Source organism: Pseudomonas sp. ITEM 17296, from assembly GCF_028895205.1.
GTDB lineage: Bacteria > Pseudomonadota > Gammaproteobacteria > Pseudomonadales > Pseudomonadaceae > Aquipseudomonas > Aquipseudomonas kermanshahensis.
In genome coordinates this window covers 1-57,671 of sequence record NZ_WJRS01000016.1, presented here as the reverse complement: position 1 = coordinate 57,671, position 57,671 = coordinate 1, and the positions used below count along the sequence as shown (strand labels likewise).

The window sequence follows — 57,671 nt, the reverse complement described above, 5'->3', positions numbered from 1 at the left end:
CGCCATGGTCGAGTGGATCGAGCAGCTTTCCGACGGCGTCTTGACCATGATCACCAGCACGTCCGAGCTGGTCGAATAGTTGCTGATGATGAAGTTGTTGTCCTGGTTGTAGCGCGAGTCCGGGCGCAGCTCTGGCGCGCCCTGGTCGAGGTCGCCGATTTTCAGGTTCTGGCTGTACCAGAGGCCACCGGCGAACATCACCAAGGCCACGGCAACAGACACCGGCGCCACCTTGGCACTGGCGAAGTTGGACAGCAGGCGCCAGAACGGGTGCTCACGGGTCGCGTCCTTCTTGCTGCGCTCCACCGCCTTCTTGCTGATGCCGACATAGGAAATCGCCACCGGCAGCAGGATCAGGTTGGTAAAGACGATCACCGCGACGCCGATCGAGGCGCCGATGGCCAGCTCGCGAATGACCCCGATGTCGATGATCAACAGGGTGATGAAGCCCACTGCGTCAGCAAGGATGGCGATCATCCCCGGCAGGAACAGCTGGCGGAACGTGCGCCGGGCAGCGGTCAGTGCGTTGTCGGCGCCGCTCGACTGCAAGGCGATGCCGTTGATCTTCTGCACCCCGTGGGAAATGCCGATGGCGAAGATCAGGAAGGGTACCAGCATCGAATACGGGTCGAGGCCGAAGCCCACCGCATGCATCAAGCCCAGCTGCCAGACCACCGCCACCAGGGTGGTGATGAGCACAGCGATAGTGCTGCGGATGCACCAGGTAAACCAGTACAGCAGCACCCAGGTGATGCCCAGGGCCACGCCGAAGAACATCGCCACCATCACCAGGCCGTCGATCAGGTCGCCGACCTTCTTGGCGAAGCCGACGATATGGATCTTCACGTTGGGGTTCTGCGCCTGGAACTTGTCGCGGATCTTCTCTTCGAGCAGGTGCGAGAACTGCTGGTAGTCGAGCTTGACCTGCTTGCCTTGGTCCTGCGGGTCGGGGTAGCTCTCCAGCAGCGGCACATCGACGATGCTGGACTTGAAGTTGTTGCCCACCAGGCGCCCGACCTGGCCGGACTTGAGCACGTTGTCGCGCAAGGCATCGAGGCTTTCGGCCGAGCCGTTGTAGGTATTGGGGATCACCTCGCCACCGGAGAAGCCCTCTTCGGTCACCTCGGTCCAGCGCACGCTGGGGCTCCACAGCGACTTCAGCCCGGCGCGGTCGACGCCGGGGATGTAGAACACCTCGTCATGGATCTGGCGCAGGGTCTCCATGTAGTCCTTGTCGAAGATGTCACCGTTGACCGCCTCGACCGAAATACGCACGGTGTTGCCGAGGTTGGCCAGGTCGTTGCGGTGCTCCATCATCTGTTCGATGAACGGGTGCTCGAGCGGGATCATCTTCTCGAAACTGGTTGAGGGGCGGATCTGCGTGGCCTGCCAGAACAGGAAGATGCTGACCAGCACGCACAGGGCGATAACCACGGGGCGGTTGTTGAAGATCAGGCGTTCGAGCAGCGTGGCCTTGTCCTGGTGATGCGGGTGCATGGTGATGCTCTCCCTGCTGGTCATGGACGCGCCTCCTTGGCAGCCTGGTCGGCGCCTTCGGCGGTGGCCAGGTGCACGCCCCCCTGCCCCACCAGCAACAAGCCGCCGGTTGTCAGGCCGGTGACGCCGGCCAGGGCGATGCGGTCGGCACGGTTGTAGACGCTGAAGGTTTGCCCGTCGTCATGGCTGCGCAACACGCTGCCGCCGTTACCGACCAGCACCACGCTGCCATCCTCGACAAGCGTAGCGCTTGCCAGGCCGAATTCGAGCGTGCCGCGCGCGGCCTTGAGTTCGATCGGCTGCCAGCTGTCGCCGAAGTCGGTAGAACGGAACAAGTTGCCGCGCAGGCCATAGGCCAACAGCGTCTTAGGCTGGGCGGTGCCCATCACACCGAACAGCGAGCCCTCGTAAGGGCCGTCGACCTTGGCCCAGGTCTGGCCGTTGTCGCCTGAGCGGAACATGCTGCCCTGCTCGCCGACGATGAACAGGCCGGCGTCCTTGATTACGGCGATGCCGTTAAGGTGCAGTTGGTCGGCGTTGTCCAGGCGCTCGGCAACGTCCTGCCAGTGCTGGCCGCCGTCGGTGGTTTCCAGCAGTGCGCCATAGGCACCCACGGCAAAACCGTGCTGGGCGTCGAGGAAGGTGACGTCGAGCAGCGGGGCTTCGCGGGCCAGGTCTTCGAATTGCTTGCTCCAGGTCGCGCCGCCATCAGTGCTGGCGAGGATCTGCGCATCGTGGCCGACAGCCCAGCCGCGCTTGTCGTCGAAGAAGAACACAGCGGTGAGCAGTTGCCGGGTGGGTACCCGGGCCTGGGTCCAGGTCTTGCCCTGGTCGTCGGAGAACAGGATATGACCGCGATCACCGACCACCACCAGACGCTTGCCGGCCTGGGCGGCGTCGATCAGCAGGCTCTGACTGGCCTTGGCCGATTCGGTCGAGTATTCGTCGGCGGCAGCGGCTTCGACACTGCCCGTCCACATGCCCAATGCCAGCGCCAGCATCGCACCGGCGGCCAGCGGCCAGGCTCCACGCCTGGTCTGCGCCATCAGCTGCTCCCTCATGACCGTCCCCTGTTTGTTGTTCTTAGTGGGTCAATGCCTTGCAGGTACTGCGAAATGCCTGTGGTAGAGGCCTGCAATAGCTTGAGGGGATCGTAGCGGGGAAGGTTGCGGGAATACAACGAGCGGGACGTTATGTTTTGTTAACCGCCCAAAAGCTTCGCGGGACAAGCCCGCTCCCACAGGTTTTGCACAATACCTGGACTGCCCCAGAAAGTTGCACAGTACCTGTGGGAGCGGGCTTGTCCCGCGAAAGGGCCCGTTCAGGCTATCGAGAACTCACGCCAAGCTCTTGCTCACCACCTCATACACATCACTGGACAGCGCCCCAGAAGCCAGAATCCGCTCCAGCTCACCCTTCATCAGCGCCTGACGCGCGTCGTCGTACTTGCGCCAGCGGGTCAGCGGGGCCAATTGGCGCGAGGCAATCTGCGGGTTCAGCGCATTCAGCTCGATCACCAGGTCCGCCAGGAAGCGATAACCCGAACCATCGGCCGCATGGAAGTTGACCAGGTTCTGCCCGGCAAACGCCCCCACCAACGCCCGCACCTTGTTCGGGTTTTTCAGGGTGAACGCCGGGTGCTGCATCAGCGCCTTGACCCGCGCCAGCCCGCCTGGCAGCGAACTGGCGGCCTGCACGCTGAACCACTGGTCCATGACCAACGGGTTGTCCTTGAAGTGCTCGGCGAAGGTTTCCAGCGCCTTGGCCCGCTCGGCTTCGAACGGCGAGTTGACCAGCACCGCCAATGCGGTCAGGCGCTCGGTCATGTTGTCGCACTGGTCGAACTGCTCCAGGGTCGCCTCCAGCACCTGCGGCTTGCCGCTCTGCATCAGGTACGACAGGGCGATGTTCTGCAGGCTGCGGCGGGCGAAGTGCTCGGCCGCGGCGACGTAGGCCGTGCTGCGCGAGACCTCGCGGTGCGCCTGGTAGCGGGCCCACAGGCCATCGAACAGCTGCTCGGCGATCTGCTGGCGGGCGAACTCGCGGGCGGCGTGAATGGCATCGACGTCAGCTACCTGGCTGATTTCGGTGAGGTAGGCTTCGCCTGGCAGCGAGAGCATCTCGGCGACCATGGCGGCGTCCAGCGATTCGTTGCCCAGCACGGTACCAAGGGCGGTGATCAGGCGCGGGTCGAGCTTCAACGCTTCGCCACGTTGATGCTGGCCGATCAGTTCTTGCAGCACCTGCACCGACAGCTGTTGGCCCGCTTCCCAGCGGTTGAAACCATCGCTGTCGTGCTGCATGAGGAACATCAGCTGGTCGCGGTCGTACGGGAAGCTCAACTTCACCGGCGCGCTGAAGCCTCGCAGCAGCGAGGGCAGCGGCTTGGCCGTGAGGCCTTCGAAGGTGAAGGTTTGCTCCGCCTCGGTCACCGACAGCACGCGGCTGGTGCCGCCAGCCGCGGCTTCACCCGCCAGGCGCAGCGGCAGGTCGTTGCCTTCGGCATCCAGCAGGCCCAGCTCGACCGGGATCACGAACGGCAGCTTCTCGGCCTTGTCCGGGGTCTGCGGGCAGCTCTGGCGGAAGGTCAGGCTGTAAGTCTGGGCGCCTGCATCATACGCTTCGCTGACCTCCAGGCGCGGCGTGCCCGCTTGGTTGTACCAGCGTTTGAACTGGGTCAGGTCAACACCGTTGGCATCTTCCATGGCCTTGATGAAGTCGTCGGTGGTCACCGCCTGGCCATCGTGGCGTTCGAAGTACAGGTCGCTGCCCTTGCGGAAGCCCTCGGCCCCCAGCAGGGTGCGGACCATGCGTACAACCTCGGCACCCTTTTCGTACACAGTCAGGGTGTAGAAGTTGGAGATTTCGATGAAGCTGTCCGGGCGTACCGGGTGGGCCATGGGGCCGGCATCTTCGGCGAACTGGTGGGTCCGCAGGTAAGCGACGTCTTCGATGCGTTTGACCGTGCGCGAGTTCATGTCGGCGCTGAACTCGGCGTCGCGGAACACCGTGAAGCCTTCCTTGAGCGACAGCTGGAACCAGTCACGGCAGGTGACGCGGTTGCCCGACCAGTTGTGGAAGTACTCGTGGGCCACCACGCCTTCGACACGCTGGTGGGCGGCGTCGGTGGCGGTTTCGGCCCGGGCCAGCACGCAGCTGGAGTTGAAGATGTTCAGGCCCTTGTTTTCCATGGCGCCCATGTTGAAGTCGTTGACCGCGACAATCATGAAGATGTCCAGGTCGTACTCACGGCCATAGACTTCTTCGTCCCAGCGCATGGACTTCTTCAGGCTGACCATGGCGTGGTCACACTTGTCGATGTTCTCGGGTTCGACGTAGATGCGCAGGGTCACATCGCGGCCCGACTGGCGCACGAAATTGTCCTCGACGCACCAGAGGTCACCTGCCACCAAGGCGAACAGGTAGGCCGGTTTCATGAACGGGTCTTCCCACGTTGCCCAATGGCGGCCGTCTTCTGCCGGCCCGCTGCCGATGGGGTTACCGTTGGATAACAGCACCGGGTAGCGATGCTGCTCGGCGATCACCGTGGTGGTGAAGGTGCTCATCACGTCCGGGCGGTCGAGGTAGTAGGTGATCTTGCGGAAGCCCTCGGCCTCGCACTGGGTGCAGAACATCTTGCCGGACTTGTACAGGCCTTCCAGCGCGGTGTTGCTCTCGGGGTGGATCTTCACGCTGGTGTCGAGGGTGAAACGCTCGGCCTTGGGCTGCACGGTCAGGCTGTCGGCTTCGAGCTGGTAATCGCTCGCCTGCAGCTCGGCATCGTCCAGCGAAGCGCGCAGCAGCTCAAGCTGCTGGCCGTCGAGCACCAACGGCGGCAGGCCGGCACCGCGTGCCGGGTTGCGGCGCATGACCAGTTGCGCATGGACCAGGGTGTGGTCCTCGAACAGCTCGAAGGTCAGGTGCGTCTCGTCGATCAGGTACTCGGGCGCCTGGTAGTCCTTGAGGTAGATCACTTGCGGTTGTTCGGTACGCATGTGCAGGTCCTTTTTACTGGAGCACGGCCAACTGGTAGGCCGTGTACTTGCGAATGTTGATCACGCCGGTGTCGAAGATCAGGTACTGGCCCTTGATGCCCAGCAGCGTGCCTTCCACTACCGGGTTCTTGTCCAGGTTGAAGCTGACGATCTTCGTCGGGTAGGCCTCGACCGGGTAACGCATCTGCACCACTTCGGCATCCGGCAGCGGCTGGATCGCCTGTAAGCCGAAGCGCCCTTGCAGCTCGCGCAGGCCGTCGGCACAGGCATCGAAGATCTGTTCACGAATGGCCACCAGGTCCAGCGCTTCGGCGTCACCCTTGAGCAGAGCGCGCCAGTTGGTGCGGTCCGGTACCTGGCTACGCAGCACGTCTTCGACCAGGCCCGATTGCTGGCGGGTGGCCACGCGCATGATCGGTAGCGCCTGGCTGGCACCCTGGTCGAGCCAACGGGTGGGCAACTGGGTGGCGCGGGTAATGCCGACCTTGACCCCTGACGAGTTGGCCAGGTAGACGACGTGGTCGGTCATGCAGAACTGCTCGCCCCAGGACGGTTCGCGGCAGGTGCCGGCGTCATAGTGGCAGCGTTCCGGGGCCATGATGCACACGTCGCACTGGGCCAGCTTGGTCATGCACGGGTAGCAATAACCCTGGCTGAAGCTGGTCTTGGTGCGCTTGCCGCAATGGCTGCAGTGAATGGCGCCGAGGTACTCGAGGCGCAAGCGCTGGCCGATCAACGGGTTGACCGGTACCTGCTCTTCACCCAGGCGAAAGCTGTATTGCACGACCGGTGCTTCAAGGCGCACCGCCATCTTGCTCAAAGAGCCACGAGCGAGTTCGATCAATGTACCGAGTCCGACTTGAACAGAATGTTAGCGATTGGCGCAGACTTCGAGGCGCACTCTTGCGGCCCCATGTAGCCGGTACGCTGGTCTTCGGGGAGGTTTTTCATTTCCCAGGCGATCACCGCCTGCAGCGACAGCTCTTTCTGCTCGGCAGTGAGCTTGCGGCCATCGGACCATTTGCCGATTTCCACGGCCGTTTTCAGGCTCTCGTAGATCTCGGGAGTAATGTTTTCGATCATTTGCGCGAAAGTGGACATAGCGTCTCCTAATTCAAGCCGACAGTTTACGCCGGGCCATGCCGCCACCCAAGAGCCCTGTCAGGCATCCGATGAGCAGACCGCCGACGTGGGCGGCGTTGGCGATTTGGCCGAAGCCGAGCTGGCCGACCACGCCGGTCAGGCACACCACCAGCCAGATGAGCATCATCACCAGCACGCCCTTGGGCAGGTTGAAGTGCGGGTTGGGCGCCAGCCACTGGTACAGCCAGATGTGCCCGAGCAGGCCGTACAGCACCCCAGAAAGGCCGCCGAACAGGCTCGCGCCACTGGTGTAGTGCTGGGCCAGGTTGGAAACCAGGCTGAACAACAGGGTCAGGCCCAGCAACAGCCATGGCCCCTGGCGCAGCTCGATGCGTTTGCCCAGTTCCCAGTACCACAGGCTGTTCATGGCCAGGTGCAGCACGCCGAAATGCAGCAGCATCGGCGACACCAGGCGCCACCATTGGCCTTCGGCGAGGCCTTGGGCCAGTGGGGTGAAGTACAGGTAGTCGCCCTGCACGCGGAAGTCGAGGAAGGTGAACCAGCCAATGGTCGAGAAGTTGTCGCCAAGGCCGGTGATGCCGGCAACGATGAAGCACAGCAGCAGGACAGCGGCGGTGACCTTGCAGGCTTTGACCTGGTCTTTGAGGGAGGGTTGTGTGGGGGCACTCGCGGCTGAATCCCCTTCCACAGGGGCCTGCGCAAGCTCAAGGTCGGCGTTACCGTCGGGATAGCGCTGGTAGAGTTGCAGCACATCCTGGGCCAGCGTGTCGGGGGCCCACAGCACCTGGACTTCACCTTCTTCACTGACCCGGTGTGGCACCTGCAAGCGTTGCAGCAGGTGCACGAAGCCGCTGAGGTCGACCGACAGCGGCAGGCGCATCACTTCGATTATGTTCATTGATTGGCCTGTGGGCGGTCGACGTCGACCCAGACGAACTTGTGCGGGTCGATACGGGTTTCATCATCCAGCCGATAGGCGACCAGCTTGCCGTAAAGCACCGCGCTGTAGTCGAGGCAGGCCAGGTTGTCGCGGATCGGCGCCGGGCGGCCGCTGCGCCAGTAGTGGCCGACGAACAACAAAGGCTCGTCCTCGGCATAGCGCAGCAAGGCGTTCTTCTGGGTATGGCTCAGTGGCGTGCTGGCGACGGCTTCAGGCAGCGCATCGGGCTGGAACACGATGTCGCCATAGGTTTGCGGGTCTTCTTCCCAGAACTTGGTGCGGAAGAAGGCGCGGGTCAGGCCATCGCCACCGGTCAGGGTCAAGCCGTCCGGCAGGCGCATGTCGGTGCCCCGCAGCAGGCGATTGCACACGGTGGCGGCAAAGCTGCCGGGCACAGCCGAGGCCTGGATGAAATGTTCGTCGATGCGCCCATCCGGGTATTGCTGGCGCAGCGGCTCGATCAGCCGTGGGTCCCAGCAGGCATGCACCAGGCGGAAACGCCCGGCGTCGACGAACAGCGGCAGTTCGTAGAACCAGTTGACGAAGTCATGCCAGTCGCCGGGGTGGTGGGCGAACTGCGTGAGGGTCTCGTCAATCAGCCGGGCGTGGCGTGGCGTGTGTTCGCGCACATGGGCCTTGCCGCTGCCGGGCAGCGCCGGGGTGACCCAGCCCAGGGCGTTGTACTCATGGTTGCCCATGATGCAGAACGCCTGGCCGGCCTCGACCATGTCGTGGACGATGTGCAATGCCTCGCGGATGCGCGGCCCACGATCGACGATGTCGCCCAGGAACAATGCCTGGCGCCGCGGGTGACGCCAGACGCCGGCCACACGCTTGTAACCGAGGGCGTCGAGCAAGCGTTCAAGGGTCAGCGCACAGCCATGCACGTCACCGATGATGTCAAAACTTCGCGCCGGATCGAGCATCAGTCGTCCCTGCTTCCAAGGCGGCTGCCCCAGCCGAGTTTGGTACGGCACACTTCGTAGTAGTTATGGTCCAGCGGGTGGATCAGGCGCAGTTTCTGCGGCTTCTTGCTCACCGTGATGGTGTCGCCAGGGGCGCAGGTGAAGTGGTTCTGGCCGTCACAGGACACCTGCGGGTAAATCTGCAGGTCCTTGGCCACGACAATCTTCAGTTCGCTGTTGCCGTCCACCACGATCGGCCGGCCCGACAGGGTATGCGGGTACATCGGCACGATGACGATAGCGTCGAGCTTGGGGTGCATGATCGGGCCGCCGGCCGACAACGCATAGGCGGTCGAGCCGGTCGGGGTGGCGACGATCAGGCCGTCGGCCTTCTGGCTGCAGACGAACTGGCCGTCGATGTAGATTTCGAACTCGATCATCCGCGTCGACTTGCCGGGGTGCAAGACCACGTCGTTGAGCGCGTCGCCCTGGCCGATGGCCTCGTGGTGACGGCGCACTTCGGCCTGCAGCAGGAAGCGGTTTTCCACCAGGTAGTGGCCGTCGAGCACTTCGGCGACCTTTTCTTCCAGCTCGTCAGGGCGGATGTCGGTGAGAAAGCCCAAGTTGCCGCGGTTGATGCCGAGCACCGGGATGTTGTGCCGGGCCAGCGCGCGGGCGGCGCCGAGCAGGCTGCCGTCACCGCCGACGACGATGACCAGGTCGCAGACCTCGCCCAACAGCTTGCGCGTGGACGTCTGCAGGCCGTGGCCGGGCAGGACTTCGGCGATGGTGTCCTCGAGGATCACGTGCAGGTGGCGCTCGAGGAGGAATTTTTTCAGTCGGCGAATGGTGTCGAGCACCTGCGAGCTGCCAAGGCGTCCGATGATACCGATATTGCGAAATTGCTCCATGGGGCTCCTGCGAGGCTCTGCGGCGGGTGACTATGCGCCGATTATGGGCGAAACGACCGGGTAGCGGCAAACCGGCTATGCTCGCTGGATGATGCCTTTCGCCGAACTCCACGACTTGCCTCGCCAGTTGCGCCGCCCTGCCGTGCGCGACCTGGCCTGGACATTGCTGTCGCCCCCGCTGCTGAGCGCCCCGCCCTGCCCCCAGCGCCACCCGTTGGCCGGCAGCGCCTGGGCCGATGATCCGCAACGCCTGAAAGCCTGGCTGCTGGCGCTGGATGCCAATGAGCAACCGCTGCGCGACAGGCTGGCGCGGCTGACCAGTCGGCGGCTGGGCCTGTACTACGAATGCCTCTGGCAGTTCGCCCTGGGCCAGGCGCCGGGCCTTGAGTTGCTGGCGGCAAACCTGGCGATTCGCGCAGGCGGGCAGACGTTGGGTGAGCTGGACATTCTGTTGCGGGATGACGAGGGGGTGCAGCATTTCGAGTTGGCCATCAAGTTTTACCTGGGGCCGACCCACAGCGATGGCCGAGACCCGACGCAATGGCTTGGCCCAGGTTGCCATGACCGGCTGGGGATCAAACTGGCGCACCTGACTGGGCATCAGTTGCCGATGTCCAGTGGCGCACAGAGCCGCGCAGCCCTGGCCGGGCTTGGCGTGCAGCAGGTGCAGGCGCATCTGTGGCTGGCCGGTTACCTGTTCTACCCCTGGCCTGGGCAGGCAGAACCGCCCGCGGGGGCCAACCCACTGCACCTGCGCGGGCGCTGGTTGCGGCGGCGGGATTGGTCGATGGCCACTGGCGAACGCTGGCAGCCTTTGCCTCGCGATGCCTGGCTGGCACCGGCGCGGGTCGAGGCAAATGAGTGCTGGACGGCACTGCAGTTCGGGGCCTGGCTGCAGGGGCTGGATGAGCATGCGCCGGCGCAGATGCTGGTCAGGCTGGAGCAAGAAGCCGAGGGTGCCTGGCATGAAGTGGAGCGGGTGTTTTTGGTGGCTGATAGCTGGCCACTTTTGCCCACGCGATGATTCTGCCCGCGAAGAGGCCGGTACAAGCAACACAATTTTCACCGACCTGGAGCAAAGATTGGTTCCCTCAAGCGGATACAGTGAGTGCTGAGCGCCACCAAGAGCGCCACTACAAGACCTGATGACGAGGATCCTCCATGGTTTCATCTACCCCCACACAACATTACGCGCGCCTGTCCATCGCCCTGCATTGGCTGATGCTGGTGCTACTGGCCGTCGTATACGCCTGCATCGAGTTTCGCGGCCTGTTCCCCAAGGACAGCGCCGAGCGCAATCTGATGAAGGACCTGCACTTCATGCTGGGCCTGACCGTATTCGTGCTGGTCTGGCTGCGCCTGGCCGTGCGCCTGAGCCGCCCCACCCCGCCCATCCTGCCCAAGCCACCGGCCTGGCAGACCGGCCTTGCCCACCTGATGCACCTGGCGCTGTACCTGCTGATGATCGGCCTGCCCCTGGCCGGCTGGCTGATCTTGAGCGCCGCCGACAAGCCAGTCCCCTTCTACGGGCTGGAACTGCCACACCTCATCGGCGCGGACCCAGACCAGGCCAAATTCATCAAAGGCTGGCATGAACGTATCGGCAGCTGGGGTTACTGGCTGATCGGCCTGCATGCATTGGCCGGGCTATATCACCACTACGTGCAGCGCGACAACACGCTGCTGCGCATGCTGCCCTACAAATAACCGCGCCGGCCTTGCAGGCCGCCGGTATGCAGCACGATCAGGCGGGTGCCGGGCGCGAACAGGCCGGCCTCGACCTGCTCGCGTAGCGCCAGCAGGGCCTTGCCGGTGTAGAGCGCTTCCAGCGGCACGCCTGTGTGCCGCTCGCAAGCGTCGATGAACGCCAGCAGTTCGTCGTCAATCCGAGCGAAACCGCCTCGGCAGGCATCATGCAGTTGATAGCCACTGCCGCCGGCCAGATCCATCACAACGTCCGGCACGCCGTGATCGCGGGGCACCGCCAGCGCGCCGTGCACGTCATGCGCGCCCGCCTCTTCCAGCACCAGGCCGGCCAACGTTGTACCGGTACCCACGGCCAGCCACCAGGCGCTGTAATCGTCCCAACCGATCTCGGCCAGTTGCGCGCGCGCCTGCGCGACGATCAACCCGCAACCCTGCGCGCCGGCCAAGCCGCCGCCGCCTTCGGGAATGCAGTGCCAACCAGGGTAACGTGCCTGCCAGGGTTGCCAGAAACCCGCCTCATGACGGGCGCGGTAGCCACCATAGCCGAGCCAGTGCACGTGCATGCCCAACGTCTGCAGATCGCGCACCGTGGGCGTGTCCTGGGGGTGGCCACGCAGCAGGCCGGCCGTGGCGAAGCCAAAGCGTTTGCCGGCAGCGGCCAGGGCATGAAGGTGGTTGGAGTGGCTGCCGCCGAGGCTGATCAGGCCAGGGGCACCTGATTCATGAGCGTGCTGGAGGTGGTGGCGCAGCTTGAACCACTTGTTGCCGCTGATCAGGGGGTCGATCAGGTCCAGGCGCAGGATGGCGACTTCGACCTTGGCGTTTTGTAGCCAGGGCAGGTTCAAGGGGTGTAGAGGAGCCTGGGGCAGGTCGAGAAAATCGATAGACATGGAACGGGGCCTGAAGCGAAGGCTTCAGTTTATCAGCGAACATCGGGGGCCGCTTCGCGGCCCCCGGCTATCTCAAAGCTCGGCAGCCAACCGCGAGCCTTGGTTGATCGCCCGCTTGGCATCCAGCTCGGCCGCCACATCCGCGCCACCAATCAAGTGCACCGACTGGCCTGCCGCCAGCAAGCCTTCTTGCAGCTCTCGCAGCGGCTCCTGCCCGGCACAGATCACCACGTTGTCCACCGCCAGCAATTGCGGCTCACCGCCACCGACCCGAATATGCAAGCCGGCATCATCGATACCCAGGTACTCCACGCCGTTGAGCATCTGCACCTGCTTGTTCTTCAGCCCCGTCCGGTGGATCCAGCCGGTGGTCTTGCCCAACCCGTCGCCAACCTTGGACTGCTTGCGCTGCAGCAGATACACCTGGCGTGCCGGCGCGTGCGGCGCAGCCTTGATGCCGGCCACACCACCGCGGGCCTCGAGCTGGGTGTCGATGCCCCACTCTTTCCAGAACGCCTCGCGGTCCTGGCTGCTGGCCACGCCCTGGTGCACCAGGTATTCGGACACATCGAAACCGATGCCACCCGCGCCAATCACCGCGACAGCCTGGCCGACTGGCTTACGCTGGAGCAGCACGTCCAGGTAGCTGAGCACCTTGGCATGCTCGACCCCCGGGATCGCCGGCGTACGCGGCGCGATGCCGGTGGCCAGGATGACCTCGTCGAAGCCGCCGTCCACCAGCGCCTGTACATCGACGCGGGTGTTCAGGCGCAGGTCTACGCCAGTGCTGCTCAGCTTGTTACGGAAATAGCGCAGGGTCTCGAAGAACTCTTCCTTGCCAGGCACCCGCTTGGCCACGTTGAACTGCCCGCCGATCTCGCCAGCGGCATCGAACAAGGTCACCTGGTGGCCCCGCTCGGCGGCCACGGTGGCGGCAGCCAGGCCGGCCGGGCCAGCACCGACAACGGCAATACGCTTCACGGTGCGCACAGGCAGGTAGTTGAGTTCGGTCTCGTGGCAGGCGCGCGGGTTGACCAGGCAACTGGTCAGCTTGCCGCCGAAGGTGTGGTCCAGGCAGGCTTGGTTGCAACCGATGCAGGTGTTGATCTCGTCAGCGCGCCCGGCAGCGGCCTTGTTGACGAAGTCCGGGTCGGCCAGGAACGGCCGGGCCATCGAAACCATGTCGGCATCGCCTTCGGCGAGCACCGCCTCGGCCACTTCCGGGGTGTTGATGCGGTTGGTGGTGATCAGCGGAATGCTCACGGTGCCACGCAGCTTGGCGGTGACCTTGCTGAACGCCGCCCGCGGCACTTTGGTGGCGATGGTCGGGATACGCGCTTCGTGCCACCCGATACCGGTGTTGATCAGGGTCGCCCCCGCCTGCTCGATGGCCTTGGCCAGCACCTCGATTTCGTCCCAGGTGCTGCCCCCTTCGACCAGGTCGAGCATCGACAGGCGGAAGATGATGATGAAGTTCGGGCCCACCGCGCCGCGCACACGGCTGACGATCTCGACGGCCAGGCGCATGCGGTTTTCATAGCTACCCCCCCAGCGGTCGGTGCGGTGGTTGGTGTGGGCGGCCAGGAACTGGTTGATGAAGTAGCCTTCCGAACCCATGATCTCGACGCCGTCATAGCCGGCCCTCTGAGCCAGCGCGGCGCAATTGACGAAGTCGGCGATCTGTTTCTCGATGCCTGCTTCGTCCAGTTCTTTGGGCTTGAACGGGTTGATCGGCGCCTGGATCGCGCTGGGCGCGACCTGGCGCGGGCTGTAGGCATAGCGCCCGGCATGGAGGATCTGCAGGCAGATCTTGCCGCCAGCGGCATGCACCGCCTCGGTCACGATGCGGTGCTTGTCGGCCTCTTCCTCGGTGCTGAGCTTTGCAGCGCCGGAATAGACGCCGCCCTCGTCATTCGGAGCGATACCGCCGGTGACTATCAGGCCGACGCCGCCACGGGCGCGCTCGGCAAAATAGGCCGCCATGCGCTCGAAGCCGCCGGGGCGTTCTTCAAGGCCCGTGTGCATCGAGCCCATCAGGGTGCGGTTGCGCAAGGTGGTGAAGCCCAGGTCAAGCGGTGCGAGCAGGTGCGGATAACGGTCGGCAGCCATGGAATGTCCCCATGTGGCGTGATCACGGAATGCGGGTGCCTCGCCAGCTGGCGGGCCCCGTCGTTTATCTGCCACTGACATTAAACAGCTGTTTGAACGGCCTCAATGATCGAAACTGACAACTTATTGATCCTCCCGTACAGCAGGGCTACCCTACACAACTCCAACTTCCAAGGCGCTGTACCGCTTCATGCGAAAACTTCTGGCAAGCGCCCTGGCGCTGGTGATGATTGCCGCCCTGTGCGGCTACGGCTTCTGGACCCAGCAGCGCCCGGAAGGCCACTACCTTTCCGACCTGCGCATCGAGCTGGCGCTCAACCATGGCGTGCCCGGTGAGCGAGGCAATTTGCTTGGCGTCGAACCGCTGCTCTACCCCAGTGACTACCAGAACCTGCAACGCCTGCACCGCAAGCTTTCGGCCTATTTGCAGCAGGCTCGCGTACAGGGGCTGGTCGGCCCACGTACGGTGGTGGTGCTGCCTGAGCACATCGGTACCTGGCTGTGGGCACGGGGTGAAAAGAACGAGCTGTACCAAGTCACGCAGAGCCGCGAGGCCTTGCAATGGCTGGAACTGAGCAACCCGCTGCGCTATGGCCTGGCCATGCTGCGCGCCAACGCCGACGACTGGCGCAGCGACGCCCACCTGCGCATGAAGGCCGAGCAGATGGCCGCCGATTATCAGCAGTTGTTCGGTGGCCTGGCCAAGGAGTTTGGCGTCACCCTGGTGGCCGGCTCCATCGTGCTGCCGGCCCCCTATGTCAAACAAGGCGTGCTGCACGCCGGCAATGGCCCGCTGTACAACAGCAGCGTGGTGTTTGCCGGCGACGGCTCGCTGCTGGGCCAGCCACAGCGTCAGCAGTACCCGGACAGCGAAACGCGCCGCTTCATCCATGATGGCCGCCAGCAACCGCTGCAGGTGCTGCAAACCCCGGCCGGGCGCCTGGGCGTGCTGGTCGGCAGTGACAGCTGGTACCCGGAAAACCACCAGCAACTGACACAACAATCCGTGCAATTGATCGCCAACCCGGTATTCCTCAGTGGCAAAGGCAGCTGGGAGGCGCCATGGCGTGGCAATCGCCATCAGGACGCGGCGGCCGAACTCGCCCTCAAGCGTGGCGAAGTCAGCGAACAAAACGCCTGGCAACGCCTGACCCAGGCCGCTGGCGAAGACGTCAGCAGCATGAGCGTGTTCATGCGTGGGCAGTTCTGGGAACAGGCCAGCGATGGCCAGGGCTTCGCCCATCAGTCGGGTCAACTGCTGGCGGGCAACCCCAGCCATGGCGCCCGCCTGCTGAACCTGTGGTTGTAACCCCGTGGCCCGCCCCCGCGTGCGCCTGGGTGATCTGTCGGTAGGGTTTGTCCAGCCACTGGCCGAGGCCCTGCGCATGCTGGGCCACGACCCTGCGCCCCTGCTGCAACGCTATGGCCTGGATGCGGCACGCCTGGCCGAAGCCGGAGCCCGCCTGTCGATCCCGCGTTACATGCACCTTGGGCATGCCGCCATCGCGCTGTGCGCCGAGCCGGCGCTGGGCCTGCACATGGGCCGGCTCAGCCGCCTGGCGCATGCAGGCCTTGCGGGCATCACCGCGGCCCAGGCGCCCACCGTGGGCGAAGCGGCGCGCACCTTGTTGCGCTTTGAGCCGCTGTACGCTGCCAACTACCGGGGCCACTCGCGCTTTCAGGAAGATGCCCAAGGCGCCTGGCTGCGGTTTTACTCCATCAGCCCCTACAACACCTACAACCGCTTCGTGGTCGACTCCCTGCTCGCCGGCTGGCTCGCGCAACTGGGCGACCTGGCGGGGACTGTGCTGCAGGCCGAACGGCTTGAAATTGAATTTGCCGCGCCGCCCTATGCCGCCCAATACCAGGCGCTGTGCAGCACCCCAGTGCAGTTCGGCGCCGACGGTAATCAACTGCGCCTGAGCCGCGCCACCCTGCAGATGGCCAACCCGCAGCACTGCCCGAGCACTTGGCAGCACCTGCTTCAGCTTTGCGAAGCGGAGTTGCAGCAGCGCACGCGGGTGCGCAGCCTGGGTGAACGCATCACGCACCTGCTCGGCCCACTGCTCAATGGCGGCCGCGAACCGGACCTGGACGAAGTGGCGCTGAGCCTGCAGTTGCCGACCTGGACATTGCGGCGCAAGCTGGCCGAAGAAGGGACGCGTTTTCGCGACGTGTTGAACGAGACACGGCGCGACCTGGCCGAAACCTACATCCGTGACACGGAGCTGGCTTTCGGCGAAATCGCTTATCTGTTGGGGTTTGCTTCGGCAGAGGCTTTCCAGCGCGCATTCAAGCGCTGGACCGGCCTCACGCCGGGGGAGTTTCGCCGCAGTCAGCGGCAGGCCGGCTAAAGCTCGGTGGCGTCGTCGGCGGGTTCCGGGGGGTCCAGTTCGTATGCCTGGAACTCGAGCAGCTCTTCCTGATATTCATCCATTGCCCTGCGTCCTCTTTTCTCATTTGTCTTCGTAGATGTCGCCTTCAACCTAAGCAGGTTGGGTGAAGGAATGATGACAAGCTCATGAGAAGTAAACGTAGCAGGTATCGACGGCGTTATCGCCGCCTGTCTGTAACAGGGAATGTGTCAGAGCGCCGCGGGTGCGGGCTCTGCAGGCTGTGCCTCCTGCTGCACCTGGATAGGCGCAGGTTCGGCGGGCGGCGCTACTGGCTGGGACCCCTGGCTGTCATTGGCCGCTGGCGCCGCTGGCACTTCGCTGGCGGGGGCAACGGCGGCAGCTGCAGGCGTGTTTTCAGCCGCTGGTGTGGTTTCAGCCGCGGGCGTTACAGGAGCGGCCACAGGCGCTGCAGCCGCCTGCTCCGGCAACCCCAGGTCTACCGCTGGTTTTTCAACCTTGGGGGCGGTCGCCTCAGGCTCGACTTTGGCCTTAGCCTTGCTGGCCTTCTTCGGCTTCGGCAGATAGCTCTCTACCAGTGCGAAGTAACGGTCGTAGAACTGCGCCGCCGTCACCGTCTCACTGGCGACCTTGACCATCGAGTCATCACTGGAGCCTATCGGCATGGACACCGAACCCAGCACGCCCACGCCAAGGCTGGCGGAAGTGTTGGATTTCTTCAGGCTGTAGCGGTCCTGCAGGGCGTTGGCGAACATGGTCGAGCGCTGCTCGTCGCTCACGTCGGGTGCGCAGGTAACGTTGAAGCTGATCTGCAGGTGGTTTTCGCTGTTCTGCTGAAAGCTCTTGTTGCCGGTCACCTGGTTGGCGCCGCTGCTGGTAATGATGTAACCCTGGCTGAGCAAGGCGCGGCGTGCGGCCTCGCAGGAGCCGGCATCGGTCACCGGGAAGCTGCGCGAGAAGGTGCCCGAGTCATCGAAGTTCTCGTGCTCGTAGATGGCGGCTTTTTTCGAGGAACAACCGGTCACGCCCGCCAGCACCAGGGCCAGCCCGAGCGCACCAAAGACGGATGATCTGGTCATTGCGTATTCCGGGTAAGTCGAGAAGGTGCCTATTGTGCATCACTGCGCACGGGCACTGAAACCGTTCATCCGTGAAGAGTCTGTCAGCTTCGTGTAAATGTGCACTGGCGGGGCGTGAAAACGAAAAAAGCGACCCTAAGGTCGCTTTTCACGTTGCTTCGAGGCGTTCAAGGGGCCTCGAGGCGAAGATGGCGCAGCGGACGGGACTCGAACCCGCGACCCCCGGCGTGACAGGCCGGTATTCTAACCGACTGAACTACCGCTGCGTATCGCTTGGGCTTGCGCCCAGTTGAAACCTGTTGCCCGCTTACTGGCCAAGGGCACAGTGAAGTCAGGCACAAAAAAAGCGACACGTTGATCGCTCTTTTTGTTGCTTCGAAGCGTTCAAGGGGCTTCGAAGCGAAGATGGCGCAGCGGACGGGACTCGAACCCGCGACCCCCGGCGTGACAGGCCGGTATTCTAACCGACTGAACTACCGCTGCGTATCGTTCAGGCTTGCGCCCGATTGAAACTGGGATCGACCTCAGGCATATTTGCCTTTCGGTCTCAGACCGGTGCAAGGCACCCATCTGTTACTAAAAAGTGGCGCAGCGGACGGGACTCGAACCCGCGACCCCCGGCGTGACAGGCCGGTATTCTAACCGACTGAACTACCGCTGCGCATAGTGACTTACGTCGTGGCTTATCAGGCCTTGTTCCTCTCTGGCTATCTGCTTCTTTCGAAGCTTCCTGCACCAGGAACGCTCAGGAAGTGGTGGGTGATGACGGGATCGAACCGCCGACCCTCTGCTTGTAAGGCAGATGCTCTCCCGGCTGAGCTAATCACCCCCGCGATGTTGCTTGTTGCGTTTGCTTCGCTGAGGCCGCGAAATTTACGCAGGTACCGATGCTAAGTCAATACCCCCATTGAATTTTTTTTCAAAAAGGGCAAAAAAGAGGTTTGCCAGTGCGAGGGCAATGGATCGATCCCGCCTTCACCGTAGGAGCAGCCTTGTGCTGCGAAGAGGCCGGTGAATGCACCCATGATTCAGCATGAGCTCACTGCCCTCTTCGCAGCACAAGGCTGCCCCTACACCAAGCAGTCGCGCGATGATTAATCGCTGGAAACAAGAAGGGGACCTTTCGGTCCCCTTCTTAACATCTGACAGCTCAGGTGTAGATCATCTTGCGGGTCATGCCGCCATCGACCACGAACTCCTGGCCGGTGACGAAAGCCGCTTGGCGCGACAACAGCCAGGCCACCATGGCCGCCACGTCTTCCACCGTCCCTACCCTGCCCGTCGGGTGCTGGGCATGGTCGGCATCGGTCAACGGTTCGGCACGGCGCTGGGAAGGGTCTCGTGCATCGATCCAGCCCGGGCTCACCGCATTGACGCGGATCTCCGGGCCCAGGCTCATGGCCAAGGCATGGGTCAACGCAACCAGGCCGCCCTTGCTTGCCGCATAGGCTTCGGTGTCCGGTTCGGACTGCCGTGCCCGGGTCGAGGTCAGGTTGACGATCGCCCCGTTATGCGCACGCAGGTAAGGTGCGCAATGCTTGGCCAGCAGCATCGGGCCATTGAGGTTGACCGCCAGTACGCGGTTCCATTGCGCCAGGCTAAGGCTTTCCAGCGTCTGGTTGTGCGGGTTGGCGATCGCCGCATTGCACACCAGCGCGTCGAGCCGACCGAACTGCCCCAGTACCTCGGACACCCCGGCACTGACCTGCGCCTCGTCGGCAACGTCCATGGTGATGAACCAGGCGTTGTCACCCAACGCCTTGGCCACCTTGGCCCCGCGTGGGCGGTCAAGGTCGCTGAGCACCACCTGCCAGCCTTCGCAGATCAACCAGGCGGCAATCCCCAGGCCGATGCCGCGAGCGGCACCGGTCACCAAGGCTACCCGGCCGTTATGGCCTGGCTTACTGCCGCTGATTTCAATCACAGTGCCGCCAACCCACGCGCGAGGTCTGCCTGCAGGTCGGCCACATCTTCAAGGCCCACGGCAACGCGGACCAGGCTGTCGCGGATACCCGCTGCCTCACGTTCCTGCGGCGACAAGCGGCCGTGGGAGGTGGTGGCAGGGTGCGCGATGGTGGTCTTGCTGTCACCCAGGTTGGTGGTGATCGAGATGACCCGCGTGGCATCGATGAAGCGCCAGGCGCCCTCTTTGCCGCCCTTGACCTCGAAGCTGACCACCGCACCAAAGCCGCTCATCTGGCGCTTGGCCAGTTCGTGCTGCGGGTGGCTAGGCAGGCCGGCGTAATGCACCTTCTCGATGCCGTCCTGCTGCTCCAGCCACTCAGCCAGGTGCTGAGCGCTCTCGCAGTGCGCACGCATGCGCAGCTTGAGCGTTTCCAGGCCCTTGGTGAAGATCCACGCATTGAACGGGCTGAGGGTCGGGCCTGCGGTGCGCAGGAAGCCCACCACTTCTTTCATCTGCTCACTGCGCCCAGCCACCACACCGCCCATGCAACGGCCTTGGCCATCGATGAACTTGGTTGCCGAGTGGAACACGATGTCGGCACCCAGCTTGAGCGGCTGCTGCAGTGCCGGGGTGCTGAAGCAGTTGTCCACCACCAACATGGCGCCACGCGCGTGGGCGACCTCGCTGAGGGCAGTGATATCGACCAGCTCGGCCAGCGGGTTGGACGGCGACTCGACGATCAGCAGCTTGGTATTGGCCTTGATGGCCTTTTCCCAACCCGACAGGTCGACCAGCGGCACATAGTCCACCTCGACGCCGAAGCGCTTGAAGTATTTCTCGAACAGGCTGATGGTCGAGCCAAATACGCTCTGCGACACCAGCACATGGTCACCGGCGCTGCACAGCGACATGACCACGGCGAGGATCGCCGCCATACCGGTGGACGTCGCCACTGCCTGCTCGGCGCCCTCCATGGCCGCCAGGCGTTCCTCGAAGGCACGCACAGTCGGGTTGGTGTAGCGCGAGTAGACGTTACCCGGCGTTTCGCCAGCAAAGCGTGCAGCCGCATCGGCGGCCGTACGGAAAACATAGCTGGAGGTCAGAAACAGCGCTTCGCTGTGCTCGGCCTCCGGTGTACGGTTTTGCCCGGCGCGTACCGCCAGGGTGTCGAAGCCGACACCCTCGAGGTCACTGTCCAGTCGTCCGGCATCCCATTGATCCGTCATGCCGTCGCTCCCTAATCAGTTGTTGTAGAGGTCGATGATCGCGCTGACCGCCTGGGTCTTCACCTTCGCCAGGTCGTTACGGGCCTGCTCGATACGATCAAGGTAGGCTGCGTCGATGTCGCCAGTGACGTATTCACCATTGAACACCGCGCAATCGAAGTGCTCGATCTTGATCTTGCCGCCACCGACCGATTCGATCAGGTCCGGCAGGTCCTGGTAAATCAGCCAGTCGGCGCCGATCAACTCGGCCACCTGTTCGGTGGTGCGGTTGTGGGCGATCAGTTCGTGAGCGCTCGGCATGTCGATGCCGTAGACGTTGGGGTAGCGCACCGCAGGGGCTGCGGAGCAGAAGTAGACGTTCTTGGCGCCGGCTTCGCGGGCCATCTGGATGATCTGCTTGCAGGTGGTGCCGCGCACGATCGAGTCGTCCACCAGCATCACGTTCTTGCCGCGGAATTCCAGCTCGATGGCGTTGAGCTTCTGGCGTACCGATTTCTTGCGCGCGGCCTGGCCGGGCATGATGAAGGTACGGCCGATGTAGCGGTTTTTGACGAAACCTTCGCGGAACTTGACGCCGAGGTGGTTGGCCAGCTCCAGCGCCGCAGTGCGGCTGGTGTCCGGGATCGGGATGACCACGTCGATGTTGTGCTCAGGGCGTTCACGCTGGATTTTCTCGGCCAGCTTCTCGCCCATGCGCAGGCGCGCCTTGTACACCGAGACGCCATCCATGATCGAGTCCGGACGGGCCAGGTAGACGTGTTCGAAGATGCACGGCTGCAGTTTCGGGTTTTGTGCACACTGCTTGGTGTACAGCTGGCCTTCTTCAGTGATGTACACCGCTTCGCCCGGCGCCAGGTCGCGGATCAGGGTGAAGCCGAGCACGTCCAGGGCGACGCTTTCGGAGGCGATCATGTACTCCACACCTTCGTCGGTGTGACGCTGGCCGAACACCACCGGGCGAATACCGTTCGGGTCACGGAAACCGACGATGCCATAACCGGTGACCATGGCCACCACCGCATAACCACCAACGCAGCGGCTGTGCACGTGGGAAACCGCAGCGAACACGTCTTCTTCGGTCGGCTGCAGCTTGCCGCGTACGGCCAGCTCGTGGGCGAACACGTTCAGCAGCACTTCCGAGTCGGAATTGGTGTTGACGTGGCGCAGGTCGGACTCGTAGATCTCCTTGGCCAACTGCTCGACGTTGGTCAGGTTGCCGTTGTGCGCCAGGGTGATGCCGTACGGCGAGTTGACGTAGAACGGCTGGGCCTCGGCCGAGGTCGAGCTGCCCGCCGTTGGGTAGCGCACGTGGCCGATACCCATGTGGCCGACCAGGCGCTGCATGTGGCGCTGCTGGAAGACATCGCGCACCAGGCCATTATCCTTGCGCAGGAATAACCGGCCGTCATGGCTGGTCACGATACCGGCAGCGTCCTGGCCGCGGTGCTGGAGGACCGTAAGCGCGTCATACAGCGCCTGATTGACGTTCGACTTACCGACGATACCGACGATGCCACACATGCGACGCAACCCCTACTTTGACGAAACTTGAGTGAATAGCGCTCAGGGCTTTGCCGGCCCGAGCAACTGTTCCTTGAACGGGAGATCAGCCGGTGTGCTGATCACCCCACTGGACATCCACTGGCTGGTGAAACCCAGAATCAGGTTTTTCGACCAGTCAGCGACCAAGAGAAATTGTGGTATCAGGCGTGATTCCTGCCACCAGGTGTCTTGTTGAACCGGCCCCAGGCTAAGCAGCCCGATGGCCACTACCACCAGCAAGGCCCCGCGCGCGGCGCCGAAGGCCATGCCAAGGAAACGATCGGTACCCGACAGCCCGGTCACGCGGATCAGCTCGCCGACAAGGAAGTTGACCATGGCCCCCACCAGCAGGGTGGCGACGAAAAGAATGGCGCAGCCTGCGATGATGCGCATCGATGGCGTCTGGATGTAGCTTTCAAGATACACCGAGAGCGAGCCACCGAACATCCAGGCAACCGCACCGGCAATGATCCAGATGAGCAAGGACAAGGCTTCCTTGACGAAGCCGCGCTTGAGACTGATCAGTGTGGAGACGGCGATGATCGCGATGATCGCCCAATCAACCCAGGTAAATGCCACGGTGCTGCCTGCAGACGTTTGAGGCGGCGCATTTTACCAGAGCGGCGAGCTGGGGGTAAGCGGAATGTCGGGCCGATTAACAACTGCGCGATACCTGTAGGAGCGGCCTTGCGTCGCGAAAGGGCTGCGAAGCGGCCCCTGCGATTCTTATATCTAAGCCAGGAACCTGGGGCCGCTTCGCAGCCCTTTCGCGACACGAGGCCGCTCCTACAAAGAGGCAGCGCTATCAGCCGCGCTCGGGCTGGAAGCGCACCACAAAGCCTTTGAGGCTGTGCTTGCGGTTGATTGCATCACGTACGCGCTCGGCCTCGGCGCGCTCGATCAGTGGCCCGACATACACCCGGTTCATACCGCCCGCCGAGCGGATGTAGGCGTTGTAGCCCTGGCTTCGCAACGTCTGCTGCAGGCTTTCTGCCCCGGCACGATTGGACAGGCTGGCCAGCTGGATAGACCAACTGACCGGCAACCCATTCACGTCGATCTTAGACGGCGCTGCCGGCTTGGCGGCGGAAACGGCAGGCGCAGCCGTGGCGGCCGGTTTGGCTTCAACCTTGGGCGCTGGCGGCTTGGCAGCCTGGGCCTGCGTTTGCGTCTGCGGGGATGGCGTAATCGGCTGGCTAGGCGTGCTGGCTGGCGCGGTAGACTCGTCAACCACCACCGGTGGCTGCTGCGCCTCCTCTGCAAGCACCTGCGGCTCCGGCACGGCGACCGGCTCCACTTGCACTTCTGGCAGGCTCGGCATGGCCGGCGCCTGCGGGGCCTCGACACGCACCTGGCGCATCTCGTCCTCGCGGGTGAACAGCATCGGCAGGAAGATTACCGCCAGCGCCACCAGCACCAACGCACCTACCATGCGCTGTTTCATCCCTTTATCCAGCACTGCCATCTACTCAACCCTCCGGGGCCTGCCGCGCCAACCACTCCAGGGCCTGGGCGACACAGAAAAACGAACCGAACAGCAGGACCTGATCATCCGCCGTCGCCTGCGCGCATTGCCCTTCGAGGGCCGCGTCGACGCTGGCATAAGACTTCACCGCGGCGCCGAGGTTCGTCAAGGCGTCAGCCAGTTCTGCGGCCGGACGGCTGCGCGGCGTGTCCAGCGGTGCGACCGCCCAGTCGTCGACCAGTGCCTGCAAAGGCTCGACAACGCCCGGCAGGTCCTTGTCGGCCAGCAGGCCGAACACTGCCAGGCGGCGCCCCTTGACCGGACTTGCCGCCAGGCGCCGTGCCAGGTACGCCGCAGCATGCGGGTTATGCCCGACATCCAGCAACAGCTCCACACGCGTGCCCTGCCAGCGCACCTCACGGCGATCGAGGCGACCGGTGATACGGGTATCGAGCAGCGCCTGGCGCAGTTGACCGGCATCCCAGGGCAGGCCCATCAACAGGTAGGCCTGCAGGGCCAGGGTGGCGTTTTCGATGGGCAGGTCTAGCAACGGCAGATCGCGCAACGCTACCCGGCCACCCTCGGCCGTTTTCCCACGCCAGTGCCAGCTGTCGCCTGTGCTTTCCAGGTCGAAGTCACGCCCACGCAAGAACAACGGCGCCGCCAGCTCATGGGCCTTGTCCAGCAAGGGCTGCGGCGGGTCAAGGTCGCCACACAGCGCCGGCTTGCCAGCACGGAAGATGCCAGCCTTCTCGAAGGCGACAAGCTCACGGGTATCACCCAGGTAATCGACATGGTCGACACCGATGCTGGTCACCAGCGCCAGGTCGGCATCCACCACGTTCACGGTGTCCAGACGGCCACCGAGCCCCACTTCGAGCACCACGGCATCCAGCTTGGACTGGTAGAACAACCAGAACGCCGCCAGGGTGCCCATCTCGAAATAGGTCAGGGAAATGTCGCCTCGCGCCGCCTCGACGGCGGCGAAGGCTTCGCACAGGCGCTCATCACTGGCCTCTTGGCCATCGATGAGCACCCGCTCGTTGTAACGCAACAGGTGTGGCGAGCTGTACACGCCCACCTTGAGCCCCTGGGCACGCAGCATCGCCGCGACGAAGGCGCAGGTGGAACCCTTGCCATTGGTGCCGGTGACGGTCACCACGCGCGGTGCCAGCTTGCCCAGCGCCAGGCGGGCAAGCACGTTCTGCGAACGCTCCAGCCCCATGTCGATGGCCGACGGGTGCAACTGCTCGAGGTAGGCGAGCCATTCGCCCAGGGATCGTTGTTTCATCACGCGACCGCAGCCGCCTCACGTGCCTGCTCCGGGGTTTCCTGGCCGGTCATCTGGGCCAGCAGACGGGCCAGGCGCGGGCGCAGTTCGCCACGGGAGATGATCAGGTCGATGGCGCCGTGCTCCAGCAGGAACTCGCTGCGCTGGAAGCCTTCTGGCAGCTTCTCGCGTACGGTCTGCTCGATCACGCGCGGGCCGGCAAAGCCGATCAGTGCCTTGGGCTCGCCGACGATGACGTCGCCCAGCATCGCCAGGCTGGCGGAAACGCCGCCGTAGACCGGGTCGGTCAGCACGGAGATGAACGGAATGCCTTCTTCACGCAGGCGCGCCAGCACAGCCGAAGTCTTGGCCATCTGCATCAGCGAGATCAGCGCTTCCTGCATGCGCGCGCCACCGGAGGCCGAGAAACAGACCATCGGGCAGCGGTTTTCCAGGGCGTAGTTGGCGGCGCGAACGAAACGCTCACCGACGATGGCACCCATGGAGCCGCCCATGAAGGAGAATTCGAACGCGCTGACCACGATCGGCATGCCCATCAGGGTACCGCTCATGGAGATCAGCGCGTCTTTTTCGCCGGTCTGCTTCTGCGCACCGGTGAGGCGGTCCTTGTACTTCTTGCCATCGCGGAATTTCAGGCGGTCGACCGGCTCCAGCTCGGCGCCCAGCTCAGCACGGCCTTCGGCGTCGAGGAAGATGTCGATACGCGCACGTGCGCCGATGCGCATGTGGTGGTTGCACTTAGGGCAGACATCGAGGGTCTTTTCCAGCTCCGGACGATACAGCACGGCCTCGCAAGCCGGGCACTTGTGCCACAGGCCTTCAGGCACCGAGCTCTTCTTCACCTCGGAACGCATGATCGAAGGGATCAGTTTGTCGACTAACCAGTTGCTCATGCTTTCTTTCTCCAGTATCGGCGGGCGGGGGCCGGCGTAACCGGCCTGCCCTGCCCTTGAGCTCAAAATCTTTTATGAAACGATGATGGCACGGCCGCCGGGGCTTCCGGCGCGCCACGCCACCGTTAATGTGTTGTTCGCCCACCGCATCGGCGGGCGCCCCGCAGGGGCTGCGATAGCTATGGACGATGGTGCGCCGCCAACCGTCACATCCACCGTCACGCCTGTTGCACCGCACGCATGAAGGCTTCTATCTTTGCCGCATCCTTGATGCCCTTGGCCTGCTCCACCCCGCCGCTGACATCCACCGCATAGGGCCTGACCTGGGCAATGGCCCGGCCGACATTCTGCGCGTCCAGGCCACCGGCCAGGATAATCGGCTTGCTCAGGCGCGCCGGTACCAGCGACCAGTCAAAGGCTTCCCCCGTGCCCCCAGGCACGCCGGGTACATAGGTGTCCAGCAAGATACCGCGGGCGCCAGCATAAAGCCGGCAGGCCGCTTCCAGGTCATCACCCGGGCGCACGCGCAGGGCCTTGATCCAGGGGCGATGGAAGCCTTCACAGTCTTGCGGGGTTTCATCGCCGTGGAACTGTAGCAGGTCCAAGGGAACCACTTCGAGGATCTCGTTCAGCTCGCAACGCGAGGCGTTGACGAACAACCCGACGGTGGTCACGAACGGCGGCAGCTCGGCAATGATCGCGCGCGCCTGGCGCACGTCCACGGCACGCGGGCTCTTGGCGTAGAAGACGAAGCCGATGGCATCGGCCCCCGCCTCGGCGGCAGCCAGCGCGTCTTCGATGCGGGTAATCCCGCAGATCTTGCTGCGAACGTTGCTCATGGACTGCGAACCCTGCTGTTTCGGTGAAGGCCGGATGTTAGCAAAAGGCTTTTGGCCCGTCAGTCTGCCAATGCCTCGTAGCCGGTCAAAAAGTGTGGGCCGATGTAACGCTGGGGCAGTTGGAAGGCTTCGGGGTATTCCACTTGCACCAGGTACAAACCGTACGGGTGTGCCGTCACCCCACCCTCGCGGCGGTTGCGCCCTTCCAGTACTTCCCGCGCCCAGGTGGCGGGCCGCTCACCCGCGCCGATGGTCATCAACACACCGGCGATGTTGCGCACCATGTGGTGCAGGAACGCCGTGGCGCGCACGTCCAGCACGATCATCTGGCCATGGCGGGTGACGCGCAGGTGATGAATGTGCTTGATCGGCGACTTGGCCTGGCACTGGCTGGCGCGGAAGGCGCTGAAGTCGTGGGTACCGAGCAGGAATTCGGCGGCTTCGGCCATGCGTTCGACGTCCAGCGGGCGGTGGTTCCAGGTCACCTCCTCGGCCAGGTGCGCGGGGCGGATCGGGTCGTTGTAGATGACGTAGCGGTAACGCCGGGCGGTGGCCTTGAAGCGAGCATGGAAGTCCGCCGGCATCGGGCGCGACCAGACCACGCTGATGTCGTGGGGCAGGTTGAAATTGGTGCCCAGGGTCCAGGCGCGTTCATCGCGGATGGCGCGCGTGTCGAAGTGCACGATTTGCCCGCAACCGTGAACCCCGGCATCGGTGCGCCCGGCGCAGATCACGGAAATCGGCTCGTTCGCCACTTTCGACAACGCCTGCTCGAGGGCTTGCTGGACGCTGGGCACGCCGCTGGCCTGGCGCTGCCAGCCGCGGTAGCGCGAGCCCTTGTATTCCACGCCCAGGGCGATGCGGGAGTAGCCTTCAGCCGCGGATTCGGCGGCGGTGTCGATGATGTCCAAAAGCATGAAACCTGTGGTGATTACGCAATGGCGGGATTATAACGACAACGGCAGCCCTGTTGGGCTGCCGTTGGGGGTGGTTACATCTGTTTAGCCGCGAAGCCTCAGAACCGGGCTCAGACCAACCGAGACAACAGGTCCTCGGCTTCCTGACGCTGCGTCCCGTCGCCATCCTTGACGACTTCATCGAGGATGTCACGGGCGCCCTGGTGGTCGCCCATGTCGATGTAGGCGCGCGCCAGGTCGAGCTTGGTGGCGACTTCATCACTGCCAGAGAAGAAGTCGAAGTCCAAGTCGTCCAGCGGCTCGGGCTCGGGCTGCTCAACGGCGTCTTCAGCGGTGAAGTGCGGCTCCAGCGAAGGCGACTCGAGGTTCTGGGACAGCTTGTCCAGCTCCGCGTTGACGTCATCCAGCTCCGAAGCAAAGCTCTTGGCAGCGGGCGAGTCATCCTCCAGCGACAGCGAAAGGTCGAAGTCCGACGGCAGGTCCAGTTCGGTGATCGGGTCAAAATCCGGCACGTTGTCGAAGGCTGCCAGCTCGGCGGCAACGTCTACCGGCGCCTCTTCGGCGACAGCCGGGGCCACGGGCTCGCTGACGTCGAGGTCGAAGTCATCCAGATCTGCAACGGGCTGCGGCTCGGCCTGCGCCAGCATCGCTTCGAAATCAGCATCGGCATCGGCGGCAACGTCTGTTTCAGCGTTTGCCTCAGCGTCTGCTTGCAGCTCAGCCTCCACAGCAGCGGGCTGCTCCTCTACCTGCACTTCGTCCAATACAGGTTCATCCAGCACAACTTCGTCCAGCACTGGCTCGTCCAGCAGCGGCGCTGCCAACGGGTCTTCCTCGGGCAGGTCTTCACCCAGGCTCAGGTCGAAGTCGCTGTCCAGGTCCGACGCATCAAGCGACGGAACCTCGCTGATGGCCTCGGCCTCAGGCTCGACGATGTCGTCCAGCGCTTGCTCTGCGACAAAATCGGGCTCCGCCAGCACCTCTGGCTCGGCCTCGGGCACGATGTCTTCAACCACCGGCGCCTCAGGCTGATCTTGCAGCAGGCCCTGCACGTACTGCTCATCCATCTCGGCAGCCAACGCTGCCGCACCCAAACCGGCGGCGGCAAGCCCCAGCATGGCTGGGAAACGGCCTTTGAGTTCGTCGACCTGAGCAACATTCTGCTCAGTCGCTGGCAGCACACGCTCCTGCTCGACGAACGCACTGTGATCACCCTGACGGGCATACACTTCCATCAGTTTCAGGCGCAGTACGTCACGCTCAGGCTCAGCGGCAAGGGCCGTTTCAAGCAGCTCGGCGGCATGATTCAGGCGGCCGCTTTGCAGGCTTTGCTCGACTTCCGCCAACAGGGCGGCCGTCGTGTCTGGCTGCGGCGCTGGCTCGGCGAGCGCGACCGCGGGCTTTTCTGCAGCAGTGGCGGCAGCAGCAGACGCCGCGACCACCGCTGGCGACAGCGTTACGCTCGGCGCCGAAACCTCCAGGCCTTCAAAACTGTCGGCATCGATATCCAGGCCCGCACCCTGCTCTTCCTCAGCCAAGGCCCGCGCCATGCGCAGGTGTTTCTCGGCTTCTTCCTGGGCCTTGCGCTTGCGCATCAACAGCACCAGCAGCAGCAACAGCACGAGGAACGCAGACCCTGCAATCAGCCACAGCAGCAACGGGTTGCCGAGCACGCCGTCAGCGCGCGGCTGGGCGTCAGGCACACTGGCCGGCGCGGTATCGACGGCCGCCGGTGCAGGTTTTACGTCCGGCTCGGCATTAGCTGCCGGATTGGCCGGCGCAGGCTCGCCTGGCAGAGCAGCGGCGACTGGCGCCTCACCTGCTGCGCCCTGGGCTTCAAGCCGGGCCAACTGGTCGTTTTTCAGCGCGATCAGACGCTGCAGCTTGTCCAGTTGGCTCTGCAGGTCCGCCATGCGGCTCTTGAGCTCATCGTTGTCACGACGGCTGGTATCGAGGCTTTCCTGGGCCACGGCCAGTTTGTCGTTCAGCCCTTTGGCCGGCGCAGCGCCTGCCTGGTTGCCGGGGCTGACCAGGCGCAGGTTGTCACCCTGGGCAATGCGCTCTGGCGCGGCCTCGGCGGCACCGCGGCGGGTGGCGTCGAGCTGACGGGCACGCGGCCCCAGGCGCCGGCCTTCACGCCAGGCCGCATACTGCTCGGCCACGTCGCGAACCGCCTCACCCCGAGCAATGGCCTGGACTTGTTGCTGGTCGGGCAGGCGCAGTACCTGGCCCACCTTCAACTGGTTGATATTGTTGCCAATGAAGGCGTCCGGGTTCAGCGCCTGGATCGCGATCATGGTCTGCTGAATCGAGCCGCCCTGGCTGTTGCGCGCAGCAATCTGCCACAAGGTGTCGCGGCGCTGGGTGGTGTAGTTGCTGGCGCCCGTCACTGCGGGTGCTACATTGCCTGGCGCAGGCTGTTTGCCCTGGGCCTTGGCCTGGTCGAGCAGGACGCTGTAGTCACGCAGCAGACGCCCCTGCGGCCACATCACCTGCACCAGAAACTTGACCACAGACCCCGGCAGCGGCTGGCTGGAGGTGACGCGCAGCACGCTCTTGCCGTTGGGGTTGATCACCGGCGTGAATGTCAGGTCTTCGAGGTAAGTCGCAAAGGTTACCCCCGCCTTGCTGAACTCTTCCGGCGGCGCCAGGCTCGGCGCCACTTCGGCGGCAGTGAGGTCGCGCACGTCGAGCAATTCGATCTCGGCGTCCAGCGGCTGATTCTGTGCCGACTTGAGGGTCAGCTCCCCCAAGCCCAACGCATTGGCCATGCCCGACGACAGCGCCGAGGCAGCAGCCATGGCCAGGACCAGTTTGCGAATTCGAAGCATGACCTCTTCCCTTGTATGAATCGTCCCGAAACCTGCATGCAGAGCAGGACAAAAGTGCTCGCAGTATCTTTTACAGCCTGTGTTTAATCAACAATTGCGCCACTTGCACAGCGTTGAGCGCGGCGCCTTTGCGCAGGTTGTCGGTGGTCAGCCAGAGGTTGAGCTGCTGGTCGTCATCGACACCATGGCGTACACGTCCAACATAGACCACGTCTTGGCCCACTGCGTCACCTACCGGCGTCGGATAATCGTCGCGCGCGACCAGTTCGACGCTACCGGCACTCTCCAACGCAGCATTGACTGCCGCCAGGTCCACCGGTTTACGGCTTTGCACCGCCACACTGAAGCTATCGCCGAAAAACACCGGGACTTGAATGCAGGTCACGGAAATCTTCAGTTCGGGCTGCCCCAGCAGCTCGCGCAGCTCGCTGACCAGGCGCCGCTCAAGGCCAGCATGGCCTTGTTCGTCAACCGCACCCACCTGAGCCAGCAGGTTGAACGCCACCTGGCGGTCGAAGAAGCGCGGCTCCAACGGGCGGGCATTGAGCAGCTCGGCGGTTTGACGGGCCAATTCGTTGACCGCTTCGCGGCCTTGGGCAGAGACCGCCAGGTTGGCCATGACCTGCACCCGCTCGATGTCCAGCAGGCCTTTCAGCGGTGCCAGCGCGACAGCCAGGGCAACGGCTGCAGAGCCTGGGCTGGCCAGGCGCGCAGGCAGCTTCAGGTTGGCGATGCTGTCGGCATTGGCTTCCGGCACCACGGCAAGGGCGTCGTCAAGGCCGCCGGACAGGTCGATGACCGTGCAGCCCGCCTGCTGGGCCTTGTTGGCGAAACTGCGGCTGACGCCAGGGCTGGCAGCGAAGAAGGCCAGTTTGACCTGGGCGAAATCGAAACTGTCGACTTCACGCACCTTGATCTTCTTGCCTGCGAACATCACGCTGCTGCCCGCCGACTCCATACTGGCCAGCAGGTGCAGGGTCGCGACTGGAAATGCCAGCTCTTCGAGGATCTGTACGAGGGTTTCACCGACGCTACCGGTGGCGCCGACGACGGCGATGTCCAGGGGTTGGGTCATGGAGGGGATCCTTTTGCTGAAACGGCGGGGGGCGGCACTTTACTCGGATTATGGAACAACGAACACCCTCAATACGCCAGCCCCTCTGCGACCGACCGTCGAACATCAGGCCGGCCAGAATGACAGGCGCTACCTGACATTTTTGCCAGTATCAGAATTTCTCGATCGCACCCAATCTTGCATGACGTCTATTCATCGAGGCACACGTTATGCGCCCACTCCTGATAACAACGCTGCTGTCATGTTTGGTCACTAGCGCCTGCGTACCTCAGGATTACGGCCCGACTAACTTCGCGGATGCGCCGAGAAATGATCTGCAGGGCGCTCTGGGGGGGCAGGTCGATTTTGCCCAAACGCACGTGGTAGCGGCGACCCGCAGAATCTTCGACCCGTTTCTGGTGCCGCACAAAGCGGCCCTGGTGCTGTTCAGGCCCAACAAGCCCGTCACTGACGTGGAAATGACCATAACGCTGGATGGCCGCACCACCACCGTACGCATGGATCGCCCGGAAGCACTTCCAGGCACCGCAGTATATGACCAGGAGAACACCTTCTCTGGAAAGATCATTGAAGGCAGCTACCCGAAGTTCAGGGAAAACACGTTCACCTATCAGATACCCTGGAACCTGTTCACCGCCGATGCACGCATCAGTTTTCAGCAAGCTGGCAACCCGAGCAATCAAGGCTCGTTACCCGCTGACAAATTCGTGTTCATGACCCCTGAAAGCGAGGGGCTGACGCTGATGAACATCAAGGGCTGCATCTTCAAGGATGAGTCGACGTGCAGGGATACCCTCGATCAGTTCGACGGTGAGTACAACCCCACTGCCGCGCGTATTGCAGCACGGGAAATGCTTTCCGAAGTGCCCACTCAGCGCCTTCACCTAGGCACCGGCAAGGCCTACTGGCCACGCATCATTGCTATGGGGCCCGATCAAAAGCCGCATGTTTACGACAAGAAGAATGGCATGGAGTGGGCTGTGTTCGGCGACAAGACGTTACCGGCCAAAGTGGGCATGGGCAATTACTGGCGCGCGGCTTCGAACCTGGGCGACAAGAAAGCGGGATACCCTGTGGCCATTACGGGGCAATTACTTGACACGCCAAACGGCATGCCTCCATTGCCGCCAGGCGTAGCCGCCAGCTGTGGAGGTAACAGCTGTAATTACCCTTACTTCCCCGATGGCTTCTGGCATGAAACAGGCCACGCCTTTGGCCTTCCCCACGATACACCCCCACGCTACGAAGACTGGTCGTATAGGGCGTATGACAATGTCTTTCTGCCACACACACACCCTGACCCGCACCGTTATCGGCTGCCGGTGGACTACCTGGGATTGCACTACTTCGGTCACGTTGTTGGATCACTCTCCGCCCCTCCTTGGGCTTCCGGTCCCGCTTCGGCGCCCTTGATTGACGAGTTCGAAAAACTGGGCCTGAAATCGACAGAGGGTGCTAGCTGGAAACGCTATATCGCACCCTATACCCACCAGCAGACGTTGCGTGTACAGCAGCGCTTCGGACGGCTACCGGACGGCGCAAAGTACGCTGAATTGGGTGACGACCACCGCCCCCCGGCCATTGGTGTCACTGCCGTTGCCGCCAAGGAACGCAAAGGCCTTGCAGTGACTCCCCCCTCTCACGGCCTCCCTGACTCAGGCATTCAGCAACCTGCCCCCCCGCTGTCGTTGCTTTCGCCCGAATCAAATCAAGTCCCTATTGAAACTGCAGTGCCGGTACATACCTTGGTGGCGACCTTTTCAGACCCGTCCCACAACCGGGACGGCATCAACCAAATCTATCCGGCCATTTTGAGCAACTATGGGAATGTCTTCAGCCCTGCACAGTTATCCGCCAGTGCTGCGACCCGCCCACAGCGCAGCGCGAGCTATTCCGTATTGATGACGACAACCTTGCAATGCCTCGCCTCGGAAAACGACCGGCTGGTAGTGAAAGCTTGCGATGACGAATCGGCTCAATTAGCCATAGAAACCGTACCCCCTAATAACGCAGCGGAAGCGCCACTCGCGCCGATTGTCATCGTGCGTAACAGGGAGGGAAAATGCCTGGAGTTCAATTTTAACTTTCGCAGTTGCGTCAACGCCGAACGACAAGTTCGCTGGCGCGGCCGCATAGACATCACGAATCATTCTCGCCTGCTGAAGCTGCAAGAAAGCAACACAGGCAGATTCATTACCCCCACTGGCACCGGCGACCTGGCCTTGCTCGCCAATAGCAGCGATAACGTATTGCAACATTTCAAGCCAGGCGACGATCGCAACCCGCACACTTATCGGGTCGATGTTCATTACGCCAGCGGCGCCATCGAAACACACCCACTCTACGCCGGCCCCATCGCGAAAGACACATTGAAAACGGCCGTTTTCAATGTCAGCTCCCAGCGCAAACCTGTTAAAGCGGTGCTCAAGGTGGATAACGCCGTCGTTTATGAGCGACAACTGGAAGATAACCGCCTTCCCCTGGTCATCAGCATGGGGGCTGAGCACGGCGAGCAGATAAATCAGGTCTGGGAGCCGCAATATCTGTATTCAAAAGAACGGAACGCCTGCCTAACAGCCACCGATCATGGTTTGAAACTTGCGACCTGCAATGCGGACGCAATTTGGCGCCTCCCCCCCAAGAATGTGTTCCCCCAACAGTTCGACGCATACGAGCCAGTCGACCTCTCGGGCCGTTGCATCAACGCGCGTTTAGCAACCGGCGAATGCCTTTTCCCGCGCAAAGATACCGTTTGGTGGACACGCCAAGACCTGACCCAGTCCCCTTCTGACATCTATCTACAGGAACTGACTACCGGAAAGTTCATCACCACCACGCAAGGTAACGACACCCCAGTGCTAGCCCCGCTGACCTACAGCCCAGGCCAACGTTTCCAGAAACAAGTGCTAGTGAAGCACACAGTGGTGCATAAAAATCGCTGCCTGATAACATCGGGCGAAACAGTAGCAATGTCGACCTGCGAGCCCAATCACCTGAAACGCTGGTACTGGATCAGCACGACCAACACACCAGGTGGAAGTAACGAGATCACACTCATGAATGGCGCTGGCCAATGCCTGAACGACGAGTTGAAGCTTCAGGGGTGCGCGCAACCGCGTGCGGACAGACTCACCTGGTTAATGCTAAGCGCGCAGCTCTACACGATTCGACTCCAGAACAAGAAGACTGGTCAATTCCTGGATGTAGGGCAGGATGGTACGGTTTCGCTTAAACCCTTGGGGGGTGACTCTCAGTTCTTTAGCTACGGACTTGACCTGCCGTGATTGCAGCTGACAAACCGCTCGATCGCGCATGAGCTGCCCATCGCCAACGCTGTGCAAAAAAAAGCCCTGCAAGGCCAACGCCTTGCAGGGCTTCGAACGATCAAACCCGGTTCAACGCTCCAGCAGAATCCGCAGCATGCGGCGCAGCGGCTCGGCAGCGCCCCACAGCAGCTGGTCGCCGACGGTGAACGCGCCCAGGTACTGGGAACCCATGTTCAGCTTGCGCAGGCGACCTACCGGAATGTTCAGGGTACCGGTGACATTGGTCGGGCTCAGCTCCTGCATGCTGATCTCGCGCTGGTTCGGCACCAGCTTCACCCACGGGTTGTGCTGGCTGATCATGCCTTCGATATCGGCCAGCGGCACGTCCTTGTTCAGCTTGATGGTCAGCGCCTGGCTGTGGCAGCGCATGGCGCCGATGCGCACGCAAATGCCATCGACCGGGATCGGGCTCTTGAAGCGGCCGAGGATCTTGTTGGTTTCGGCCTGGGCCTTCCACTCTTCCCGGCTCTGGCCGTTCGGCAGTTCCTTGTCGATCCACGGGATCAGGCTGCCAGCCAGCGGCACGCCGAAGTTCTCGGTCGGGTAGGCTTCGCTGCGCATGGCCTCGGCGACCTTGCGGTCGATGTCGAGAATGGCGCTAGCCGGGTTGGCCAGGTCATCGGCCACAGCCGCGTGAGTAGCGCCCATCTGCTTGATCAGCTCACGCATGTTCTGCGCGCCGGCACCGGAGGCCGCCTGATAGGTCATGGCGCTCATCCACTCGACCAGGCCAGCTTCGAACAGGCCGCCCAGGCCCATCAGCATCAGGCTGACGGTGCAGTTGCCGCCGATGTAGTTCTTGGTACCGGCGTCGAGCTGCTGGTCGATCACCTTGCGGTTGACCGGGTCGAGCACGATCACTGCATCGTCCTGCATACGCAGCGACGAGGCGGCATCGATCCAGTAACCCTGCCAGCCCGCTTCACGCAGCTTGGGGAAGACCTCGTTGGTGTAGTCGCCGCCCTGACAGGTCAGGATCACGTCGAGGGTCTTGAGTTCTTCAATCGAATAAGCGTCCTTGAGCGGAGCAATATCCTTGCCCACGTTCGGGCCCTGGCCACCGACATTGGAGGTGGTGAAGAACACCGGCTCGATAAGGTCGAAATCCTGCTCCTCCAGCATCCGCTGCATGAGCACGGAACCGACCATACCGCGCCAACCGATCAGACCTACACGTTTCATCGCAACTACACCTTTGCTAAAAGTGGGCCGCCACCGACCAAAAACGGTGGCGGGCCAGAGAGATTACAGATTCCGCAGCGCTGCGACTACTGCGTCGCCCATTTCCTGCGTGCCTACTTTGTCGCAGCCGGGCGACCAGATGTCACCGGTGCGCAGCCCATGGTCCAGCACCAGGCTGACCGCCTGCTCGATGGCCTCGGCGGCAGCGTGCTGGTTGAAGCTGTAACGCAGCATCATCGACACCGACAAAATGGTCGCCAGCGGGTTGGCGATGCCCTGCCCGGCGATGTCCGGCGCCGAGCCGTGGCACGGCTCGTACATGCCCTTGTTGTTGGCATCCAGCGACGCCGACGGCAGCATGCCGATGGAACCGGTCAGCATGGAAGCTTCATCCGACAGGATGTCACCGAACATGTTGTCGGTCACTACCACGTCGAACTGCTTGGGCGCGCGCACCAGCTGCATGGCCGCGTTGTCCACGTACATGTGGCTCAGCTCGACATCCGGGTAATCCTTGGCCACGTCTTCGACCACTTCGCGCCACAACTGGCTGGACGCCAGAACGTTGGCCTTGTCCACCGAACACAGCTTCTTGCCGCGCACACGGGCCATGTCGAAGCCGACGCGGGCAATACGGCGCACTTCGCTTTCGCTGTAGGGCAGCGTGTCATACGCCTGGCGCTCGCCGCCTTCGAGTTCACGCTGGCCACGTGGCGCGCCGAAATAAATGCCACCGGTCAGTTCGCGAACGATGAGGATATCCAGGCCCGAGACGATTTCCGGCTTGAGCGACGAGGCATCGGCCAGTTGCGGATAGAGGATGGCCGGGCGCAGGTTGGCGAACAGGCCCAGTTGCGAACGGATTTTCAGCAGACCGCGCTCAGGGCGGATGTCACGCTCGATCTTGTCCCATTTCGGGCCACCCACAGCGCCCAGCAACACGGCATCGGCCTGGCGCGCACGTTCCAGGGTCTCGTCAGCCAGCGGTACGCCGTGCTTGTCGATGGCCGCGCCACCAATCAAGTCGTGGGCCAGGCTGAAGCCGAGCTGGAACTTGTCGTTGGCCAGCTCCAGCACCTTGACCGCCTCGGCCATGATTTCCGGACCAATGCCATCACCTGGGAGAATCAGAATCTGCTTGCTCATGCTTTCCTCTATCCATTCAAGCGGTGCGGCCAGCTCGGCCACACCGTAAAAAACTCAGCGCTCAGCCCAAAGTACCAGCACATCGGTGCTGAACGAGCCGTCGGCTTCGATCTGGTAATACTGCCGCACTTCCTCGCCCATGGCTTGCTGCAATTGGCGTATGGCCACACGCATGGGTTCGGGGGTACGCATACGCTCGACCCAGGTGCCAAACTCCAGGCGCAGCGGCTGCCGGGTGTGGCTGCGCACATACAGGCCGGCTTCGCTGACTTGGCGCTGCCATTCGGCGACGGAATAGTCGCGCACGTGGCTGGTGTCGCGCAGCACCTCGACGGTTTGCAGGTAGGTGTCGAGCAACGGGCTGCCCGGCGACATGACATCGATGAAGGCCGCCACACCGCCCGGTTTCAGCACGCGGCGCACTTCGCGCAGGGCCAGGCCCAGGTCGCTCCAGTGGTGTGCCGAGTAGCGGCTGAAAACGAAGTCGAACGAGGCGTCGGCGAACGGCAGGCGTTCGGCGGCGCCGCGCTGCGTGGTGATATTGCCCAGGCCACGGTCGGCGGCGGCGCTGGCAACCACGTCGAGCATGGACTGCGACAGGTCGTAAGCGACCACTTCGGCGACCAGGGGCGCAACGTGGAAACTGACATGCCCGGCACCGCAGCCCAGGTCCAGCACGCGGGCCTCGGCCTGGCCGGCCAGCGCGGCTTGCAGCAGGGCGAATTCGGTGCCCTGGGCGTGTACGGCGCTGCTGAGGTAGGCGTTGGCCTGCTCGCCGAACTGGCGTTGGACCACGTCGGTGTGGGTGGTGCTGGTCATGTATAAATCCTTTTGGTTTCTTGTTGCCTTTACCGGCCCTTTCGCGGGTAAGCCCGCTCCCACAGGTACTGCACAAGACTTTAGGGCGAGGAGTTCCTGTGGGAGCGGGCTTGCCCCGCGAAGGGGCCAGCCCTGTCACCTACGCCTATCAGGCATCCCGAAACAGCCAAGGCTGGCTGGCGCGGTGCTTGCCTTCGAAGGCCTTGATCGAATCGCCGTCCTGCAAAGTCAGGCCGATGTCATCGAGGCCGTTGAGCAAGCAGTGCTTGCGGAACGCGTCGATCTCGAAGTGCAGCACCTTGCCATCAGGACGGGTCACGGCCTGGGCTTGCAGGTCGATGGTCAGCTGATAGCCAGGGTTGGCTTCGACCTGCTTGAACAGCTCGTCGACTTCCTCATCGCTGAGGATGATCGGCAGCAAGCCGTTCTTGAAGCTGTTGTTGAAGAAGATGTCGGCAAAGCTCGGGGCGATGACGCTGCGGAAGCCGTACTCGTCCAACGCCCATGGCGCGTGTTCGCGGCTCGAACCGCAACCGAAGTTTTCGCGCGCCAGCAACACGCTGGCACCCTGGTAGCGCGCGTGGTTGAGCACGAACTCTTCGTTCAACGGGCGCTTGCTGTTGTCCTGGTAGGGCTGGCCCACGTCCAGGTAGCGCCACTCGTCGAACAGGTTGGGGCCGAAGCCGGTGCGCTTGATCGACTTGAGAAACTGCTTGGGGATGATCTGGTCGGTGTCGACGTTGGCACGGTCCAACGGCGCGACGAGGCCAGTGTGCTGGGTAAAGGCTTTCATGCTGCGCTCCCTTGGATCAACTCGCGGACATCGATGAAGTGGCCTGTCACCGCAGCGGCGGCGGCCATGGCCGGGCTGACCAGGTGGGTACGACCACCGGCACCCTGGCGGCCTTCAAAGTTGCGGTTGGACGTCGAGGCACAGTGCTCGCCGCTTTCCAGGCGGTCCGGGTTCATCGCCAGGCACATCGAGCAACCCGGCTCGCGCCACTCGAAGCCCGCTTCGAGGAAGATCTTGTCCAGGCCTTCACGCTCGGCTTGCGCCTTTACCAGGCCCGAGCCCGGGACGACGATGGCCTGCTTGACGGTAGCGGCCACTTTGCGGCCCTTGGCGATTTCGGCCGCGGCGCGCAGGTCTTCGATCCGCGAGTTGGTGCACGAGCCGATGAACACGCGGTCCAGCTGAATATCGGTGATCGCTTGGTTGGCGGTCAGGCCCATGTACTTCAAGGCACGCTCGATCGAGCCCCGCTTGACCAGGTCAGCTTCGGCAGCTGGGTCCGGTACGCGCTGATCAACGGCCAGCACCATCTCGGGCGATGTGCCCCAGCTGACCTGTGGTTTGATTTGCGCGGCATCCAGTTCGACCACGGTGTCGAACACGGCGTCTTCATCGGAGACGAGGTCTTTCCACGACTCGACGGCTTGCTTCCATTGCTCGCCCTTCGGTGCATAGGGGCGGCCTTCGACATAGGCGACGGTGGTGGCATCGGTCGCCACCAGGCCCACGCGGGCACCGGCTTCGATCGACATGTTGCAGATGGTCATGCGGCCTTCCATGGACAAGCCACGGATCGCGCTGCCGGCGAATTCCATGGCGTGGCCGTTGCCACCCGCGGTGCCGATCTTGCCGATGACGGCGAGGACGATGTCCTTGGCAGTGACGCCGGCAGGCAATTCGCCTTCGACGCGCACCAGCATGTTCTTCATCTTCTTGGCGACCAGGCACTGGGTGGCGAGCACATGCTCGACCTCGGAGGTGCCGATGCCGTGGGCCAAGGCACCGAAAGCGCCGTGGGTGGACGTGTGCGAGTCGCCGCAGACCACGGTCATGCCCGGCAAGGTGGCACCTTGCTCCGGGCTGATGACGTGGACGATGCCCTGGCGCTCGTCATTCATCTTGAATTCGACGATGCCGTACTCGTCACAGTTCTCATCGAGGGTCTGCACCTGGAGGCGCGACACCTGGTCGACGATGGCGTCGATACCGCCCTTGCGCTCTGGCGTGGTCGGCACGTTGTGATCAGGGGTGGCGATGTTGGTATCGATGCGCCATGGCTTGCGGTTCGCCAGGCGCAGGCCTTCAAAGGCCTGGGGCGACGTCACTTCGTGGATGATGTGGCGGTCGATGTAGATCAAGGACGAGCCGTCATCACGGCGCTTGACCTCATGGGCTTCCCAGAGTTTGTCGTAGAGCGTTTTGCCAGCCATCAGACTGTTCCTCATCAGCGTCTTTCTATGCCAAAGACCCCTTGGCTTGTACGGACGATGCTATGGCGATAGATTGAATAACTCAAATTCATAATTTTTATGCTTTGCATAACCACCAGGAATCTGAAAGATGGATCTGGCCAACCTCAGCGCTTTTATCGCCATTGCCGAGACCGGCAGCTTCTCGGGGGCTGGCGAGCGCCTGCACCTGACCCAGCCCGCCATCAGCAAACGCATCGCCGGGCTTGAGCAGCAATTGGATGTGCGCCTGTTCGACCGTTTGGGTCGTGAAGTGACCCTGACCGAGGCCGGGCGGGCGCTGTTGCCACGGGCCTATCAGATTCTCAACGTGCTTGATGATACCCGACGCGCGCTGACCAATTTGACCGGGGAAGTGAGTGGTCGGTTGACCCTGGCCACCAGCCACCATATCGGCTTGCACCGCTTGCCCCCGCTTTTACGGGCCTTTACCCGGCAGTACCCTTCGGTGGCGTTGGATATTCAGTTCATGGACTCAGAAGCTGCCTACGACGAGATACTCCATGGCCGCGCTGAAATTGCCGTTATCACCCTGGCACCAGAGCCCCACCACCTGATCAAGGCGATCCCGGTGTGGGACGACGCGCTGGACTTCGTGGCGGCCCCGGAACACCCGCTGGCCAACAACCACGCGGTCAGCCTGGCCGATGTCGCGCGCCACCCGGCGGTCTTTCCGGGTGGCAACACCTTTACCCACCACATCGTCCAGCGCCTGTTCGAAAGCCAGGGCCTGACGCCGAACATCGCCATGAGCACCAACTACCTGGAAACCATCAAGATGATGGTTTCCATCGGCCTGGCCTGGAGCGTGCTGCCGCGCACCATGCTCGATGATCAGGTTGCACCCATCGCTTTACCCGGCATACAGCTGTCGCGCCAGCTAGGCTACATTCTGCACACGGAGCGAACGCTATCGAATGCGGCGAGGGCCTTCATGGCCCTGCTCGACAGCCATGCAGGGTCCGCCTGACCGGTCGTCAGTACGGCATTTCCAACTCAAGGACGCGTCAAACGCCAAAGGTCTGGTACCAATGCCCAAATCAGCAAACCGCTTTCCGCGCCTGCCGCGCATTCCTGCGGCCGACCCACAGGAATCCGAACAGGCCTGGCAAAACGCCCCGCAACTGCTCGCCGCGCTCAACGGCGCCCGCCTGGGGGCCTGGCTGTGGGACATCGAAACCGGCCGGGTCAGCTGGTCACGCGGTACCCAGGCGCTGTTCGGTTTCGACCCGCTACGCCCGCTGCCCAACGACATCGACTACCTCGACCTGCTGCCCGAAGAAGACCGCGCACGCACCCGCCAGCTGTTCCAGGCAGTGGTCAACGGCGAACCCGTGGAGCAAGCCATGCGCCACCGCATCCGCTGGCCGGATGGCAGCCTGCACTGGCTGGAGATCAACGGCAGCCTGACCCACGACCGCCACGGCCGACCGCAGATGATCGGGGTCATCCGTGAGATAACCCGCCAGCGCGAGCGCGAAACGGCGCTGATCAACTCGGAAAAACGCTTTGCCACGCTGTTCCACCTGAGCCCCAATGCCATCCTCCTGACCCGCCGCCACGACGGCATGATCTTCGAGGTCAACCAGCATTTCGAAGACATGTTCGGCTGGCCAGGCAACCAAGTGATCGGCAAGACCAGCCTGGAGCTGGGCCTGTGGGTGCACCCCGAGCAGCGCCCGCAACTGCTGGACGCTACCCGCGCCAGCGGTGGCCCACTGATCATGGAAGTGCAGTTCCGGGCCAGCAACGACAAGGTGCACGACGGCATCCTCTGCACCCAGGCCATCGAACTGGAGGGGGTGACGTTTTTGCTCAGCACCTTCGTCGACACTACTGAGCGCAAGCGTGCCGAACAGGCCCTCAAGGACAGCCAGGAACGCCTCGACCTGGCCCTGGACTCAGCCCAGCTGGGCACCTGGGACTGGCACATCCCCAGCGGCATGCTCTACGGCTCGGCCCGTGCCGCGCAGCTGCACGGGCTGGACCCGATCCCCTTCCACGAATCGTTCGATGCCTTTTTCGAGGGCGTACCGGAGGAAGAGCGCAATGTCATGCGCCAGGCCTACCGCAGCCTGCGCGAAGGGCCTGCGGGCAATTACCAGATCACTTACCGCGTGCAGCTGGAGAACGGCGCGTCACGCTATATCGAAAGCCGCGCACGGCTGTACCGGGACGACCAGGGCAACCCCTTGCGCATGGCCGGCACCCTGCTGGACATCACCGACCAGGTCGAGCGCGAGCAACGCCTCAGCGCCTCGGAAGAAAAATTCGCCAGCCTGTTCCAGGTCAGCCCTGACCCCATCTGCGTGACCCGCCAGGACACCGGCCAGTTCATCGAGATCAACCCAGCCTTTACCCAGACGTTCGGCTGGAGCGCCGACCAAGTGATCGGCCGCACCGCCGAGGAAATCGGCCTGTGGGCTGAGTCCATCGAACGTGCGCAGCGCATCGAGCGGGTGATCCGCGAACAGGCCTTGAGCAACGTGGCGGTGGTGGTCAACCACCGCAACGGCGCGCCCTTGACCTGCGTGATATCCAGCTGCCTGATCAGCGTCGATGACCAACCCTGCAGCGTCACCACCCTGCGCGACATTACCCAGCAGCAACGGGCCGAGGCGGCGCTGAAATCCAGCGAAGAGAAGTTCGCCAAGGCCTTCCACTCAAGCCCTGATGCCATCACCATCACCGAGCGATACAGCGGCCGCTACCTGGAAATCAACGACGGTTTCTGCCGGCTCACCGACTACAGCGCGGCCGAAGTGGTCGGGCGCAGCGTGTATGAACTGGGCATCTGGGCCGATGACAAGCAGCGCAGCGCGCTGCTCGCCGAGCTCAAAGAGCGTGGCCGGGTGCACCATCGGGAGATGCTCGGGCGCAATAAGCGCGGCGATATCCTCACCGTCGAAGTGTCGGTGGAACCGATCACCCTCAACGAGACCGACTGCCTGCTGCTGACCGCCCGCGATGTCAGCCAACTGAAAAATGCCCAGGCGCAGATCCGCCACCTGGCGTACCACGACCCGCTGACCAACCTGCCCAACCGCGCCCTGCTAATGGACCGCCTGAGCCAGCAGATCGCGCTGCTCAAGCGCCACAACCTGCGTGGCGCGCTGCTTTTCCTTGACCTCGACCACTTCAAGCACATCAACGATTCCTTGGGCCACCCGGTAGGGGATACGGTACTGAAGATCATCACCGCGCGCCTGGAGGCCAGCGTACGCCTGGAAGACACCGTGGCGCGGCTGGGGGGCGATGAATTCGTGGTGCTGCTCAGTGGCCTGGAAGGCAGCCGCGAACAGGTCGAAAGCAAAGTGCGCGAGCTGGCCGATACCCTGCGCGAACTGCTGGCCGAACCGATGTCGCTGGATGGCCAGCGCCTGCAGGTAACCCCCAGCATCGGCGTGGCGTTGATCCCCGACCACGGCACCACCCCCGCCGACCTGCTCAAGCGTGCCGATATCGCCCTGTACCGGGCCAAAGATTCCGGGCGCAATACCACCCAGTTGTTCCACACCACCATGCAAAAGGCTGCCAGCGAGCGCCTGCGCATGGAAAACGACCTGCGCCTGGCGCTCGCACGGGGTGAGCTGGCCTTGCACTTCCAGCCCCAGGTGGATGCCCGCGACAACCGTATCGTCGGTGCCGAAGTGCTGCTGCGCTGGCACCACCCGCAGCTCGGCCAGCAGCCACCGGCACAGTTCATTCAAGTATTGGAAGAAAGCGGCCTGATTCTGGAAGTAGGCAGCTGGATCCTCGACGAAGCCTGCGACGCCTGCGCGCGCATGCTCATGGACGGGTTGATCGACGCCGATGATTTCAGCCTGTGCGTAAACATCAGCCCGCGGCAGTTCCGCCAAAACGATTTCGTCGGGCGGGTGCTGCGCAGCCTGGACGACTACCGCTTGCCACGGCGGATGCTGAAGCTTGAAATCACCGAAGGCATCGTCATCCAGAACCTGGAAGACACCATCAGCAAGATGCGCGAGCTGAAGCGTTACGGGGTAAGTTTTGCCATGGACGACTTCGGCACGGGCTATTCGTCACTGACCTACCTCAAGCGCTTGCCGGTGGATGCACTGAAGATCGACCAGACGTTCGTGCGCGACGCACCGATAGACCCTAACGACGCCGAGATCGTCCGCGCCATCGTCGCCATGGCCCACAGCCTGGACCTGGCGGTAATTGCCGAAGGGGTGGAGCTGACCGAGCAACTGGAGTTTCTGGAGAAACTGGGCTGCCATTTGTATCAAGGGTACCTGCACAGCCGGCCGCTGCCGTTGCAGGAATTCCGGCAGATGCTGCTGGAAGCGCCTGCGGATTACTGACTGACACCGCACGCAAAAAAGGGCACCCGAAGGTGCCCTTTTTGTCACAGCCTTACACTCAGTTCAGCGCTGGCTTGTCGCCATTGATCGGGATGCGTTTGGCCTTGGCTTCTTCAGGCACGATGCGCAGCAGATCGATGCTGAGCAAGCCATTGGCCAGGCCCGCAGCCTTGACCTCAATGTGGTCGGCCAGGCGGAACGACAGCTTGAAGGCGCGCTGGGCGATGCCCTGATGCAGGTAGGTCACTTCAGCGGCGCCGTTTTCGCGCTTGCCACCGGAGACGGTCAGGACACCTTTTTCGACTTGCAGGTCGAGGTCCTGCTCCTGGAAACCGGCTGCGGCAACCACGATGCGGTAGTGGTCTTCGCCATGTTTTTCCACGTTGTAGGGCGGGTAGCTGCTACCGGCCTCGTTACGTGCCGCGGATTCGAACAGGTCGTTGAAACGGTCGAAACCAACGGAATGGCGGAACAGTGGAGCGAGAGAGAAAGCGGTAGTCATGGTCATAAACTCCTGAGATTCAGCAAGTAAGTCACTGCGCGACCCGAGTTCGGCATCGCGTACTCAAAAGATAAGGTCGGTGAAATGGCTTTCAAGAGGGACCACGAAAATTTTTTGAGCGGGTTTGCGTTCCAACACAACCGGTGTAGGAGCAGCCTTGAGCTGCGAAGGGGCCAGTGCTCGCAGCGAGAAGTCACTGGGGTCGCTGGCCTCTTCGCAGCACAAGGCTGCTCCTACCGTGAATCGGGTAATTCCCCGTGATCAGGCAACACACGCCTCGAATGCCTGCACCTCAACCCCCAACAACCGGCTGATCCGCGCGCAATCATCTTCGCGACGCAATTCGGCAAACAGCACGACCGCCTCCGGGTAGCTGCGGGTCAGCATCGCCAGCCATTGCTTCATCCGCCCCGGCGCATAGCGCGGCGACAGCTTGGCCTGGGCCTGGCGCCAGAACTCGCGCAGCAGCGGCAGCAGGTCGTCCCAGCTCATCGGCTGGTAGTCGCGCCCCTCGCGGGCAGCGGCAATTTGTACGCCCAGGTCGGGCCGCGACACCAGCCCACGCCCCAACATGATGTGTTCGGCACCACTGACCTCACGGCAGCGGCGCCAGTCGTCCACGGTCCAGATTTCGCCATTGGCGAACACCGGCACCTTGACCACATCCTGCACCCGCGCCACCCACTCCCAGTGAGCGGGCGGCTTGTAGCCCTCGACCTTGGTGCGGGCATGCACCACCAGATGCGCCGAACCGCCTTCGGCCAGGGCCGTGGCGCAGTCCAGCGCGCCATCGGGGCTGTCGAAGCCCAGGCGCATCTTCGCCGTCACCGGGATATGCGCCGGCACCGCACGGCGCACTTCGCGGACGATGGCGTGCAGCAGTTCTGGCTCCTTGAGCAGCACCGCGCCGCCGCGCGACTTGTTCACGGTCTTGGCTGGGCAACCGAAGTTCAGGTCGATTACCGGTGCGCCCAGCTCACAGGCCAGCGCTGCGTTCTCGGCCAGGCAGACCGGGTCGGAGCCCAGCAGTTGCACACGCATCGGCACCCCGGCCGCGGTCCGCGCGCCTTGGCGCAATTCAGGCGCCAGCTTGTCGAACGAGGATGGCGGCAGCAGGCGGTCGCACACGCGGATGAACTCGGTGACGCACCAATCGATGCCACCCACTCGGGTCAGGACGTCGCGCAGGATGTTGTCGACCAGCCCCTCCATGGGGGCCAGGGCAATTTGCATGTGTGGGTCTCGGCGGGAAAAGGCGGCAGTCTAACAAAAAACCACAGCCCTTCAGGCACCGATCAGCGCTTGGCCGTACCCCTCGATGAACGCTGCAGGCATGCGCTTGGGCTTGCCGCTGGACAATTCGATACAGGCGAAGGTGGTCTGCGCCCGCAACAGGGTCACGCCATCACGCGGGCGCTTGAGCTGGAAGCGGCGGGTCATGCGCAGGCGTTGATCCCAGTCGATGATCCAGGTCGCCAGTTGCAGTTCGTCGTCTTCGTAGCCGGCCGCCAGGTAGTCGATTTCGTGGCGCACCACCGCCATGGCCCTGTCCAGGCGGCGGTACTCGGCGAGGTCCAGGCCAAGGCGCTGAGAGTGGCGCCAGGCGCAGCGTTCGAGCCACGTGACATAGGTGGCATTGTTGGCGTGGCCGAGGCCGTCGATGTCCTCGCTACCGACACGCAGGTCGATGATGAAGGGTGTTGCCAAGTCCCAGCTCATGCACGCTCCTAATAACAAAAACACAACTGAAAGCCAGTGTAACGGATGCTCAGGCCGTTTGCCGGGCCGGCGCGCTGGCCCGTGCAAGCAATTCGAGCACCGCCTCGCCCAGGCGCGGGTCGGCCAGCACCCGCTGGTGCCCGCCCTCCTCCAGCAGCAGCAAGCGGCTGTCGAACCAGGCCTTGTGAATGATATGGGCCTCATCGGCAGCCACCAGGCCATCGTCAGCCGCATGCACAACCAAGCCTGGCAGTTCCAGCTGGTAACCACTGACATCCAGGCGCGTGATCTGCATCCCCACATCCCGCTCCACCTGGCGTATGAATGCGGCCCGTGCGCGCGCCGGCAACCCCAGGCGATGCGCGAAGCCGCGCAACACGCCGAGCAACCGGGCGGGTGCAGCGATGCTCACTGCCGCCTCCGCGCGCAGCCCCATCTGCAACGCCAGCAACACACTGGCCCCACCCATGGAGTGGCCTATCACCGCGCGCAACGGCGGCAGCTCGGCAGCCGCTTCCAGCAGTGCGCGAGCGAACAACACCACGTGAGCTTGATGGCCTGGAGAGCGACCATGTGCCGGCCCCTCCAACGACACCACTGTATGCCCGGCCTGGACCAGGGCCTCGATCAACGCGGCAAACTGGGTGGGGCGCCCTTCCCAACCGTGCATCAGCAATACTGTCGGCCCCTTGCCCCAACGCAACGCCGACAGCCCGAAGCGCAGGGTGATGCGTTCGGCCTTGGCCAGCAACGGCAACTCCCACGCTTTTGGGGGCAATGTACGTGGGGTCATGAATGCGCGGCGCATCTTGCCGGCCACATGCTCAGGGGCCAGGTGGCCGAGGGTGCCATTGACGCCACGAATCCAGCTCAGGGTAGTCATCGCCTTGCTCCAGCATTGTGGTTATTCAGATCACCGCCGACTTGGCGGCACGCAATACACGGTCAGAAAGCTCGCCAGTGCCCAAGGCGCGCGCCAGGGCCAGGCCACCGACCATCAGCGCCAGGTCGGCCAGTGCTTTGTCGATATCTTCGGGGCGGTCGACCATTTTCGCGGTCATCAGCTCGATGTGCTCGGCCAGCACCTCGCGGAACACCTCTGGCAGGCGCTGCATTTCGCCCAGGGCGTTGGGCAGCGGGCAGGCATGCACTTGCGCGTCGCGGTGCTTGCGCGAAAGGTAGAACGCCGTCACCAACGCCCGGCGCGCCTCGCCATCCAGGCTGGGGTCGACGTGCGCCAGCAAGTCCCGCCGTTCGCCCAATAACTGGCGAAAAGCCTCCAGCATGAGTTCGTCCTTGCTCTCGAAATGGGCATAGAACCCCCCTACCGTCAGGCCTGCAGCCCCCATGACCTGGCTGACGCTTGGTTCAGCCGGCCCGTGCTGGATCAAGGCGCTGCGCGCAGCTTCGAGAATCCGCTCGCGGGTTTTGCTCTTTTTGTCGTTCATGGCCACCTCGAATATGATGCTTGTAATATTATAAGCATCATATTTTTTGGCAAGCGAAATTAGCGATCACCTGTCGGTGCCCGAAAAAATGGGAAAGGGAGAAAAACAAAAGGCCCATTCAATAAGCGAATGAGCCTTTAAAGTCCCGCAAAACGCGGGTAAACATGGCGTCCCCTAGGGGACTCGAACCCCTGTTACCGCCGTGAAAGGGCGGTGTCCTAGGCCACTAGACGAAGGGGACGTAACCTTCGTGCCGGTTCGTTTTCACAAACCGCGGCAAAATTGGTGGAGCTAAGCGGGATCGAACCGCTGACCTCCTGCATGCCATGCAGGCGCTCTCCCAGCTGAGCTATAGCCCCGAAAACAAAAGGCTCATCCAATAGACGAATGAGCCTCTTTAAGCCCCGCAAAACGCGGGTAAAAGTGGCGTCCCCTAGGGGACTCGAACCCCTGTTACCGCCGTGAAAGGGCGGTGTCCTAGGCCACTAGACGAAGGGGACGTAACCTTCGTGCCGGTCCGTTTTCACGTACCGCGGCAAATTGGTGGAGCTAAGCGGGATCGAACCGCTGACCTCCTGCATGCCATGCAGGCGCTCTCCCAGCTGAGCTATAGCCCCAGATTTTTAGCCTCGCGGCCCAGCGACATCGTGAAACATCGCTTGTGTAAAACTGGCGTCCCCTAGGGGACTCGAACCCCTGTTACCGCCGTGAAAGGGCGGTGTCCTAGGCCACTAGACGAAGGGGACGAACCTTCTCACCTTCAAGACCCGGCTGCTGGACCCGGTCTTGCTTATCAGCCGTGGCTGCTAAGCGGAATTTGGTGGAGCTAAGCGGGATCGAACCGCTGACCTCCTGCATGCCATGCAGGCGCTCTCCCAGCTGAGCTATAGCCCCACTATGTCGCTCTGAGCAGAATCGCTGGCTGGGTGCCTGGCGTTTCGTTTAGCTCATCGCTGTGGACGGGGCGCATATTAAGATCGGATTGCACGGCTGTCAAACGAATTTTTGAAAATATTCAAAAGTTTTTTCACAGATAACAATCACTTACCGCCCTGCCCCTTGCAGGAGCAGCCTTGTGCTGCGAAGAGGCCGGTACACACTAGCTACATTGCTGGCGTCTGTACCGACGTCTTCGCAGCACAAGGCTGCGCCTACATCACTACGGGCTGCTGTGTCAGGCGATGTTCGCCAGCAGTTTTTCCCACTCTTTGTTTTCTTTTTTCGACACACCACCCAGCAAGTCCAGAGCCTGGCGCAAGCGGTAACGGGTCAGGTCCGGGCCGAGGATTTCCATGGCATCGAGCACCGACACCGAGCTGGCCTGGCCAGTAATGGCGGCGAACATCAGCGGCATGGCGTCACGCAGCTTCAGCTCCAGCGATTCGACCACGGCCTGGATGCAACCGGTGATGCGGTCTTTTTCCCACTGGCGCAGGCTTTCGAGCTTCCACAGGATCAACTGGATGACCTGGCGCACCTGATCAGCCGACAGCTTCTTGCTCTCGAACAGCTTGGCATCGAGCTTCAGCGCGCCCTCGAAGAAGAAGCCACCCAGCGGTGCAACCTGGCTGAAGGTCTCGACCCGGCCTTGAACATGCGGGGCGATCTTCATCATGTAGTCGCTGTTGAACGCCCATTTCTGCAAGCGCGCGGCGAACTGTTCGACCGGCAGCTCGCGCAGCCACTGGCCGTTGAGCCAGGACAGTTTTTCGATGTCGAAAATCGGCCCGCCCAGGGAGATGCGCGACAGGTCGAAGTGCTCGACCATTTCGGCCAGGGAGAACTTCTCGCGCTCGTCCGGCATCGACCAGCCCATGCGGCCGAGGTAGTTGAGCATCGCCTCGGGCATGAAGCCCATGCGCTCGTAGAATGTGACCGAGGTCGGGTTCTTGCGCTTGGACAGCTTGGACTTGTCCGGGTTACGCAGCAGCGGCATGTAGCACAGCTTGGGCTGCTCCCAGCCGAAATACTCGTAAAGCTTGATCAGCTTGGGCGCCGACGGCAGCCACTCTTCACCCCGCAGGACGTGAGTGATGCCCATCAGGTGGTCGTCGACCACGTTGGCCAGGAAGTAGGTCGGCAGGCCGTCGTTCTTCATCAGCACCTGCATGTCCATGCGGTCCCATGGGATTTCGACGTCGCCGCGCAGCATGTCCGGCACCACGCAGATGCCTTCGCTCGGTACCTTCATGCGGATCACGTGGGGCTCGCCGGCGTCCAGGCGGCGTTGCACTTCTTCAGCGCTCAGCAACAGGGCACGGCCGTCGTAACGCGGGGTCTCGCCACGGGCCATTTGCTCGGCGCGCATCTGCTCCAGCTCTTCAGCGGTGCAGAAGCAGTAGAACGCATGGCCGGCATCGACCAGTTGCTTGGCGTATTTGGCGTAGATCTCGCCACGCTCGCTCTGCCGGTAAGGGCCGTGCGGGCCACCGACGTCCGGGCCTTCGTTCCACTCGATGCCAAGCCAGCGCAAGGCATCGAAGATTTGCTGTTCCGACTCGCGGGTGGAGCGCAGCTGGTCGGTATCTTCGATGCGCAGGATGAACTCACCGCCGTGCTGCTTGGCAAAGCAGTAGTTGAACAGAGCGATGTAGGCGGTGCCGACATGGGGGTCGCCCGTGGGCGATGGCGCGATACGCGTGCGTACGGTGGTCATGGAAGGTCTCGAACGAAAGATGAAACAAAGGCGGGATGTTAGCAGGGAGCAGGCACCCGGCTCCAGCAATGGCGCGAACGACACTTGTCGAATTGCCGTCCGTCGCTGTTAAATTTGTTTACATTTCTGGAACCATAGTCCTCATGCCTGCTCAACTCAAACGCCGCCTGCTGATCTTCTTTGTCGCGGTTGCGGCCATCGCCCTCGCCTTTCTGGCCCACTGGTACTTCAAGGGGCGCTTTTACGAAAGCACCGACAACGCTTACGTTCAGGGCGAAATCACCCGTATTTCCAGCCAACTTGGCGCCCGTATCGAAGATGTACGGGTGCAGGACAACCAGCACGTGGTCAAAGGCGAACTGCTGGTACGCCTGGAAGCCGCCGATTTCCAACTCGCCGTCGAGCGCGCCCGAGCCGCCCTGGCAACCCGTGAAGCGGAACACGTGCAAGCTGAAAGCCGCCTGACGCAACAAGGCAGCTTGATCGCTGCGGGCCAGGCCCAGGTCGCCGCCAACCAGGCCACGCTCAACCGCTCACGCCTGGACCTCAACCGCGCAGAAGCCCTGCGTAAGCCTGGCTTCGTGTCCGAGGAGCGGGTGACTACCCTTTCGGCAGAAAGCCACGTCGCCAGCTCCCAAGTCGACAAGGCCCGCGCCGACCTGCAAAGCCAGCGCCAGCAGGTCAATGCCCTGACTGCCGAGCTCAAACGCCTTGATGCGCAGATCGCCAATGCCCGTGCCGACCTTGCCCAGGCCGAATTGAACCTGACCCGCTGCGAGATCCGCGCCCCGATCAGCGGCACCATCGGCCAACGCAACGCACGCAACGGTCAGGTGGTACAGGCTGGCGCCTATCTGCTGTCAATCGTGCCCGACGAAGACATCTGGGTGCAGGCCAACTTCAAGGAAACCCAGATTGGCCACATGCAACCAGGGCAGCGCGCCGAATTGCTGTTCGACAGCTACCCAGACACCCCCATCGAAGCCCGGGTCAACAGCCTGTTCGCAGCTTCCGGCGCCCAGTTCAGCCTGCTGCCACCGGACAACGCCACCGGTAACTTCACCAAGGTGGTGCAGCGCATCCCGGTGAAGCTGACCTTCAGCGCCGACAACCCGCTGCATGGCCGCATCCGCCCCGGCATGTCGGTCACCGCCACTGTCGATATCCGCACCAAGGATGAAGGCCGCAATGGCCGGTGATCAGTTGCTCCGGCCCACTGCCGAGCCCACCCGGCGCGACTGGATTGCGGTGATGAGCGTGATGCTCGGCGCCTTCATGGCCGTGCTCGACATCCAGATCACCAACTCGTCGCTGAAGGACATCCAGGGCGCGCTTTCCGCGACCCTGGAAGAGGGCTCGTGGATCTCCACCTCCTACTTGGTGGCGGAAATCATCATGATCCCGCTGACCGCCTGGCTGGTGCAGTTGCTGTCCGCCCGGCGCCTGGCGGTGTGGGTTTCGGCCGGCTTTTTGCTGTCGTCCCTGCTCTGCTCCATGGCCTGGAACCTGGAGAGCATGATCATGTTCCGTGCCCTGCAGGGCTTTACCGGTGGCGCGCTGATCCCCCTGGCCTTCACCCTGACCCTGATCAAGCTACCCGAGCACCACCGCGCCAAGGGCATGGCCATGTTCGCCATGACGGCCACCTTCGCGCCCTCGATCGGCCCGACCCTGGGTGGGTGGCTGACCGAGAACTGGGGCTGGGAGTACATTTTCTACATCAACATCCCGCCAGGCTTGGTGATGATCGCTGGGCTGCTGTACGGGCTGGAGAAAAAAGAGGCGCATTGGGAGCTGCTGAAGAGCACCGACTATGCCGGCATCGTCACGCTCGGCCTGGGGCTGGGCTGCCTGCAGGTCTTTCTCGAGGAAGGCCATCGCAAGGATTGGCTGGAATCGAACCTGATCGTCAGCCTGGGCACCGTCGCCCTGATCAGCCTGATTACCTTTGTCATCCTGCAGTTTTCCAAGCCGCACCCTTTGATCAACCTGCGCATCCTCGGCAACCGCAACTTTGGGCTGTCGAGCATTGCCAGCCTGGGCATGGGGGTCGGGCTGTATGGCTCAATCTATTTGTTGCCGCTGTACCTGGCGCAGATCCAGGGCTACAACGCCCTGCAGATCGGCGAGGTGATCATGTGGATGGGGGTACCGCAGCTGTTTCTGATTCCGCTGGTGCCCCAGCTGATGAAAGTGGTCTCGCCGAAAATACTGTGCGCTTTAGGCTTCTGCCTGTTCGGGGCCGCCAGCTTTGGCTCGGGGGTGCTTAACCCGGACTTTGCGGGGCCGCAGTTCAACCACATCCAGATCATTCGGGCACTGGGGCAACCGATGATCATGGTGACCATTTCGTTGATTGCCACGGCCTATATCCAGCAACAAGATGCCGGGTCGGCATCGAGCCTGTTCAACATTCTGCGCAACCTGGGCGGGGCGATTGGCATTGCCTTGCTGGCCACCTTGCTGGATGCGCGGACCAAGGTGTACTTCGACTACCTGCGCGAATCGGTGGTGCCCAGCAACCCACAGGTGGCAGAGCGCTTGGCGCAACTGGCGGAGCGACTGGGCAGTGAGACAGCGGCGCTTGGCAAGCTGAGTGAGATCACCCATCAGCAGGCGCAGATCATGGCGTACAACGATGCCTTCCACTTTGTCGGCATCGGCTTGGCGGTGAGCATGGTGGCGGTGCTGTTGACGCGCAAGCTGCCGGAGGGGTTGAAGGCTGGGGAGGCTCATTGAGCTGATTTGTTTGTTGCCTGTGCCGGCCTCTTCGCGGGGCAAGCCCGCTCCCACAGATACCTCACTTTTCACAAGGGCAGTGAGGTACCTGTGGGAGCATGGTGGCGGTGCTGTTGACGCGCAAGCTGTCGGAGGGGTTGAAGGCTGGGGAGGCTCATTGAGCTGATTTGTTTGTTGCCTGTGCCGGCCTCTTCGCGGGGCAAGCCCGCTCCCACAAATGCCCACTGACTTTGAGAGCTGCGTTCATCCTGAGACAAGCCCGCACAGATACCTCACTTTTCACAAGGGCAGTGAGGTACCTGTGGGAGCGGGCTTGCCCCGCGAAGAGGCCTAACCGGGAGCAAAGGATCAGCTGGTGATCAGCCGCTCCCGCAACTGGGTGATCTCGTCGCGCATTTGCGCTGCGGCTTCGAACTCCAGGTCCCGGGCGAACTGCATCATCTTCTCTTCCAGCTGCTTGATACGCTTGGTGATCTCGCCCGGCGTGCGCAGCTCGGCTTCGTAGCGGGCGCTCTCCTCCGCGGCCTTGGCCATACCCTTGCGCTTCTTGCTGCGCGAGCCAGGTACGGTAGCGCCTTCCATGATGTCGGTGATGTCCTTGACCACGCCCTTGGGCACGATACCGTTGGCCAGGTTGAAGGCAATCTGCTTCTCCCGGCGCCGCTCGGTCTCGTCGATGGCCCGCTGCATGGAGCCGGTCATCTGGTCGGCGTACAGGATGGCGCGACCATTGAGGTTACGCGCGGCCCGGCCAATGGTCTGGATCAGTGACCGCTCGGAACGCAGGAAGCCTTCCTTGTCGGCATCGAGAATAGCCACCAGCGACACCTCCGGCATGTCCAACCCCTCACGCAGCAGGTTGATGCCGACCAGCACATCGAAGGTGCCCAAGCGCAGGTCGCGGATGATTTCCACCCGTTCGACCGTGTCGATGTCCGAGTGCAGGTAACGCACCCGCACGTCGTGGTCGGCCAGGTAATCACTGAGGTCCTCGGCCATGCGCTTGGTCAGCGTGGTCGCCAGCACCCGCTCACCCGCATCGACACGCTTGCGGATCTCCGACAGCAGGTCGTCGACCTGGGTCAACGCCGGGCGTATCTCCACTTGCGGGTCGACCAGGCCGGTAGGCCGCACCACCTGCTCGACCACGCGGCCGGCATGTTCGGCCTCGTAGGGACCGGGGGTTGCCGAAACGAAAATGGTCTGCGGGCTGACCGACTCCCATTCATCGAAGCGCATGGGCCGGTTATCCAGCGCCGAAGGCAGGCGGAAGCCGTATTCCACCAAGGTTTCCTTGCGCGAGCGGTCGCCCTTGTACATGGCGCCAACCTGGGGGACGCTGACGTGCGACTCGTCGATCACCAGCAGCGCATCCGCGGGCAGGTAGTCGTAAAGGGTGGGTGGCGGCGCGCCGGAGGGGCGCCCGGACAGATAGCGCGAGTAGTTTTCGATACCGTTGCAGTAACCCAGCTCCAGGATCATCTCCAGGTCGAAACGGGTGCGCTGCTCCAGCCGCTGCGCCTCCACCAGTTTGTTGCCCTTATGCAGGTATTCGAGCCGGTCCTTGAGCTCTTCCTTGATGCCTTCGACGGCGTCGAGCAGCGTCTCGCGCGGGGTCACGTAGTGGCTCTTGGGGTAGAACGTGAAGCGCGGCAGCTTGCGGAAGACCTCGCCCGTGAGCGGGTCGAAGGCAGCGATGTTCTCTACTTCGTCATCGAACAGCTCGATGCGGATGGCTTCAAGGTCGGATTCGGCCGGGAACACGTCGATCACGTCGCCGCGCACGCGGAAGGTGGCGCGGGCGAAATCCATCTCGTTGCGGGTGTACTGCAAGTCAGCCAGGCGGCGCAGCAAGGCGCGCTGGTCGAGTTTGTCGCCGCGGTCCACGTGCAGGACCATCTTCAGGTAGGTCTCGGGGCTGCCCAGGCCATAGATGCACGACACGGTGGTGACGATGATCGCGTCTCGCCGCTCCAGCAAGGCCTTGGTCGCCGACAGGCGCATCTGCTCGATGTGGTCGTTGATCGACGCATCTTTCTCGATGAAGGTATCGGACGAGGGCACATAGGCTTCGGGCTGGTAGTAGTCGTAGTAGGAAACGAAATACTCGACCGCGTTGTTCGGGAAGAACGCCTTGAACTCGCCATACAGCTGCGCCGCCAGAGTCTTGTTCGGCGCCAGCACCAGGGTCGGGCGCTGCACCTGCTGGATGACGTTGGCGATGCTGAAGGTTTTGCCCGAGCCGGTCACGCCGAGCAGCGTCTGGTGCGAAAGCCCCGCCTCGATGCCTTCGACCATCTGGCGAATGGCTTCGGGCTGATCGCCGGCCGGCTGGAAACGGGTGACGAGCTGGAACTCGGACATGAGGGACCTCGCGGTGTCGCAGCAACTGTAAATTTAGCCAGTAGTCTATACCCAAATGCGCTCGCTCGGGGCCGGTTTCAAGCCCCAGGTGTGAACGCTTATTGCTGTGGACACGGCAATAAGACCAATGGTCAAAAAATATTTGCGTAAATGGCCGGAAAAGCTGCGCCAGAGTGTCGCAGTGACCGGTCGGTATCACTATACTGACTCCCCGTTTGTGCACCGCTTCAGTGCATTCGGCTGGAGCGTGTACGTCCTATCACTCTCCAATCAGAGCCAAGGTAACAATGAGCCTGTTTTCCGCTGTCGAGCTGGCACCCCGCGACCCTATTCTGGGCCTCAACGAAGCATTCAACGCCGATCCACGTACCGACAAGGTCAACCTGGGCGTGGGCGTCTACTGCAATGAGGAAGGCCGCATTCCGCTGCTGCGCGCCGTGATCGAAGCCGAGACCCAGCGTGCTGCCCAGCATGCCTCGCGCGGCTACTTGCCGATCGACGGTATCGCGACTTACGACCAGGCCGTGCAAAAACTGCTGTTCGGCGCCGAGTCGCCGCTGCTGGCCGCTGGCCGTGTCGTCACCGTGCAAGCCGTTGGCGGCACCGGTGCGCTGAAGATTGGCGCCGACTTCCTCAAGCGCCTGTCGCCCAATGCCGTGGTTGCCATCAGCGACCCAAGCTGGGAAAACCACCGCGCCCTGTTCGAGACCGCAGGCTTCCCGGTACAGAACTACCGCTATTACGACGCACCGAGCAACGACGTCAACCGCGCCGGCATGCTCGAAGACCTGAACAGCCTGCCGTCCGGCTCGATCGTCGTCCTGCACGCCTGCTGCCACAACCCGACCGGCGTCGACCTCACCCTGGACGACTGGAAAAACGTCCTGGAAGTGGTCAAGGCCAAAGGCCATGTGCCATTCCTCGACATGGCCTACCAGGGCTTTGGTGACGGCATCGCTGAAGACGCCTTCGCCGTGCGCCTGTTCGCCGAGTCGGGCCTGGACTTCTTTGTTTCCAGCTCGTTCTCCAAGTCGTTCTCGCTGTATGGCGAGCGCGTCGGCGCCCTGTCGATCGTGACCGGTTCCAAGGACGAAAGCACCCGCGTGCTGTCCCAGGTCAAGCGCGTGATCCGCACCACCTACTCCAACCCGCCGACCCATGGCGCGACCATCGTCGCCACCGTGCTCAACAACGATGAGCTGCGTCAGATGTGGGAAGCGGAGCTGGGCGAAATGCGCCAGCGCATCCACGGCATGCGCAAGCAGATGGTCGAGCTGCTGGCCACCTACGGTGCTCAGCGCGACTTCAGCTTCGTTGGCCGCCAAGTGGGCATGTTCTCCTACTCCGGCCTGACCGTGGAGCAAGTAGCACGCCTGAAGAACGAGTTCGGCATCTACGCGCTGGACACTGGCCGCATCGCGGTTGCCGCACTGAATCAAAGCAACATCCACGTGGTCACCAAGGCTATCGTCGAAGTGCTGTAACTGCTTGATTCGGTTCTGATTTACCAGGGGGAAGCTTGACTTCCCTTTGGTGATCAGTAAGATATGCGCAGATTCCGCGATAGCTCAGTCGGTAGAGCAAATGACTGTTAATCATTGGGTCCCTGGTTCGAGTCCAGGTCGCGGAGCCAAACACTGAAAAGCCCCCGGATGCGCAAGCAACCGGGGGCTTTTTCGTTGTATGGCTGGAATGTTGCGGCGC

At 62.9% G+C, this 57,671-nt stretch carries 44 protein-coding genes and 11 tRNA genes (1 of these 55 running past the window's edge); 11 read left to right on the top strand and 44 right to left on the bottom strand.

What is annotated here, in order from left to right; translation table 11 throughout:
- The 8 genes from GIB19_RS17945 to GIB19_RS17910 all read right to left on the bottom strand — a co-directional run.
- Positions 1-1,497: the 5' portion of an efflux RND transporter permease subunit gene (locus tag GIB19_RS17945; RefSeq protein WP_027596703.1), read on the bottom strand. 879 nt of this gene lie to the left of the window's left edge; 1,497 of the gene's 2,376 nt are visible here — the first part of the coding sequence; its start codon is at positions 1,495-1,497; its stop codon lies beyond the left edge, outside the window.
- A 20-nt stretch (positions 1,498-1,517) separates the two neighbouring features.
- Positions 1,518-2,558: a WD40/YVTN/BNR-like repeat-containing protein gene (locus GIB19_RS17940; protein WP_099430079.1), complete on the bottom strand. Its 1,041-nt coding sequence runs from the start codon at positions 2,556-2,558 to the stop codon at positions 1,518-1,520.
- Between the two features lie 276 nt (positions 2,559-2,834).
- Complete coding sequence (pepN, locus tag GIB19_RS17935) at positions 2,835-5,492, bottom strand: aminopeptidase N (RefSeq protein WP_274887402.1); 2,658 nt, start codon at positions 5,490-5,492, stop codon at positions 2,835-2,837.
- A 13-nt stretch (positions 5,493-5,505) separates the two neighbouring features.
- Positions 5,506-6,336, bottom strand: coding sequence for a DUF2797 domain-containing protein (locus GIB19_RS17930; protein ID WP_085273671.1), 831 nt, complete (start codon positions 6,334-6,336; stop codon positions 5,506-5,508).
- On the bottom strand, positions 6,333-6,593 hold the full coding sequence (locus tag GIB19_RS17925) for a YeaC family protein (RefSeq protein ID WP_051099822.1): 261 nt from the start codon (positions 6,591-6,593) through the stop codon (positions 6,333-6,335). The genes GIB19_RS17930 and GIB19_RS17925 overlap by 4 nt, the downstream gene beginning before the upstream one ends.
- A gap of 13 nt (positions 6,594-6,606) precedes the next feature.
- Positions 6,607-7,494, bottom strand: coding sequence for a rhomboid family intramembrane serine protease (locus GIB19_RS17920; protein ID WP_027596708.1), 888 nt, complete (start codon positions 7,492-7,494; stop codon positions 6,607-6,609).
- The gene (locus tag GIB19_RS17915; RefSeq protein ID WP_027596709.1) at positions 7,491-8,462 is read right to left on the bottom strand and encodes a metallophosphoesterase; all 972 of its coding nucleotides are present in this window, start codon (positions 8,460-8,462) and stop codon (positions 7,491-7,493) included. The genes GIB19_RS17920 and GIB19_RS17915 overlap by 4 nt, the downstream gene beginning before the upstream one ends.
- A complete protein-coding gene (locus GIB19_RS17910; protein ID WP_027596710.1) occupies positions 8,462-9,352 on the bottom strand; it encodes an NAD(+) kinase in 891 nt (296 codons plus the stop codon). Before GIB19_RS17910 ends, GIB19_RS17915 begins: the two co-directional genes overlap by 1 nt.
- An 88-nt stretch (positions 9,353-9,440) precedes the next feature.
- Here GIB19_RS17910 and GIB19_RS17905 point away from each other — a divergent pair, with 88 nt between their 5' ends.
- Together GIB19_RS17905 and cybB are read left to right on the top strand one after the other, a co-directional pair.
- Positions 9,441-10,376, top strand: coding sequence for a DUF1853 family protein (locus tag GIB19_RS17905; RefSeq protein WP_274887398.1), 936 nt, complete (start codon positions 9,441-9,443; stop codon positions 10,374-10,376).
- A 137-nt stretch (positions 10,377-10,513) separates the two neighbouring features.
- Complete coding sequence (gene cybB, locus GIB19_RS17900; RefSeq protein ID WP_099430082.1) at positions 10,514-11,059, top strand: cytochrome b561; 546 nt, start codon at positions 10,514-10,516, stop codon at positions 11,057-11,059.
- Here cybB and GIB19_RS17895 read toward each other — a convergent pair.
- Positions 11,050-11,943, bottom strand: coding sequence for a 1-aminocyclopropane-1-carboxylate deaminase/D-cysteine desulfhydrase (locus GIB19_RS17895; RefSeq protein ID WP_274887453.1), 894 nt, complete (start codon positions 11,941-11,943; stop codon positions 11,050-11,052). The genes cybB and GIB19_RS17895 overlap by 10 nt on opposite strands.
- 78 nt (positions 11,944-12,021) lie before the next feature.
- Positions 12,022-14,058 (bottom strand): NADPH-dependent 2,4-dienoyl-CoA reductase, encoded by a 2,037-nt coding sequence (locus GIB19_RS17890; protein ID WP_274887397.1) that lies wholly within the window; start codon positions 14,056-14,058, stop codon positions 12,022-12,024.
- Between the two features lie 190 nt (positions 14,059-14,248).
- On the opposite strand from GIB19_RS17890, the gene GIB19_RS17885 reads away from it, so the two are divergent.
- Positions 14,249-15,367, top strand: a complete 1,119-nt coding sequence (locus GIB19_RS17885; RefSeq protein WP_027596715.1) for a nitrilase-related carbon-nitrogen hydrolase — start codon at positions 14,249-14,251, stop codon at positions 15,365-15,367.
- A gap of 4 nt (positions 15,368-15,371) precedes the next feature.
- Positions 15,372-16,412, top strand: a complete 1,041-nt coding sequence (locus tag GIB19_RS17880; RefSeq protein WP_099430084.1) for an AraC family transcriptional regulator — start codon at positions 15,372-15,374, stop codon at positions 16,410-16,412.
- Between the two features lie 230 nt (positions 16,413-16,642).
- Here the strand turns inward: GIB19_RS17880 and GIB19_RS17875 are convergent, their stop codons facing one another.
- From GIB19_RS17875 to GIB19_RS17800, 16 genes are all read right to left on the bottom strand, one after another.
- Complete coding sequence (locus tag GIB19_RS17875; protein ID WP_274887396.1) at positions 16,643-17,491, bottom strand: DUF2242 domain-containing protein; 849 nt, start codon at positions 17,489-17,491, stop codon at positions 16,643-16,645.
- Between the two features lie 189 nt (positions 17,492-17,680).
- Positions 17,681-17,757, bottom strand: a tRNA-Asp gene (locus tag GIB19_RS17870).
- A 140-nt stretch (positions 17,758-17,897) separates the two neighbouring features.
- Positions 17,898-17,974 (bottom strand) — tRNA-Asp (locus GIB19_RS17865).
- A gap of 101 nt (positions 17,975-18,075) precedes the next feature.
- Positions 18,076-18,152 (bottom strand) — tRNA-Asp (locus tag GIB19_RS17860).
- A gap of 92 nt (positions 18,153-18,244) precedes the next feature.
- Positions 18,245-18,320: transfer RNA gene (locus GIB19_RS17855), tRNA-Val, on the bottom strand.
- A gap of 321 nt (positions 18,321-18,641) precedes the next feature.
- Entirely contained in the window at positions 18,642-19,415 is a 774-nt protein-coding gene (locus GIB19_RS17850) for an SDR family oxidoreductase (RefSeq protein WP_027596718.1), read from the bottom strand.
- Positions 19,412-20,623 (bottom strand): O-succinylhomoserine sulfhydrylase, encoded by a 1,212-nt coding sequence (locus tag GIB19_RS17845; RefSeq protein ID WP_099430085.1) that lies wholly within the window; start codon positions 20,621-20,623, stop codon positions 19,412-19,414. Before GIB19_RS17845 ends, GIB19_RS17850 begins: the two co-directional genes overlap by 4 nt.
- Before the next feature lie 15 nt (positions 20,624-20,638).
- A complete protein-coding gene (gene purF, locus GIB19_RS17840) occupies positions 20,639-22,144 on the bottom strand; it encodes an amidophosphoribosyltransferase (protein ID WP_027596720.1) in 1,506 nt (501 codons plus the stop codon).
- A 42-nt stretch (positions 22,145-22,186) separates the two neighbouring features.
- Positions 22,187-22,744 carry a CvpA family protein gene (locus GIB19_RS17835; protein ID WP_012313468.1) on the bottom strand — a complete coding sequence of 186 codons (558 nt, stop codon included), beginning with the start codon at positions 22,742-22,744 and terminating at the stop codon, positions 22,187-22,189.
- A gap of 226 nt (positions 22,745-22,970) precedes the next feature.
- On the bottom strand, positions 22,971-23,630 hold the full coding sequence (locus GIB19_RS17830; protein ID WP_099430087.1) for an SPOR domain-containing protein: 660 nt from the start codon (positions 23,628-23,630) through the stop codon (positions 22,971-22,973).
- 4 nt (positions 23,631-23,634) lie between these two features.
- Positions 23,635-24,921: a bifunctional tetrahydrofolate synthase/dihydrofolate synthase gene (gene folC, locus GIB19_RS17825; protein ID WP_099430088.1), complete on the bottom strand. Its 1,287-nt coding sequence runs from the start codon at positions 24,919-24,921 to the stop codon at positions 23,635-23,637.
- Positions 24,921-25,814, bottom strand: a complete 894-nt coding sequence (gene accD, locus GIB19_RS17820; protein WP_027596723.1) for an acetyl-CoA carboxylase, carboxyltransferase subunit beta — start codon at positions 25,812-25,814, stop codon at positions 24,921-24,923. Before accD ends, folC begins: the two co-directional genes overlap by 1 nt.
- Before the next feature lie 218 nt (positions 25,815-26,032).
- The gene (locus tag GIB19_RS17815; protein WP_099430089.1) at positions 26,033-26,653 is read right to left on the bottom strand and encodes a phosphoribosylanthranilate isomerase; all 621 of its coding nucleotides are present in this window, start codon (positions 26,651-26,653) and stop codon (positions 26,033-26,035) included.
- 59 nt (positions 26,654-26,712) lie between these two features.
- Positions 26,713-27,570, bottom strand: a complete 858-nt coding sequence (truA, locus tag GIB19_RS17810; protein WP_027596725.1) for a tRNA pseudouridine(38-40) synthase TruA — start codon at positions 27,568-27,570, stop codon at positions 26,713-26,715.
- 110 nt (positions 27,571-27,680) lie between these two features.
- Positions 27,681-30,401, bottom strand: coding sequence for a FimV/HubP family polar landmark protein (locus GIB19_RS17805; protein WP_274887387.1), 2,721 nt, complete (start codon positions 30,399-30,401; stop codon positions 27,681-27,683).
- A gap of 70 nt (positions 30,402-30,471) precedes the next feature.
- Positions 30,472-31,476, bottom strand: a complete 1,005-nt coding sequence (locus GIB19_RS17800) for an aspartate-semialdehyde dehydrogenase (protein WP_099430091.1) — start codon at positions 31,474-31,476, stop codon at positions 30,472-30,474.
- Positions 31,477-31,685: 209 nt separating this feature from the next.
- Here GIB19_RS17800 and GIB19_RS17795 point away from each other — a divergent pair, with 209 nt between their 5' ends.
- Positions 31,686-34,760: a TagA domain-containing protein gene (locus tag GIB19_RS17795; protein ID WP_274887383.1), complete on the top strand. Its 3,075-nt coding sequence runs from the start codon at positions 31,686-31,688 to the stop codon at positions 34,758-34,760.
- Positions 34,761-34,871: 111 nt separating this feature from the next.
- On the opposite strand, the gene asd is transcribed toward GIB19_RS17795, so the two are convergent.
- The 5 genes from asd to leuC all read right to left on the bottom strand — a co-directional run bounded on the left by asd (position 34,872) and on the right by leuC (position 40,172).
- Entirely contained in the window at positions 34,872-35,984 is a 1,113-nt protein-coding gene (gene asd / locus GIB19_RS17790) for an aspartate-semialdehyde dehydrogenase (protein WP_027596728.1), read from the bottom strand.
- A 63-nt stretch (positions 35,985-36,047) separates the two neighbouring features.
- Positions 36,048-37,130, bottom strand: a complete 1,083-nt coding sequence (gene leuB, locus GIB19_RS17785; protein WP_274887381.1) for a 3-isopropylmalate dehydrogenase — start codon at positions 37,128-37,130, stop codon at positions 36,048-36,050.
- 54 nt (positions 37,131-37,184) lie between these two features.
- A complete protein-coding gene (locus GIB19_RS17780; RefSeq protein ID WP_027596730.1) occupies positions 37,185-37,949 on the bottom strand; it encodes a class I SAM-dependent methyltransferase in 765 nt (254 codons plus the stop codon).
- Between the two features lie 148 nt (positions 37,950-38,097).
- Positions 38,098-38,742 (bottom strand): 3-isopropylmalate dehydratase small subunit, encoded by a 645-nt coding sequence (leuD, locus tag GIB19_RS17775; protein ID WP_238216361.1) that lies wholly within the window; start codon positions 38,740-38,742, stop codon positions 38,098-38,100.
- On the bottom strand, positions 38,739-40,172 hold the full coding sequence (gene leuC, locus GIB19_RS17770; protein ID WP_027596732.1) for a 3-isopropylmalate dehydratase large subunit: 1,434 nt from the start codon (positions 40,170-40,172) through the stop codon (positions 38,739-38,741). Before leuC ends, leuD begins: the two co-directional genes overlap by 4 nt.
- A 130-nt stretch (positions 40,173-40,302) precedes the next feature.
- On the opposite strand from leuC, the gene GIB19_RS17765 reads away from it, so the two are divergent.
- Both GIB19_RS17765 and GIB19_RS17760 read left to right on the top strand, forming a co-directional pair.
- Positions 40,303-41,181, top strand: a complete 879-nt coding sequence (locus GIB19_RS17765) for a LysR family transcriptional regulator (RefSeq protein WP_027596733.1) — start codon at positions 40,303-40,305, stop codon at positions 41,179-41,181.
- Between the two features lie 61 nt (positions 41,182-41,242).
- On the top strand, positions 41,243-44,539 hold the full coding sequence (locus tag GIB19_RS17760) for a bifunctional diguanylate cyclase/phosphodiesterase (RefSeq protein ID WP_274887377.1): 3,297 nt from the start codon (positions 41,243-41,245) through the stop codon (positions 44,537-44,539).
- Between the two features lie 58 nt (positions 44,540-44,597).
- Here the strand turns inward: GIB19_RS17760 and GIB19_RS17755 are convergent, their stop codons facing one another.
- From GIB19_RS17755 to gltX, 12 genes are all read right to left on the bottom strand, one after another.
- Positions 44,598-45,041, bottom strand: coding sequence for an Hsp20 family protein (locus GIB19_RS17755; RefSeq protein ID WP_099430098.1), 444 nt, complete (start codon positions 45,039-45,041; stop codon positions 44,598-44,600).
- A 261-nt stretch (positions 45,042-45,302) separates the two neighbouring features.
- A complete protein-coding gene (locus tag GIB19_RS17750; protein WP_274887376.1) occupies positions 45,303-46,274 on the bottom strand; it encodes a tRNA dihydrouridine synthase in 972 nt (323 codons plus the stop codon).
- A gap of 51 nt (positions 46,275-46,325) precedes the next feature.
- Entirely contained in the window at positions 46,326-46,760 is a 435-nt protein-coding gene (locus GIB19_RS17745; protein ID WP_027596737.1) for an acyl-CoA thioesterase, read from the bottom strand.
- Between the two features lie 49 nt (positions 46,761-46,809).
- Complete coding sequence (locus GIB19_RS17740; protein ID WP_274887375.1) at positions 46,810-47,643, bottom strand: alpha/beta hydrolase; 834 nt, start codon at positions 47,641-47,643, stop codon at positions 46,810-46,812.
- A 25-nt stretch (positions 47,644-47,668) separates the two neighbouring features.
- Positions 47,669-48,208: a TetR/AcrR family transcriptional regulator gene (locus GIB19_RS17735; protein WP_085273683.1), complete on the bottom strand. Its 540-nt coding sequence runs from the start codon at positions 48,206-48,208 to the stop codon at positions 47,669-47,671.
- Between the two features lie 165 nt (positions 48,209-48,373).
- Positions 48,374-48,449 (bottom strand) — tRNA-Glu (locus tag GIB19_RS17730).
- Positions 48,450-48,491: 42 nt separating this feature from the next.
- Positions 48,492-48,567: transfer RNA gene (locus GIB19_RS17725), tRNA-Ala, on the bottom strand.
- A gap of 65 nt (positions 48,568-48,632) precedes the next feature.
- Positions 48,633-48,708: transfer RNA gene (locus GIB19_RS17720), tRNA-Glu, on the bottom strand.
- Between the two features lie 41 nt (positions 48,709-48,749).
- Positions 48,750-48,825: transfer RNA gene (locus GIB19_RS17715), tRNA-Ala, on the bottom strand.
- A 53-nt stretch (positions 48,826-48,878) separates the two neighbouring features.
- Positions 48,879-48,954, bottom strand: a tRNA-Glu gene (locus tag GIB19_RS17710).
- Between the two features lie 72 nt (positions 48,955-49,026).
- Positions 49,027-49,102, bottom strand: a tRNA-Ala gene (locus GIB19_RS17705).
- 280 nt (positions 49,103-49,382) lie between these two features.
- The gene (gene gltX, locus GIB19_RS17700) at positions 49,383-50,864 is read right to left on the bottom strand and encodes a glutamate--tRNA ligase (RefSeq protein WP_027596096.1); all 1,482 of its coding nucleotides are present in this window, start codon (positions 50,862-50,864) and stop codon (positions 49,383-49,385) included.
- A gap of 143 nt (positions 50,865-51,007) precedes the next feature.
- Here gltX and GIB19_RS17695 point away from each other — a divergent pair, with 143 nt between their 5' ends.
- On the top strand, positions 51,008-52,063 hold the full coding sequence (locus tag GIB19_RS17695; RefSeq protein WP_274887373.1) for an HlyD family secretion protein: 1,056 nt from the start codon (positions 51,008-51,010) through the stop codon (positions 52,061-52,063).
- 49 nt (positions 52,064-52,112) lie between these two features.
- Positions 52,113-53,603: an MDR family MFS transporter gene (locus GIB19_RS17690; protein ID WP_177323905.1), complete on the top strand. Its 1,491-nt coding sequence runs from the start codon at positions 52,113-52,115 to the stop codon at positions 53,601-53,603.
- A 348-nt stretch (positions 53,604-53,951) separates the two neighbouring features.
- Here GIB19_RS17690 and uvrB read toward each other — a convergent pair whose 3' ends face one another.
- Positions 53,952-55,967 carry an excinuclease ABC subunit UvrB gene (gene uvrB, locus GIB19_RS17685; RefSeq protein WP_027596093.1) on the bottom strand — a complete coding sequence of 672 codons (2,016 nt, stop codon included), beginning with the start codon at positions 55,965-55,967 and terminating at the stop codon, positions 53,952-53,954.
- A 287-nt stretch (positions 55,968-56,254) separates the two neighbouring features.
- Here uvrB and GIB19_RS17680 point away from each other — a divergent pair, with 287 nt between their 5' ends.
- Both GIB19_RS17680 and GIB19_RS17675 read left to right on the top strand, forming a co-directional pair.
- Positions 56,255-57,451 carry an amino acid aminotransferase gene (locus GIB19_RS17680; protein ID WP_027596092.1) on the top strand — a complete coding sequence of 399 codons (1,197 nt, stop codon included), beginning with the start codon at positions 56,255-56,257 and terminating at the stop codon, positions 57,449-57,451.
- Positions 57,452-57,524: 73 nt separating this feature from the next.
- A tRNA-Asn gene (locus GIB19_RS17675) sits at positions 57,525-57,600 on the top strand.
- Positions 57,601-57,671: the final 71 nt, after the last annotated feature.

Excerpts from the sequence above, each read along its gene's own strand:
- GIB19_RS17940 (WP_099430079.1), bottom strand. The coding sequence starts at position 2,558 with ATGAGGGAGCAGCTGATGGCGCAGACCAGGCGTGGAGCCTGGCCGCTG.
- pepN (WP_274887402.1), bottom strand. The coding sequence starts at position 5,492 with ATGCGTACCGAACAACCGCAAGTGATCTACCTCAAGGACTACCAGGCG.
- GIB19_RS17925 (WP_051099822.1), bottom strand. The coding sequence starts at position 6,593 with ATGTCCACTTTCGCGCAAATGATCGAAAACATTACTCCCGAGATCTAC.
- GIB19_RS17920 (WP_027596708.1), bottom strand. The coding sequence starts at position 7,494 with ATGAACATAATCGAAGTGATGCGCCTGCCGCTGTCGGTCGACCTCAGC.
- GIB19_RS17915 (WP_027596709.1), bottom strand. The coding sequence starts at position 8,462 with ATGCTCGATCCGGCGCGAAGTTTTGACATCATCGGTGACGTGCATGGC.
- GIB19_RS17910 (WP_027596710.1), bottom strand. The coding sequence starts at position 9,352 with ATGGAGCAATTTCGCAATATCGGTATCATCGGACGCCTTGGCAGCTCG.
- GIB19_RS17905 (WP_274887398.1), top strand. The coding sequence starts at position 9,441 with ATGATGCCTTTCGCCGAACTCCACGACTTGCCTCGCCAGTTGCGCCGC.
- cybB (WP_099430082.1), top strand. The coding sequence starts at position 10,514 with ATGGTTTCATCTACCCCCACACAACATTACGCGCGCCTGTCCATCGCC.
- GIB19_RS17890 (WP_274887397.1), bottom strand. The coding sequence starts at position 14,058 with ATGGCTGCCGACCGTTATCCGCACCTGCTCGCACCGCTTGACCTGGGC.
- GIB19_RS17885 (WP_027596715.1), top strand. The coding sequence starts at position 14,249 with ATGCGAAAACTTCTGGCAAGCGCCCTGGCGCTGGTGATGATTGCCGCC.
- GIB19_RS17875 (WP_274887396.1), bottom strand. The coding sequence starts at position 17,491 with ATGACCAGATCATCCGTCTTTGGTGCGCTCGGGCTGGCCCTGGTGCTG.
- GIB19_RS17845 (WP_099430085.1), bottom strand. The coding sequence starts at position 20,623 with ATGACGGATCAATGGGATGCCGGACGACTGGACAGTGACCTCGAGGGT.
- purF (WP_027596720.1), bottom strand. The coding sequence starts at position 22,144 with ATGTGTGGCATCGTCGGTATCGTCGGTAAGTCGAACGTCAATCAGGCG.
- GIB19_RS17830 (WP_099430087.1), bottom strand. The coding sequence starts at position 23,630 with ATGGCAGTGCTGGATAAAGGGATGAAACAGCGCATGGTAGGTGCGTTG.
- folC (WP_099430088.1), bottom strand. The coding sequence starts at position 24,921 with ATGAAACAACGATCCCTGGGCGAATGGCTCGCCTACCTCGAGCAGTTG.
- accD (WP_027596723.1), bottom strand. The coding sequence starts at position 25,814 with ATGAGCAACTGGTTAGTCGACAAACTGATCCCTTCGATCATGCGTTCC.
- GIB19_RS17815 (WP_099430089.1), bottom strand. The coding sequence starts at position 26,653 with ATGAGCAACGTTCGCAGCAAGATCTGCGGGATTACCCGCATCGAAGAC.
- truA (WP_027596725.1), bottom strand. The coding sequence starts at position 27,570 with ATGCTTTTGGACATCATCGACACCGCCGCCGAATCCGCGGCTGAAGGC.
- GIB19_RS17805 (WP_274887387.1), bottom strand. The coding sequence starts at position 30,401 with ATGCTTCGAATTCGCAAACTGGTCCTGGCCATGGCTGCTGCCTCGGCG.
- GIB19_RS17800 (WP_099430091.1), bottom strand. The coding sequence starts at position 31,476 with ATGACCCAACCCCTGGACATCGCCGTCGTCGGCGCCACCGGTAGCGTC.
- GIB19_RS17795 (WP_274887383.1), top strand. The coding sequence starts at position 31,686 with ATGCGCCCACTCCTGATAACAACGCTGCTGTCATGTTTGGTCACTAGC.
- asd (WP_027596728.1), bottom strand. The coding sequence starts at position 35,984 with ATGAAACGTGTAGGTCTGATCGGTTGGCGCGGTATGGTCGGTTCCGTG.
- leuB (WP_274887381.1), bottom strand. The coding sequence starts at position 37,130 with ATGAGCAAGCAGATTCTGATTCTCCCAGGTGATGGCATTGGTCCGGAA.
- GIB19_RS17780 (WP_027596730.1), bottom strand. The coding sequence starts at position 37,949 with ATGACCAGCACCACCCACACCGACGTGGTCCAACGCCAGTTCGGCGAG.
- leuD (WP_238216361.1), bottom strand. The coding sequence starts at position 38,742 with ATGAAAGCCTTTACCCAGCACACTGGCCTCGTCGCGCCGTTGGACCGT.
- leuC (WP_027596732.1), bottom strand. The coding sequence starts at position 40,172 with ATGGCTGGCAAAACGCTCTACGACAAACTCTGGGAAGCCCATGAGGTC.
- GIB19_RS17765 (WP_027596733.1), top strand. The coding sequence starts at position 40,303 with ATGGATCTGGCCAACCTCAGCGCTTTTATCGCCATTGCCGAGACCGGC.
- GIB19_RS17760 (WP_274887377.1), top strand. The coding sequence starts at position 41,243 with ATGCCCAAATCAGCAAACCGCTTTCCGCGCCTGCCGCGCATTCCTGCG.
- GIB19_RS17755 (WP_099430098.1), bottom strand. The coding sequence starts at position 45,041 with ATGACTACCGCTTTCTCTCTCGCTCCACTGTTCCGCCATTCCGTTGGT.
- GIB19_RS17750 (WP_274887376.1), bottom strand. The coding sequence starts at position 46,274 with ATGCAAATTGCCCTGGCCCCCATGGAGGGGCTGGTCGACAACATCCTG.
- GIB19_RS17745 (WP_027596737.1), bottom strand. The coding sequence starts at position 46,760 with ATGAGCTGGGACTTGGCAACACCCTTCATCATCGACCTGCGTGTCGGT.
- GIB19_RS17740 (WP_274887375.1), bottom strand. The coding sequence starts at position 47,643 with ATGACTACCCTGAGCTGGATTCGTGGCGTCAATGGCACCCTCGGCCAC.
- GIB19_RS17735 (WP_085273683.1), bottom strand. The coding sequence starts at position 48,208 with ATGAACGACAAAAAGAGCAAAACCCGCGAGCGGATTCTCGAAGCTGCG.
- gltX (WP_027596096.1), bottom strand. The coding sequence starts at position 50,864 with ATGACCACCGTACGCACGCGTATCGCGCCATCGCCCACGGGCGACCCC.
- GIB19_RS17695 (WP_274887373.1), top strand. The coding sequence starts at position 51,008 with ATGCCTGCTCAACTCAAACGCCGCCTGCTGATCTTCTTTGTCGCGGTT.
- uvrB (WP_027596093.1), bottom strand. The coding sequence starts at position 55,967 with ATGTCCGAGTTCCAGCTCGTCACCCGTTTCCAGCCGGCCGGCGATCAG.
- GIB19_RS17680 (WP_027596092.1), top strand. The coding sequence starts at position 56,255 with ATGAGCCTGTTTTCCGCTGTCGAGCTGGCACCCCGCGACCCTATTCTG.